This window comes from Lacihabitans sp. CS3-21 (assembly GCF_024343675.1).
Lineage (GTDB): Bacteria > Bacteroidota > Bacteroidia > Cytophagales > Spirosomataceae > Leadbetterella.
Genome location: NZ_RJUD01000003.1, coordinates 1 through 57,671 on the forward strand (window position 1 = coordinate 1; position 57,671 = coordinate 57,671).

General features: G+C 37.2%; 50 protein-coding genes (1 of these 50 running past the window's edge). 22 read left to right on the top strand and 28 right to left on the bottom strand.

Annotation, left to right across the window (positions count from 1 at the left end):
* Together EGI24_RS02535 and EGI24_RS02540 are read left to right on the top strand one after the other, a co-directional pair.
* Nucleotides 1-295, top strand: a 295-nt coding sequence (locus tag EGI24_RS02535; protein WP_255046691.1) for an efflux RND transporter permease subunit, incomplete at its 5' end; no start/stop codon positions are given.
* Between the two features lie 93 nt (nt 296-388).
* Nucleotides 389-760, top strand: coding sequence for a VOC family protein (locus EGI24_RS02540; RefSeq protein ID WP_255046692.1), 372 nt, complete (start codon nt 389-391; stop codon nt 758-760).
* Between the two features lie 12 nt (nt 761-772).
* Here EGI24_RS02540 and EGI24_RS02545 read toward each other — a convergent pair whose 3' ends face one another.
* The 3 genes from EGI24_RS02545 to EGI24_RS02555 all read right to left on the bottom strand — a co-directional run bounded on the left by EGI24_RS02545 (nt 773) and on the right by EGI24_RS02555 (nt 3,119).
* Nucleotides 773-1,960 carry a porin gene (locus EGI24_RS02545; protein ID WP_255046693.1) on the bottom strand — a complete coding sequence of 396 codons (1,188 nt, stop codon included), beginning with the start codon at nt 1,958-1,960 and terminating at the stop codon, nt 773-775.
* A 173-nt stretch (nt 1,961-2,133) separates the two neighbouring features.
* Nucleotides 2,134-2,802 carry a helix-turn-helix domain-containing protein gene (locus EGI24_RS02550; protein WP_255046694.1) on the bottom strand — a complete coding sequence of 223 codons (669 nt, stop codon included), beginning with the start codon at nt 2,800-2,802 and terminating at the stop codon, nt 2,134-2,136.
* A gap of 95 nt (nt 2,803-2,897) precedes the next feature.
* Nucleotides 2,898-3,119, bottom strand: coding sequence for a DUF2795 domain-containing protein (locus tag EGI24_RS02555; RefSeq protein ID WP_013409416.1), 222 nt, complete (start codon nt 3,117-3,119; stop codon nt 2,898-2,900).
* A 161-nt stretch (nt 3,120-3,280) separates the two neighbouring features.
* On the opposite strand from EGI24_RS02555, the gene EGI24_RS02560 reads away from it, so the two are divergent.
* Nucleotides 3,281-4,045, top strand: coding sequence for a copper homeostasis protein CutC (locus tag EGI24_RS02560; protein ID WP_255046695.1), 765 nt, complete (start codon nt 3,281-3,283; stop codon nt 4,043-4,045).
* Here the strand turns inward: EGI24_RS02560 and EGI24_RS02565 are convergent.
* Genes EGI24_RS02565 through EGI24_RS02575 form a run of 3 tightly spaced genes read right to left on the bottom strand, consistent with a single transcriptional unit; the run spans nt 4,020 to nt 6,456 of the window.
* Complete coding sequence (locus EGI24_RS02565) at nt 4,020-4,733, bottom strand: outer membrane beta-barrel protein (RefSeq protein ID WP_255046696.1); 714 nt, start codon at nt 4,731-4,733, stop codon at nt 4,020-4,022. The two genes, EGI24_RS02560 and EGI24_RS02565, sit on opposite strands and share 26 nt — an antisense overlap.
* Entirely contained in the window at nt 4,706-5,431 is a 726-nt protein-coding gene (ubiE, locus tag EGI24_RS02570; protein ID WP_255046697.1) for a bifunctional demethylmenaquinone methyltransferase/2-methoxy-6-polyprenyl-1,4-benzoquinol methylase UbiE, read from the bottom strand. The genes EGI24_RS02565 and ubiE overlap by 28 nt, the downstream gene beginning before the upstream one ends.
* Nucleotides 5,431-6,456 (bottom strand): quinone-dependent dihydroorotate dehydrogenase, encoded by a 1,026-nt coding sequence (locus EGI24_RS02575; protein ID WP_255046698.1) that lies wholly within the window; start codon nt 6,454-6,456, stop codon nt 5,431-5,433. The genes ubiE and EGI24_RS02575 overlap by 1 nt, the downstream gene beginning before the upstream one ends.
* Before the next feature lie 307 nt (nt 6,457-6,763).
* On the opposite strand from EGI24_RS02575, the gene EGI24_RS02580 reads away from it, so the two are divergent.
* The 6 genes from EGI24_RS02580 (at nt 6,764) to EGI24_RS21940 (ending at nt 14,732) form a co-directional block, all read left to right on the top strand.
* Nucleotides 6,764-7,360 (top strand): TetR/AcrR family transcriptional regulator, encoded by a 597-nt coding sequence (locus EGI24_RS02580; protein ID WP_255046699.1) that lies wholly within the window; start codon nt 6,764-6,766, stop codon nt 7,358-7,360.
* A 5-nt stretch (nt 7,361-7,365) separates the two neighbouring features.
* Nucleotides 7,366-8,706, top strand: a complete 1,341-nt coding sequence (locus tag EGI24_RS02585; protein ID WP_255046700.1) for a TolC family protein — start codon at nt 7,366-7,368, stop codon at nt 8,704-8,706.
* Between the two features lie 22 nt (nt 8,707-8,728).
* On the top strand, nt 8,729-9,868 hold the full coding sequence (locus tag EGI24_RS02590) for an efflux RND transporter periplasmic adaptor subunit (protein ID WP_255046701.1): 1,140 nt from the start codon (nt 8,729-8,731) through the stop codon (nt 9,866-9,868).
* Between the two features lie 79 nt (nt 9,869-9,947).
* Complete coding sequence (locus tag EGI24_RS02595) at nt 9,948-13,304, top strand: efflux RND transporter permease subunit (protein WP_255046947.1); 3,357 nt, start codon at nt 9,948-9,950, stop codon at nt 13,302-13,304.
* A gap of 685 nt (nt 13,305-13,989) precedes the next feature.
* The gene (locus tag EGI24_RS02600) at nt 13,990-14,478 is read left to right on the top strand and encodes an RDD family protein (protein WP_255046702.1); all 489 of its coding nucleotides are present in this window, start codon (nt 13,990-13,992) and stop codon (nt 14,476-14,478) included.
* A gap of 80 nt (nt 14,479-14,558) precedes the next feature.
* Entirely contained in the window at nt 14,559-14,732 is a 174-nt protein-coding gene (locus EGI24_RS21940) for a DUF952 domain-containing protein (protein ID WP_409035464.1), read from the top strand.
* A gap of 132 nt (nt 14,733-14,864) precedes the next feature.
* Here the strand turns inward: EGI24_RS21940 and EGI24_RS02605 are convergent, their stop codons facing one another.
* Nucleotides 14,865-16,670, bottom strand: coding sequence for a MutS-related protein (locus tag EGI24_RS02605; RefSeq protein ID WP_255046703.1), 1,806 nt, complete (start codon nt 16,668-16,670; stop codon nt 14,865-14,867).
* Between the two features lie 74 nt (nt 16,671-16,744).
* Between EGI24_RS02605 and recG the strand changes: the two genes are divergently transcribed.
* Together recG and EGI24_RS02615 are read left to right on the top strand one after the other, a co-directional pair.
* On the top strand, nt 16,745-18,841 hold the full coding sequence (gene recG / locus EGI24_RS02610; protein WP_255046704.1) for an ATP-dependent DNA helicase RecG: 2,097 nt from the start codon (nt 16,745-16,747) through the stop codon (nt 18,839-18,841).
* Between the two features lie 226 nt (nt 18,842-19,067).
* The gene (locus EGI24_RS02615; protein ID WP_255046705.1) at nt 19,068-20,441 is read left to right on the top strand and encodes a Gfo/Idh/MocA family protein; all 1,374 of its coding nucleotides are present in this window, start codon (nt 19,068-19,070) and stop codon (nt 20,439-20,441) included.
* Nucleotides 20,442-20,527: 86 nt separating this feature from the next.
* Here the strand turns inward: EGI24_RS02615 and EGI24_RS02620 are convergent, their stop codons facing one another.
* The 5 genes from EGI24_RS02620 to lipB all read right to left on the bottom strand — a co-directional run bounded on the left by EGI24_RS02620 (nt 20,528) and on the right by lipB (nt 26,245).
* Entirely contained in the window at nt 20,528-22,660 is a 2,133-nt protein-coding gene (locus EGI24_RS02620) for a peptidylprolyl isomerase (RefSeq protein WP_255046706.1), read from the bottom strand.
* Between the two features lie 132 nt (nt 22,661-22,792).
* Nucleotides 22,793-23,797, bottom strand: a complete 1,005-nt coding sequence (locus tag EGI24_RS02625) for an SMP-30/gluconolactonase/LRE family protein (protein ID WP_255046707.1) — start codon at nt 23,795-23,797, stop codon at nt 22,793-22,795.
* Between the two features lie 112 nt (nt 23,798-23,909).
* Nucleotides 23,910-24,434: an META domain-containing protein gene (locus tag EGI24_RS02630; RefSeq protein WP_255046708.1), complete on the bottom strand. Its 525-nt coding sequence runs from the start codon at nt 24,432-24,434 to the stop codon at nt 23,910-23,912.
* 103 nt (nt 24,435-24,537) lie between these two features.
* Nucleotides 24,538-25,548, bottom strand: a complete 1,011-nt coding sequence (locus tag EGI24_RS02635; protein ID WP_255046709.1) for a dipeptide epimerase — start codon at nt 25,546-25,548, stop codon at nt 24,538-24,540.
* Nucleotides 25,549-25,552: 4 nt separating this feature from the next.
* Nucleotides 25,553-26,245, bottom strand: coding sequence for a lipoyl(octanoyl) transferase LipB (lipB, locus tag EGI24_RS02640; protein ID WP_255046710.1), 693 nt, complete (start codon nt 26,243-26,245; stop codon nt 25,553-25,555).
* A 128-nt stretch (nt 26,246-26,373) separates the two neighbouring features.
* Here lipB and EGI24_RS02645 point away from each other — a divergent pair, with 128 nt between their 5' ends.
* The 4 genes from EGI24_RS02645 (at nt 26,374) to EGI24_RS02660 (ending at nt 32,611) form a co-directional block, all read left to right on the top strand.
* Nucleotides 26,374-26,724: a YraN family protein gene (locus tag EGI24_RS02645; RefSeq protein WP_255046711.1), complete on the top strand. Its 351-nt coding sequence runs from the start codon at nt 26,374-26,376 to the stop codon at nt 26,722-26,724.
* A gap of 91 nt (nt 26,725-26,815) precedes the next feature.
* Nucleotides 26,816-28,723 (top strand): DUF1800 family protein, encoded by a 1,908-nt coding sequence (locus EGI24_RS02650; RefSeq protein ID WP_255046712.1) that lies wholly within the window; start codon nt 26,816-26,818, stop codon nt 28,721-28,723.
* 3 nt (nt 28,724-28,726) lie between these two features.
* Nucleotides 28,727-30,241 (top strand): DUF1501 domain-containing protein, encoded by a 1,515-nt coding sequence (locus tag EGI24_RS02655; RefSeq protein ID WP_255046713.1) that lies wholly within the window; start codon nt 28,727-28,729, stop codon nt 30,239-30,241.
* Between the two features lie 6 nt (nt 30,242-30,247).
* On the top strand, nt 30,248-32,611 hold the full coding sequence (locus EGI24_RS02660) for a PA14 domain-containing protein (RefSeq protein ID WP_255046714.1): 2,364 nt from the start codon (nt 30,248-30,250) through the stop codon (nt 32,609-32,611).
* Here EGI24_RS02660 and EGI24_RS02665 read toward each other — a convergent pair.
* Together EGI24_RS02665 and EGI24_RS02670 are read right to left on the bottom strand one after the other, a co-directional pair.
* Nucleotides 32,608-32,877: a hypothetical protein gene (locus tag EGI24_RS02665; RefSeq protein WP_255046715.1), complete on the bottom strand. Its 270-nt coding sequence runs from the start codon at nt 32,875-32,877 to the stop codon at nt 32,608-32,610. The genes EGI24_RS02660 and EGI24_RS02665 overlap by 4 nt on opposite strands.
* A 44-nt stretch (nt 32,878-32,921) precedes the next feature.
* Nucleotides 32,922-33,629, bottom strand: coding sequence for a 2-phosphosulfolactate phosphatase (locus tag EGI24_RS02670; RefSeq protein ID WP_255046716.1), 708 nt, complete (start codon nt 33,627-33,629; stop codon nt 32,922-32,924).
* 123 nt (nt 33,630-33,752) lie between these two features.
* Between EGI24_RS02670 and EGI24_RS02675 the strand changes: the two genes are divergently transcribed.
* Nucleotides 33,753-34,142, top strand: coding sequence for a VOC family protein (locus EGI24_RS02675; protein WP_255046717.1), 390 nt, complete (start codon nt 33,753-33,755; stop codon nt 34,140-34,142).
* Here the strand turns inward: EGI24_RS02675 and EGI24_RS02680 are convergent.
* The gene (locus tag EGI24_RS02680; RefSeq protein ID WP_255046718.1) at nt 34,136-35,614 is read right to left on the bottom strand and encodes a zinc-binding dehydrogenase; all 1,479 of its coding nucleotides are present in this window, start codon (nt 35,612-35,614) and stop codon (nt 34,136-34,138) included. The two genes, EGI24_RS02675 and EGI24_RS02680, sit on opposite strands and share 7 nt — an antisense overlap.
* 132 nt (nt 35,615-35,746) lie before the next feature.
* Between EGI24_RS02680 and EGI24_RS02685 the strand changes: the two genes are divergently transcribed.
* Complete coding sequence (locus EGI24_RS02685) at nt 35,747-36,364, top strand: thioredoxin family protein (protein ID WP_255046719.1); 618 nt, start codon at nt 35,747-35,749, stop codon at nt 36,362-36,364.
* A gap of 1 nt (nt 36,365) precedes the next feature.
* Complete coding sequence (gene mazG, locus EGI24_RS02690; protein ID WP_255046720.1) at nt 36,366-37,181, top strand: nucleoside triphosphate pyrophosphohydrolase; 816 nt, start codon at nt 36,366-36,368, stop codon at nt 37,179-37,181.
* 72 nt (nt 37,182-37,253) lie between these two features.
* Here the strand turns inward: mazG and EGI24_RS02695 are convergent, their stop codons facing one another.
* From EGI24_RS02695 to EGI24_RS02710, 4 genes are all read right to left on the bottom strand, one after another.
* Entirely contained in the window at nt 37,254-37,616 is a 363-nt protein-coding gene (locus tag EGI24_RS02695; protein WP_255046721.1) for a DoxX family protein, read from the bottom strand.
* A 33-nt stretch (nt 37,617-37,649) separates the two neighbouring features.
* Nucleotides 37,650-38,018 (bottom strand): DoxX family protein, encoded by a 369-nt coding sequence (locus tag EGI24_RS02700; RefSeq protein WP_255046722.1) that lies wholly within the window; start codon nt 38,016-38,018, stop codon nt 37,650-37,652.
* A gap of 50 nt (nt 38,019-38,068) precedes the next feature.
* Nucleotides 38,069-38,473 (bottom strand): transcriptional regulator, encoded by a 405-nt coding sequence (locus EGI24_RS02705; RefSeq protein ID WP_255046723.1) that lies wholly within the window; start codon nt 38,471-38,473, stop codon nt 38,069-38,071.
* Nucleotides 38,474-38,558: 85 nt separating this feature from the next.
* Nucleotides 38,559-39,485 carry a carbohydrate kinase family protein gene (locus EGI24_RS02710; protein ID WP_255046724.1) on the bottom strand — a complete coding sequence of 309 codons (927 nt, stop codon included), beginning with the start codon at nt 39,483-39,485 and terminating at the stop codon, nt 38,559-38,561.
* Nucleotides 39,486-39,579: 94 nt separating this feature from the next.
* On the opposite strand from EGI24_RS02710, the gene EGI24_RS02715 reads away from it, so the two are divergent.
* Together EGI24_RS02715 and EGI24_RS02720 are read left to right on the top strand one after the other, a co-directional pair.
* Complete coding sequence (locus EGI24_RS02715; protein ID WP_255046725.1) at nt 39,580-40,068, top strand: GAF domain-containing protein; 489 nt, start codon at nt 39,580-39,582, stop codon at nt 40,066-40,068.
* A 158-nt stretch (nt 40,069-40,226) separates the two neighbouring features.
* Nucleotides 40,227-40,727 (top strand): hypothetical protein, encoded by a 501-nt coding sequence (locus tag EGI24_RS02720; protein ID WP_255046727.1) that lies wholly within the window; start codon nt 40,227-40,229, stop codon nt 40,725-40,727.
* A gap of 31 nt (nt 40,728-40,758) precedes the next feature.
* Here EGI24_RS02720 and eutC read toward each other — a convergent pair whose 3' ends face one another.
* From eutC to EGI24_RS02740, 4 genes are all read right to left on the bottom strand, one after another.
* On the bottom strand, nt 40,759-41,529 hold the full coding sequence (eutC, locus tag EGI24_RS02725; RefSeq protein WP_255046729.1) for an ethanolamine ammonia-lyase subunit EutC: 771 nt from the start codon (nt 41,527-41,529) through the stop codon (nt 40,759-40,761).
* On the bottom strand, nt 41,519-42,895 hold the full coding sequence (locus EGI24_RS02730) for an ethanolamine ammonia-lyase subunit EutB (protein WP_255046730.1): 1,377 nt from the start codon (nt 42,893-42,895) through the stop codon (nt 41,519-41,521). Before EGI24_RS02730 ends, eutC begins: the two co-directional genes overlap by 11 nt.
* 12 nt (nt 42,896-42,907) lie before the next feature.
* The gene (locus tag EGI24_RS02735; protein WP_255046731.1) at nt 42,908-44,239 is read right to left on the bottom strand and encodes an amino acid permease; all 1,332 of its coding nucleotides are present in this window, start codon (nt 44,237-44,239) and stop codon (nt 42,908-42,910) included.
* Between the two features lie 205 nt (nt 44,240-44,444).
* Nucleotides 44,445-46,166 carry a M3 family oligoendopeptidase gene (locus EGI24_RS02740; protein WP_255046732.1) on the bottom strand — a complete coding sequence of 574 codons (1,722 nt, stop codon included), beginning with the start codon at nt 46,164-46,166 and terminating at the stop codon, nt 44,445-44,447.
* 104 nt (nt 46,167-46,270) lie between these two features.
* On the opposite strand from EGI24_RS02740, the gene EGI24_RS02745 reads away from it, so the two are divergent.
* Both EGI24_RS02745 and EGI24_RS02750 read left to right on the top strand, forming a co-directional pair.
* A complete protein-coding gene (locus EGI24_RS02745) occupies nt 46,271-47,176 on the top strand; it encodes a phosphodiester glycosidase family protein (RefSeq protein WP_255046733.1) in 906 nt (301 codons plus the stop codon).
* Between the two features lie 87 nt (nt 47,177-47,263).
* Complete coding sequence (locus tag EGI24_RS02750) at nt 47,264-47,779, top strand: YceI family protein (protein WP_255046734.1); 516 nt, start codon at nt 47,264-47,266, stop codon at nt 47,777-47,779.
* Nucleotides 47,780-47,878: 99 nt separating this feature from the next.
* Here the strand turns inward: EGI24_RS02750 and prfB are convergent.
* The 5 genes from prfB to EGI24_RS02775 all read right to left on the bottom strand — a co-directional run.
* A protein-coding gene (gene prfB, locus EGI24_RS02755) for a peptide chain release factor 2 (RefSeq protein WP_255046735.1) occupies nt 47,879-48,956 on the bottom strand; the annotation gives its coding sequence in 2 pieces (ribosomal slippage) (nt 47,879-48,904 and nt 48,906-48,956; 1,077 coding nt in all).
* A 149-nt stretch (nt 48,957-49,105) separates the two neighbouring features.
* Nucleotides 49,106-49,462 (bottom strand): hypothetical protein, encoded by a 357-nt coding sequence (locus tag EGI24_RS02760; protein ID WP_255046737.1) that lies wholly within the window; start codon nt 49,460-49,462, stop codon nt 49,106-49,108.
* Between the two features lie 182 nt (nt 49,463-49,644).
* Nucleotides 49,645-51,894 (bottom strand): penicillin-binding protein 1C, encoded by a 2,250-nt coding sequence (pbpC, locus tag EGI24_RS02765; RefSeq protein ID WP_255046740.1) that lies wholly within the window; start codon nt 51,892-51,894, stop codon nt 49,645-49,647.
* 132 nt (nt 51,895-52,026) lie between these two features.
* A complete protein-coding gene (locus EGI24_RS02770; RefSeq protein WP_255046741.1) occupies nt 52,027-57,393 on the bottom strand; it encodes an alpha-2-macroglobulin in 5,367 nt (1,788 codons plus the stop codon).
* Nucleotides 57,394-57,560: 167 nt separating this feature from the next.
* Nucleotides 57,561-57,671 carry the 3' portion of a YegP family protein gene (locus EGI24_RS02775; RefSeq protein WP_255046742.1) on the bottom strand. 681 nt of this gene lie beyond the right edge of the window, so 111 of the gene's 792 nt are visible here — the last part of the coding sequence; its start codon lies beyond the right edge, outside the window — the gene reads right to left on this strand; it ends in the stop codon at nt 57,561-57,563.

Consider the following 57,671-nt stretch of genomic DNA (forward strand, 5'->3'; position numbering starts at 1 on the left):
TTTAGCTGGTATTGAGGTTAAAAACTCCATTTTGCTGGTAGATTACACCAACTATCTCCGAAAAGAAGAAGGTTTGTCAATTGATGAAGCCATTGAAAAAGCTGGTAAAACGAGGTTTATTCCTATTGTTTTGACTACAATGACTGCCATTGGAGGATTAATTCCATTGGTCTTGGAGCATTCACCATTGTACTCACCGCTGGCTTTGGTTATTATTGGCGGTTTGATTTCGTCTTTGATTCTGACTAGGATAGTTACCCCAGTGATGTATAAATTGTTGCCACCGTCGGTTTAAATGTAAAAAGGAGTATTTTTTTAGCAAAACTTGGAATGGTTTAGAAGTAACACGTATTTTCAATACTTTTAATAAATCTTAAATTTGAAAGCTATGAAATTATTGGGTTTACGGACAACCATCTACAAAGTATCAGATATGGAAAAGGCCAAAAAGTGGTATTCAGACTTTTTAGGTTTCGAGCCATATTTTGATGAACCTTTTTATGTTGGGTTTAATGTTGCAGGCTATGAACTGGGTTTGCAGCCAGAAGAAGAAGCACAAAGTACTGAAAAGTCAGATTCTGTGATTACTTATTGGGGTGCAGAAAATGTTTCAGAATCCTACCAAGCATTAATAAGTTTGGGGGCAAATCGTCACGAGGAACCCACCGATGTAGGTGGAGGTATAATCATTGCTTCCTTGAAAGATCCTTGGGCAAATATCATCGGTTTGATATTTAATCCTCATTTTAGTCTTTCTTAGCATTTGATTTTCTCAAAAATTAAATTGAGCCTGTAGTCTTAAAGTTCTGCCTTTTTGATGATTTACTGGTTTGGCATAATCCTCAAAAGTTCTGTCAGAAATCATATAAAGTGCTACCAATTCAAAATGATTCTTGATTTGATATTCAATACCGATTTCTAGATCTTTTACCAGATATTTTCTTGCGTCTATTTCAAACTTTTTACCTCCGTTATAGTATTGATATTTTACAAAAGGTATAATCTCACTTTTGTCAGTTTTGATTCTGTACATAGTTTGTACGTAGCCGCCTTTTAAGTTTTGTAGGGTGGTTGTTTTTGCAGCAGGGTCAAACTCAGGCCCTTTTCCAACATTATATTCAGCCTGAAGACCCAATGGCTGAGGGTAGACAACTAAAGTGCCCGCTATGCGTTTGTCATCAAAAGTATTGGATGTCAGCTTGTTGCCTGTCGAAGTAGCTATGGTATATTCGCCCGAAATAGCCTGAACGCTGGCCTCAATAAATTGCCCGTTATCCAGTTTAAATGGATAGGTTAGTCTTGCAACTTTGTGCAAATTGTTGTTCAACTCTTCACGATTGGCGGTTTGACCATTGTAAAGACCAAAGCCAAAAACTCCATAATCGCCACTACCTTTTAGGCCAGTATTGACCAAAGCACTAAATCTACTTCTAATTTCTTTGGGGGCGTAGTAGAAGAAAGCTCCTAAATCCCGCTCATTGGATACGGCACTATTTAAGGCATCATTTCTGTCTAAAGCAAGCCTATTTTGTGAAGACTGCATGTTCTCAAAGCCATATGGTACTTTGCTCTGCCCAAACCTTATCCTGAACTCCTTATCCTTTTCTAAAGCCAAGTCAAAGTAAGCATCTCTTACTTGAAAACTATTTTGAAATGTAGAATTTGGGTTGGAAGCAAAATCGGGTTGTATGTAAATATATAGTCTATCCGAAATGTCGCCAGAAAGAATCAAACGACCCCTTCTAAGAAAAAATCCTCCATTTTCTCCTAGTGATCTGTCACACTGGTCACACTTAAGAGCTGGGTTGGTTTCAAATAGGCGATTATATCGAAGTTGAGCATAACCTCTCAGACTAATTTTTTCAAACCATTTTTTTTGTGAAGTTTCGGTTGGTTTTGTCTGTGCAAAAGCATACGCAGACATAGCGACAAAAATTGTCGCGAATACTGTTTTTCTCATTGATTCTTATTGGTAATTTTTTGGGATTTACTCCCAATCATAAACAGCTATTGGATAGTCATTTATAATTTTGTTGCAAAATTCACAATAATTGGCTTCAACCCTAAATTATCAATGTTATGAAATTGTTAAGTTTGTATTAATATTTGATTACTGCGAAGAGAGATTATTCCTCAAATCATCGAAAATGTGTCTTCCATCTCGCTCGGGTTAACTCTCAGCACACCTGCTAATACAAGCAAAACTAAAGTGCGGCTGGCAATTTTTTTTGGTATTTGGGCCACTTCTGAAAACTTTGTTACGGTTATTTCTTTGTTAAAGTCTATGTATTTCATCAACAAAGTCTCTTTTTCGCCATAAGCAAATTTATAGCCTTTGTCTTTTTTCTTACCTTTTAGTATTTCTTTAACTTCCTTACTGGCTTGGATAGATTTATCTGCACTTCTTACAAATATCTTGCGTTCGTCTGGAATTCCCTTCAAATCAAGGTAATGAGGCTTGATTTCACTTGCCAAAATATCATAAATTAGCACTTCTTTCTCGTTATCCAAGCGGATTTTTTCGAGGTGGTAGTTTATCTTTGGGAAAATGAACTTCTCTATGCTTTTTGAAATAATATATTCATCTTCGTCAGGATATTTAAGGCCAATAAGTTCTTTGTCGTCAGCTACTCCAATTAGTAATTTTCCTCCATCAGAATTGGCAAAAGCAACTACTTCCTTCATTATTTTGTCTGGATGATTGCTTTTTAGCTTAAATTCAAGCTGTTGCCCTTCTCCTTGTCTAACCAACTGCCTTAGAGTTTTTAGTTCAGGTCTTTCGAAGTGCTTTGTTATAGTCATGATTTTATAGGCTCTGTTGTTCAAATATACTAAACAGAATGCACAAAAAAAACACCCCGATAGAGGTGTTTATTTTATTAAATCAGTGAATACGCTTAATATTCATCTTCATTAAAGAAGAAGTCTTCTTTGGTTGGATAATCAGGCCAAATCTCCTCGATATTTTCGTAGGGTTGACCGTCGTCTTCCAATTCTGACAAATTCTCAATCACCTCATTTGGAGCTCCGGACCTTATAGAAAAATCTATCAATTCGTCTTTAGTTGCTGGCCAAGGGGCGTCTTCCAAATAAGAAACAAGTTCTAGTGTCCAGTACATATTCCCACTCGTTTTAGTTAAAAATCCTTTTAAATTTGGCTGCAAAAGTATAAAAAACTTTGACAGTAAAACGCAATTAATAAAAAAAATTGTCATAAATTCCCTAAAAAAACACAAAATAGAGCTATTTGCTTAATTTTCAGCATTTTAATTTTTTATAAATGACCAATTTTGCCAACAAAAAACTTTTAGAAATCTGTTGTTTTAGTCTAAAATCATGTAAAAATGCCGAGTTGGGTGGTGCGGATCGTCTAGAGCTCTGTGGAGGTTTTTTAGAAGGCGGCACTACGCCAAGTGCGGGTCTTTTGAAGTCTGTTGTTGACCAAGTAAATATTCCAGCCTATGTGATGATTCGGCCTCGAGGGGGTGATTTTTTATACAATGAGGACGAAATGCAAGTAATGATGGCCGACATTAAACTGCTGAAAGAATATCAGCCAGCTGGTTTTGTGATTGGCATGCTCTTGGCAAATGGAGATATTGATTTAGTAGGCAATGCCAGGTTATTGGAGGCTATTGGGGACTTTCCGGTTACTTTTCATAGGGCTTTTGATATGTGCAATAATCCACATTTGGCTATTGAGCAGCTTATTTCACTTGGGATAGATAATATTTTGACATCTGGTCAATTTCAGACGGCCATTGAAGCGGTTCCTAATTTAAAAGAATTCAAACAGATTGCTTCAAACAGAATAAATATAATGGCTGGAAGCGGTGTAAATCCCACAAATATTCGTGAAATCGCCGCTGCGGATGTTGATGCGTATCATTTTTCGGCAAAAAAGTCATTTCCCAGCGAGATGATATTCAGAAACTCAAATATTAATATGGGATCCAAAGACGCGGATGAATTCGTCAACTATGAAGCAGAAGTTGAATTAATAAGGCAAGCCAAGGGAATTATTGAAACACTAAATATAAAGTAACAGAATGCGTTTTTAGTTTGTCAACATAACTCAAAAAGCTGGAACGATTTCCCCCCGGATTAACCATGTTTTTAATGCCATGAGAAAAGTGTAGTTCGGGAGTGACTTTGAAATATTCACGAAAAAGCTCAAGACCCATACCATATTCCACAGAAAAATCACTCGTTTTTGTAGTGAAATTATCCACTTTGGTAATGTTATTTTTTTTGTTGACCACGTTGGTTTCAAATCCATATTTCAAGCCTGCAAACACAAACATTCTGGAATTGTTTCTTCTTTCTGATTTGTATTTGAGTTGTACAGGTATTTCAAACCAAGCTTTGTCCTCTTGATTGTGAGCTATACTGTCGTTCTCAAGGAGCTTTCTAGAATATATAGAAACTGAGAGTGGTGAAAACCTAAAATCTAGATAGTCGTTTATGTACACGTTTACCAGTCCACCCGCTTTAATACCCATGGAAGTAGGAGAGCTTATTGCATAAACTTTTCCGTTGTTTACATCGGCTAGATAAGAATTATTAAATTTTATATTGTATTTGGTATTTGCCAGACCCAAAAAATAGCCAAAATGTATCTTTTTATTGTCGTAATTAGGCTGAAACTTGGTTTTTATCTGACCAAAAGATACTTTGACAGATAAAACCAATATCGTTAATACTATTATTTCTTTCCTAAATAGATTGAGCATATGCCAAATGTAAGGGTTTTTACGGAGGTTTCTTTAAAACCAGCCTGTTCGAAAACATCTAAAAAGGCTTTACCGTCTGGAAAGGCTTTGACTGACTCGGGTAAATAGCTATAAGCCGAGCTGTCTTTAGACACCAATTTGCCGATTATAGGTAAAATCTTAGTAGAGTAAAACCAATAGAATTGTTTAAATGGAAAACTAGCCGGTTTTGAGAATTCTACTACCAAACATGTTCCGCCGGGTTTCAAAACACGACACATATCGGTAAGTCCTTTGAGTAAATTCTCGAAATTGCGGACACCAAAAGAAACGATAACCGTATCAAAAGTATTGTCATTGAAGAGTAATTTCTCCGAATCACCCATCTGAAGTTCTATTTTGTCTGTTAGGCCAAGTTTTTTGATTTTTTCTTTACCCACATTCAGCATGCCTTCTGAAATGTCTACACCAATTATTTTATCAACTTGGAGAATTTTATTGGCTTCAATAGCTAAGTCGCCAGTTCCGGTTGCAATATCCAACACCAAATTATTTGTGCGGTCTTTTATCATGCTCAGGGCCTTCTTTCGCCAATAAATATCCACACCGCCACTGAGTAACCTATTCAGAAAATCGTATTTGCCTGAAATGCTATCAAACATATCGGCTACCTGTTCTTTTTTGCTATCGTTACTATCTTTGTAGGGTACTACACTCATTATATTAGTTCTTTATTGATATTTTTTGCTATTGAAGGACCTTCATATATAAAACCCGAATATACTTGAACCAAACTCGCACCAGCTTCCAGTTTGTCTTTCGCATCTTGAGCGGTGTATATTCCTCCTGCACCAATTATGCCAAAATTTCCACCGCTTTTCTGACTCAAATATTTGATTACTTGCGTTGAACGATCTTTTAATGGCTTGCCTGACAAACCGCCAGCTCCAATATTTTCTACTTCTGCGTTATCGGTTTTTAAGTTGGCTCTAGATAAAGTGGTATTGGTAGCTATTACACCTGCGATGCCAGTTTCTGTCACTATTTCCACTATATCGTCGAGCTGAGAATCTGTGAGGTCAGGTGCTATTTTTAGTAGAACGGGTTTTTTATGCTTTTGGTTTTCTATTTGTAGGGCTGCGAGTATTTTCTTCAATGGCTCTTTTTCTTGTAAATCCCTCAAACCAGGCGTATTAGGTGATGATACATTTACTACAAAATAATCAACATAATCGACCATTGCTTTGAAAGTAATCAAATAATCACTTAGGGCATCTTCGTTTTCGGTTAATTTATTTTTACCAATATTACCGCCAACTATAATTTTCGAATTCCGTTTTTTTAGATTTTTTACAACTTCTTCAACTCCTCCATTGTTGAAGCCCATCCTATTTATAAGTGCTTCGTCTTTTTTTAGTCTGAATAATCGAGGTTTGGGATTTCCTTCTTGTGGCTTGGGTGTCACCGTACCAATTTCTATAAATCCAAAACCCAAGCAGTCCAATTCATCTATCCAAATAGCATTTTTGTCAAAACCCGCTGCCAAACCCACTGGATTTTTAAAATCTAAACCCAAAAAATTACGATGTAGGCTAACGGATTTTACTTCTAAATTTTTTTTAAGAATATTTTTTACACCTGGAATCGAACAAGCAAGCTTTAGGCAATCCATTGCGAAATAATGAATCCGCTCTGGGTCAAACTTAGTAAGAAGAGGAAAAACGAGATTTTTATAGAGCGACAATGCTTTTGATTGGTTTAATCAACAAAATTAATTCTAAATCATGGGAATGTCAAATTGACCTAATCTGGTTTTTTTTTAAGCTTATGTTTTTATGATATGTTTAATAAATTCTTTAAATAATACCATTTAATAAAAATTTAAGTAAAACTTTAATTTTGAAATATCAACCTTTTATGCCTGAATATTAGCCTTTTATATATTTCTTATTTTCTATTAATGTTGTAAGTACAAAATTGCACGATAATTGCATATAAAAAAAATAATAAAAACTTTGAACCTTTTAAAAGTTTCCTAAGTTTTTTACGATATGCAGCAAAGAATAATTAATACGGCAGAGTCTATGTTTTTTCGTTTCGGAATCCGAAGCGTTACCATGGATGATATTGCAAAAGAGCTGGGTATTTCAAAAAAAACTATTTACCATTATTTCACTGACAAGGATGATTTGGTAGAGAAAGTAACCGAAAATGCAATGTCTAATCAAATGACTAAGACTTGTATGATTATTGATGCATCGAAAAACCCAATCGAAGAGTTGATGTTTTCGACAAAAATGATGCGTGAAATGCTCGAGAATGTGAATGTGGTGCTGTTTTTTGATATGAAAAAATATCATCCAAATTCTTGGAAAAAGTATATGGATTTTAAAACTGTCCATCTTGAAATAGTCAAGAAAAATTTGAATGAAGGAATTGCCCAAAAACTTTATAGGTCTGATATTGACGTTGAGGTGATGTCTAAACTCAGAGTTGAAACCATTGATATGGCTTTTAATATGGAGCTTTTTCCTCCAAACTTATACAATATACTTAAAGTGCAACTGGAGAGTATGGATCATTTTATACGGGGAATAGTAACAACAAAAGGATTAGAAATTTACGAAAAAACACGTTTAGCAATTTAATAATTATGAAAAAAACAAAACTATTACTTCTGGCATTTATTGTTACTTTGATAGCAACAAATGCCCGTGCACAATCCGCCTTTTCTATAGAGGAAGCTGTGGATTATGCCATAAAAAACCACTCGAGTGTTAAAAACTCACTGGTAGGTATGCAAGACGCCGAGTTGCAGATCAAGGAAATAAAGTATTCTGGTATGCCACAAATCAACGGGCAGTTTGGATACACTTACAATGCCATTGTTCCTACTCAATTGATTGATGCCAAAAACTTTAATCCAGAAGCCGCTGAAGGCGAAGTAGTTAAATTCAAATTTGGCGTTCCTTGGGGCGGTCAAGCAGGTATTGCAGTAAACCAGTTGATTTTTGATGCTACATGGTTGGTAGGTTTGCGAGCAGCGGATACTTATAGGCTTATGGCCAGCCAAGATTTGACTAAGTCCAAAGTTACTGTGGCTGAGAATGTAATTAAAGCTTACTATTCGGCTTTGGTTGCTGAGCAAAGGTCTAAAATCTTGGATTTGAATATTACTAGAATGGATACCGCAATTTATCAGACTGAACAGTATGTAAAGCAAGGGTTTGTAGAAAAAATTGATGTGGACAGGTTGAATGTTCAACGAAACAATCTTATTACGGAAAAACAAAAGCTGAATAATTTAATAAGTTTGACTTATCAACTGTTGAAGTTTCAGATGTCCTATCCACAAGATGCCAGAATTACACTCAAAGAAACGCTCAATAACGATGATGTAAAAATGATTAAGAGCTTGGTTGGTGAGGAAGTTAATCCCGAAAATCGAATAGAGTTTTTGCAAATGCAAACCAACAAGAAACTGACGCTTCTAAATATGGAAAGATATCAAAAAGGTGTTTTTCCTTCGGTTTCATTTAGTGGTAACCTGGGGGCAGGTCATAGCAATCCTCAATTCAATCCTTTTGAGAGATGGTTTGGCTCTTCGGCTTTGACATTGGGTGTTAGAATTCCGATTTATGATTCTGGCTTGAGAAAAGTGCAAGTAGAACGTCAGCGTTTGAATGTAATCAAGATTGACAACGGCATGGAAATCTTAAAAGAATCTTTTAAGCTTGAAAACGAACAGGCAAAAATAAACATAAGAAATGGCTTTGAAGCTTTAGACATCCAAACTAGGAATATGGATTTGGCTGCTGAAGTTTTACGAGTTTCGAAGATCAAATATCAGCAGGGTTTGGGTACAAACCTGGAGGTGGTAAATGCAGAATCAGATCTAAAGCAAGCACAGAACAACTATTTCAGTGCATTATATGATGTTTTAATAGCCAAAGTAGATTTGGATAAAGCACAAGGAAAATTAATTAAACAGTAAAAATTATATATCTAAAAATAAAATGAAAAAAGCATTCACTAGCATACTATTAATGAGTCTGATGGTTTTTGTCACGGTTTCATGTGGTAAAAAAGAAGACAACTCTTTGGCAGGTAAAAAGACTCAATTAGCCACTCTTCAAAAGGAAGTGAGCACGCTTACAGATAAAATTCAAAAATTACAAAGCGAAATTGATAAATTAGAACCCAATAAGGAACAAAAAGTTAAAACGGTTTCGGTTTCGCCAATTGTCACCGAAAATTTCCAACACTTTGTAGAAGCCACCGGTAGATTAGAAGCGGAAAACAACGTGTTTGTAAGTCCACAAACTGGAGGTGCTTTGACGCGAGTTTTTGTGAAAATCGGAGATTATGTTACCAAAGGACAGAAAATAGCTACCATTGACAATTCTATTTTGAGAAATTCAATGCAGGAGGTAGAAATTCAACTTGAAACTGCAAAAACGATTTTTGAAAGACAAAAAAATCTTTGGGATCAAAAAATCGGGACTGAAGTTCAGTACATCCAAGCTAAATCAGCAGTAGAATCTCTTGAAAGAAGAATAAATACATTAAAATCTCAAGATGTATTTAACGTAGTAGTGTCACCAATATCCGGAGTTGTAGACGAAGTAAGACTAAAAGCTGGCGAAATAGCAGCTCCTGGAATTGGAATTGTCAGAATCGTTAACTTCAGCGACTTGAAAGTGGTTGCCAACGTACCTGATACTTATGCAGGAACGATTTCAAAAGGAGATATGGTAAAAATTAAATTCCCTGACCTTCAAAAAGAAATCTCCGCTAAACTTTCTTATGTAAGTCAAACGATTAATCAAGTTTCTAGAACTTTTACTGTAGAGGCTAAGGTACCAAATTTTGACAAAGCACTCAAGCCAAATTTAACAGCAATCATGAACGTAAATGACCAGTCGAAAGGTGCCGCAATAGTAATTACGGAGAGTTTTGTGCAAAATACTGAACAGGGCTCTATAGTTTATGTGGCAGAAACTGAAGGTAACAAGAAAATTGCAAGAGCTAAGGTTGTAAAAACAGGTCTATCGTATGATGGAAAAATTGAAATAATCTCTGGCCTTTCTTCGGGTGACTTATTGATTACACAAGGTTACCAAGAGATTGTAGACGGCCAATTGATCAATTATTGATACCAAAAATAACATTAAAATGAACGAAAAAAATATACATGAATCTAAGCTTCCCGAAGCCAAAGGGTTTATATATAATATGATTGGTGGTTTGGCAAGAAATAAAACCACGGTCTATTTAATAACTTTTTTGGTAACTATAGCTGGCTATTTTATATTCAACGGCTTACCAAAGGAACAGTTTCCAGAAATTGTGGTACCTCAGGTAGTTGTGCAAACGGTTTATGCAGGTACCACTCCTGTAGATATCGAAAACCTAATTAACAAACCTTTAGAGAAACAGTTAAAATCTGAGAAGGGAGTAAAGAAAATCAAATCTAATGCTCTTCAAGATGTGTCGGTTATTATTGTTGAATTCGAAACAGATGTGGATGTAGTAGTTGCCAAAGAACGATGCAAAAGTGCAATTGAAAGAGCAAAAAGGGACCTCCCAAAGGATTTGACACAAGACCCATCGGCTGTAGAGGTTAATTTCTCAGAGTTTCCGATTATGAATATCAACATATCGGGTAATTTTCCTCTGGAAAAATTAAAATCTTATGGTGAGCAGTTGCAAGACAAGATTGAAGCCATGTCAGAAATAACCAGAGTGGACATAGTTGGTGCTTTGACAAGAGAAATTCAAATCAACTTGGACATCAATAAAATGAAAGCTTACGGGATTGCATTTTATGATATACAGTCGGCCATTCAAGGCGAAAACGTGAATATTTCAGGTGGTGAACTTAATGTGCAGGATGTTAGACGTTCACTAAGAGTAGCTGGAGAATTTAAGTCTATTGATCAAATTAAAAATGTAATCATCCGTTCAGGACAAGGAGCTACCGTTAAACTTGGCGATATTGCTGAGGTAGTGGATTCCAATGCCGAGCGTCAGGATTTTGCGAGATTAGACAACAAGTCGGTGGTAACCTTGAACGTCATAAAACGTGGAGGGGAAAACTTGGTAATAGCATCCGAAAAAATCGAAGAAATTCTGGCTGAATTTAAGTCGGGAGATATGCCGGAAGGTTTAAAAATTACGATTACTGCGGATTCAAGTGAAAGAACCAAAGCAGACTTAGACGACCTTATCAATACTGTGGTTCTTGGTTTCTTGTTTGTAGTTTTTGTTTTGATGTTTTTCATGGGTGTTCGTGATGCCATTTTTGTTGGTCTTTCCGTTCCACTTTCGGCTTTATTAGCATTTTATCCTTTATTGTTGATGGGCTTTACGCTCAATACCATGGTGCTTTTTGCATTCCTATTGGGCTTGGGAATTGTCGTTGATGACGCCATTGTGGTTATTGAAAACTCCCATAGAATATTCAACATGCACAAACATTTGACTATCACAGAGGCAGTGAAATTGGCAGCATCTGAGGTGTTTGTTCCTGTGCTTTCAGGTACTTTAACAACTATAGCACCATTTTTTCCTTTACTCTTTTGGGATGGAATAGTGGGAGAATTTATGAAGTATTTGCCTTATACTTTGATATTTACCTTATTGGCCTCATTGATTGTGGCTTATGTCATGAACCCAATATTTGCGATTTCGTTTATGAAACGTGATGAAGATGACCACCACCTCGACAAGGGTTGGAAGTCGCTCAAGAAGCCCCTAATCGTTCTTGGAGCTATTGCAGCTGTTTCATATTTGATATCTTTTGGTGGAAATACATCTTTCAGAGGTGTAGCTAACTTTACAGTGTTGATTATTATTCTTTATATTTTCAATCATTTTATTCTTACACCAAAACTTATCTTACCTTTTCAAGATAAACTACTGCCAAAACTTAAGAACAACTATAAAACGCTTATCTCTTGGTTGATTTCGGGTAGTAAGCCTATTTGGGCCGTGATAAGTATGTTTGGTTTGTTAATTTTTACCATTGTTTTGATGGGCATTGTCAAGCCAGAAGTTATATTTTTCCCAAGTGCTGAGCCTGATTATATTTATGTTTACAACGTTCTTCCAGTGGGAACAGATGCTACCAAAACAGATGAGGTCACCAAAGAAATTGAAAGAAGAGTTTTTGAGGTAATCAAAGAAAACAAAGCCGAATTGGCGGTGAATTCGGTGATTTCTAACGTGGGTAAAAATGCGGGAGACCCTATGAACCCCGACAGGACAGCAACGCCGCATAAGTCTAAAGTGACCATTGCTTTCGTGAAAAAAGATGCAAGAAACGGTATCTCTTCTGAGCAAATACTCAACAAAGTTAGAGAAAAAACTATGGGTATACCGGGTGCTGAAATTTCAGTTCAAAGAGAATCCAATGGGCCTCCAACGGGTAAGCCAATTGCAATTGAAATTGTTGGTAAGGAGTTCGATGAAATGATTAGAATTGAGAAAGAAGTAAGGAGGAAAATAGAAGAGGCTGGAATTAAAGGTATTGAAGAACTAAAGTCTGACTTGGTTACCAATAAACCAGAGATTATTGTAAATGTTGATCGCGAAAAAGCCTCGAGAGAAGGTATTAGTTCGGCAACAATTGCTATGGCGATTCGAACAGCCCTTTTTGGTACTGAAATCTCTAAGTTCCGTGATACAGAGGACGAATATCCAATTCAATTGCGTTTGAAGCATGAAGATCGAAACCAAGTGGAGAAACTCTTGAGTATGAACGTAACCTCTCGCGATATGAATATGGGTGGGGTTTTAAGAAACGTTCCGCTTTCATCTGTTGCAGATATCAGCTATACTTCTACGTTTTCGCAAATCAACCGCAAGGATAACGAGCGTATCATTACTCTTTCGTCTGATGTGATTTTGCCATATAATGCCACTGAAGTTAATAAAGAGATATTAAATGCCATAGGCGGAATAAGTTTACCTGCTGGATATGTTATTCGCCAAGGTGGTGAGCAAGAAGAACAAGCTGAATCAATGGCATTTTTGGGAGGAGCATTCTTGGTATCTTTAGTACTTATTTATTTGATTTTGGCGGCTCAGTTTAATTCCATTATTAAGCCTCTAATCATTTTTGTGACCATTCTTTTAAGTTTAATAGGCGTACTTTTAGGCTTTATGTTGTTTGGTAAAACATTCTCTGTGATTATGTCAGGAGTAGGTATCATTGCTTTGGCGGGGATTGTGGTTAAAAACGGTATATTGCTAATAGAATTTACAGATGAACTCATAGGAAGAGGATATGAACTAAAAGAAGCCATTATAGAAGCCGGTTCAACGCGACTAACGCCTGTTTTACTAACGGCAGCTTCTGCAGTTCTTGGCCTAATACCGCTCGCTTTGGGTCTAACAGTGGATTTCGGTGCAATGTTTGTAGATCTTAATCCTGTTATTCATACTGGTGGAGATAGTGCTGTATTTTGGAATATCTTGGCTTGGACCATTATTTATGGTCTAACATTCTCAACTATTCTTACTTTGGTAATTGTGCCGTGTATGTACTACATTAACGAGCGAATGAAAGTAAAGCTTTGGAAGAAGTAACATGCTGATCTAGTATTTTTGGAAGGCCTCTCATGGAAATGGGAGGCCTTTCTGATTTGAGGTGGTGTAAAATCCTTTGACATCTTTGATACCATCCTCTATTGACAAAATTCGTTCATATCTTTTTCGATTATTCTTGACCGAGGATTTGTCAAATTCTGTTAAGAAGGAAAAACTAAATAGAATTAAGACTTCAGAGAGGTCGAACATTTCAATTGATTTTTATAAATTTGATAAGTAGTAGAAATGAAACTGCCCACCATAAGCAAGAGAATACCTTGACATTTTATTGGCTCTACAAATTGTCTTTGATTATAAGGTTATATGTAAAAGCATTTGCTGTTTTAAAAAATCTAGATAATCAAGATGAAAATACCCTGAACTTTAATGATTGCCTAAAGACTATACAAATTTTCGGAGTAGAAATAGATTTAATTCAAACCTTCTGTGGTCTTGTAGTTTCTTTTTTTGAATATTATGGCGATAGAAATATCCACTTTAGTCGGGAAGAATAAAAAGTCATAGTTAGATTAAACGTATATTTTCAAGAAAAGAATTTAATTAGTTTAGAAGGATTGCCTACAAACATTAGTTTATAGGCAGCAAGTGTTTGAGTGAGCGTTTGCAAAAGATTAAAATTCTATTTTAATTGTATCATTTATTCTTGACCCTTTAATTTATAACCATGGAAAACTTTAGATTTGCTAGTTTTGGAAGGCGTTTTGCCGCCTTTCTTCTTGATGTTGTGTTAGTACTATTAATCAATTATGTCTTATTTTCACTAGTTTTTGCACCTTTTGGAGGTTTATTAGGGGCTATGGGTCTAAAAGATTTTCAATTTGGAGAAGATATAGTGAAGGGAGCATTTGCTGGTATTGGAGCATTTCTTGTTTTAGCAATAACCTTATTAGGTGTTTTTTTTGTTGCATTTATTTATGATTTTGTTTTGTTGGCCACACCTAAACAAGCCACTATTGGTAAAATGCTGATGAAAATAAAGGTTATTAAAGTGGATGGAAGTTCAATAAATATTTTTGAGGCTTTTTTCCGTTCATTAATTAAATTTGCTTCCGGCTTCTTTTTTATATTTCTTTGGATTTTATGTTTGTTTACAACCAGAAAACAAAATCTTCATGATTTGATAGTCAATGCCATTGTGGTGGATTCTAATTAATTTTTGTATACTTTATCTTATTGTCAGACAAGATTATTGGGGCAATTTCAAAGTCGGGGTTCCATTTTTTTCAAATAATTTTGAGCAAGAAGGCTTTATTCCTTTGTCTAAAGATAGTTAAGGTAATAGACACATTGGAGCGATATTATAAAAATGAGGGCAACTTGGTTTTACTTTCCATTAATGAGTCAAAATTTACTTCAGCGATTAAGTCAGAGAAATCTACCAACAATGAAATTTACCCATATTTGTAGGGTGGTTTAAATCGTAATGCTATTGTGAAAGTTTTCAATGGAACCTTAACGGATTTATTTGTACAATTTCTATGAGTTTAATGTTTAGTCCTATTTTAATCCAGATTAGGAGGTCATTTTCATGTATATATTTCAAGACATCTTTAAACCAATGGCTTCCAAAAGTAAAGAAGCGTTAAAGCTTTTACAAACGCCTTCTTTTATCAAATAATCAAAAATAAGCTCTCCGTTGGCTGTAGAGTATTCAAAATAGAAGTTTTTGACCTTATTGGTATGTTTTGCGGAAATTTCCGACAATCGCAAATCATGGGTGGCGAGTAGTGCAATGGCATTTTCATTGACGAGTTTTTCAAACAAAGCCATAGAGCCTTTTAGTTTGTCTTCTGAGTTGGTTCCCCTGAGCATTTCGTCTATCAAAAAGATATGTAATTTGCCATTTTTCAAAGCTTCCAAAACAAGTTTTAGCCGTTCAATCTCCGCTTTGAAAGTAGAGGCGTTTTCGTAAATAGAATCCGTGATACGCATATAACAAATGGGCTCTATTCCAAGTCTTAAATGGAGATTTAGGGCAAAAACAGGAGCTCCCATATTTGCCAAAATAATGTTGATTCCAATAGTTCTCAGAAAAGTACTTTTACCCGACATGTTACTGCCCGTAATCAGGTTTACACGATTATGGTTATTCAATTCAAAATCATTGGAAATAGGTTTATGCACCTTTATCAAAGGATGACCTATTTGTTTAGCACTTATAAACGTTTCAGTTTCTTCATGAAAACTTGGTAGGCACCAGTCTGGATTATTAAAATGTAGGGTACCCAAACTGGCGTAATATTCAAGAATAGCTATGCCCTTAAATATTTCCTTGAAGAAATTTGGGTTTTGACTCAGCCAGTCGCCCATTTTTAAAGTTTCTATTGGTTCAAAGGGTCTGGCACTGGTTAGAAAAATCCATGCTATCATGTTTTTCCGCATTTCTAAACGCTTCACAATCAATGAAAAGTCTTCTATTGGATTTTTAGATTGCAAGTTAGCTCTTGGGAAATCTTTTAATGCTTCTTGTAAAATTTTAGACGAAAACTCCTCATTGGCAATCAATTCTGCGGCTTTTGAGAAACTCTGCAATGCCCTTCCTGTTACCGATATTTGCTCAAAATAAAGTTCGGTTATTTTCTTGTTAAGGCCATTGAGGTAAAAATGGAAAAGCACCAAGCCACCGACTCCAAAACCAATTCCCTCAAATTTTATTAAGTAAAAACCCACAAATAAAGCAATCCAAACCAAAGGAACTATTTTTCCATAATATTTCAGGAAAGTACCTAGTGCTAATTTTGGCGGAATAGAAATTTGGGAAATTTGATGAGAAGAATCAGCCAGTGAGCTGGGAATACTTATCAAAGAAGCCAAAAACTTCAGTCGCCAAGTGGTTTTCTCTTTTAATTCAGCAGTAGCTTCTTGTTTTTTATGTAAACCATCTACCGCAGATTCAATTTCAAGCATGTTTTTTGCTAATAATTCCACACCCCACCTTGTTTTGGCACGATTTAATAATTGAAAAAGCGAGTTCGGTCCAAACAAATCTAAGTCTGCAGAAAAAATATGGTGCGGATTCGAAAAATCACTGCCATCGCTATAAATACCATTGGGTTCACTGTTTAAAATCCCAATTTCGTTTTTTAATAAGGTCTGCTGATGGTCATTTTGAAGTAAATTTTCTTCTGTTTCCTCATGATATTTCACCAAATAATAAAACCCACCCAAAAATAAAATAAGCAAAACTCCACCTAAATAGATATTTATCTGAAAGGCTTTTATTAGACAAAGCGAACCAATAACCAAGAAAAATAGTCGATACGTGGAAGTCTTATTATAGGTTTTTTGCAGGACTTCTCTATTTTCGAGGAGCGACTTTAGTTGTGTTTCGTAAAACTGTATCATTGAATAATCTGGTTGAAAAGGCAAAAATAATTGAGAATTAATCAAATAACGGCTCAAATGCCTATTTTTGTTCCATGTCTTCTTTTTTTGAAACCAAAATAGAATCCCTCCGAGGCGTTGGCCCACAAAAGGCCGAGTGGCTAAACAAAGAGTTGGGCATATTTACCTTCGCTGACTTGCTCGAATATTATCCATTCAGGCACGAAGACCGCACGCAGTTTCACCGAATAGCCGACATTACTGAGGATATGTTTGCGGCCCAAATAGTTGGAAGAGTAGTTTCTGTTGAACTGATTGGAAGCGGCGTGGGCAAACAACGGCTGGTAGCGACTTTCCGAGATTCCAGTAGCCATATGGAGTTGGTGTGGTTTCAGAGCATCACCTATTTTCAGAAATATCTCAAACTAAATGCCGAGTATGTGGTGTACGGCAAGCCCGTTTGGTTTGGTGGAAACTATTCCATTACTCATCCAGAAATCGAGCTTCTTAATCCGAACAACTCCCAAAAAGGCTATTTTCAGGCGATATATTCGTTGACAGAAAAACTAAGAAAGCGATACATTGAGAGCAAATTAATCAGTATTTGGGTCAAAAACCTTTTGGACATTGCAGATCCGTATATCAACGAAACCATTCCAGAATCTTTGCTCACAAAATACAGATTGGTTGCTAAAAAACATGCTTTAAGGTGGTTGCATGTTCCAAAATCTCAGGCAGAACTGCACCAAGCACAACGAAGGCTAAAGTTTGAGGAACTTTTCTATAATCAGCTGAGGCTTATAAAGCTAAGTTTAGTTCGCAAAAACGATTATGCTGGTCAAGTTTTCCTAAAAACGGCTTTAATAACAGAATTCTACAACAATCACTTACCCTTTGATCTTACGGGTGCCCAAAAAAGGGTTATCAAAGAAATATTTGCAGACTTGAAATCGGGGAAACAAATGAATCGTCTGATTCAGGGCGACGTAGGGAGCGGAAAAACCATTGTAGCGTTTATTTCTATGCTTATGGCCATTGACAGTGGTGCACAGGCTTGTATGATGGCTCCAACGGAGATTTTGGCTCAACAACATTATGCCAATTTAAAAAAATATGGCGATTTGTTGGGCGTGAGAATAGAATTATTGACAGGTTCGTCCAAGAAAAAGGATCGGGCCGTAATTCATGAAGCTTTGTTGAGTGGTGAATTGAAAATACTAGTAGGTACACACGCCCTTTTGGAAGACATCGTGCAGTTTAAAAACCTCGGCCTTTGTGTGATTGACGAACAGCACAGGTTTGGAGTGGCTCAAAGAGCCAAACTTTGGGAGAAAAATAAGACTTTTTACCCACACATGATGGTTATGACCGCAACTCCAATTCCAAGAACTTTGGCCATGACGCTTTTTGGAGACTTGGATCATTCTGAAATAGATGAAATGCCACCGGGTAGAAAACCAATTATTACGGTGCATCGTTACGACGCTAACAGGCTTAAAGTTTTTGAGTTTATGCGTGATGAACTCAAAAAAGGTCGACAGATTTACATGGTTTTTCCACTCATTGAAGAATCTGAGAAACTGGATTTGAAAAATCTTTATGATGGTTATGAATCTATAGAAAGGGCATTTCCAGGAGTGCCATTGAGTATAGTACACGGCAAAATGAAGCCCAAGGACAAAGAATACGAAATGCAACGCTTTAAAAAAGGCGAAACCAAAATAATGGTGGCTACCACCGTGATAGAAGTTGGAGTGGACGTACCCAATGCCAGTGTGATGGTGATAGAAAGTGCCCAAAGGTTTGGTTTGTCGCAGTTGCACCAGTTGCGAGGCAGAGTGGGTAGGGGAGCCGACCAATCGTTTTGTATTCTGATGACTGACTATAAACTTTCTAAAGACACCCAAAAACGTTTACAAACCATGGTGCAAACGGAGAACGGTTTTGTGATTTCTCAAGTGGATCTTGAACTACGTGGCCCAGGCGACATGAGTGGAACTCAGCAAAGCGGGCTGATAGACCTCAAAATAGCCAACTTGGCCAAGGACGAGGGAATACTAAAAATAGCCCGCGAGGAGGCGTTTAAGATACTCAAAAGCGACCCTGAACTCGAAATGCCTGACCATTTACCCATCAAACTGCATATCGACAAAATCAAGAACAAAGAATTGAGTTGGAATAGGATCAGTTGAGGTTTGGCTAAAACAGGGATTATCACAGATTCACACCAGTTCATTTTAGTCGGACAAACAATTATCACTTACAGCTAGCAAATTGTTAAAGTTTATTTATTGATGTTTTATTTAAATATTATCATATAAGTTCTTCATTTTATTGAAACATAATCATTATCAGCTAAAAATGATTTTTGAAACTATTTTCTATATATTTACAAACAATAAATATTCAACCCAATAAATGAAAACTTTCAATATCAATCGCCGCCATTTTCTTAAAGGAGCGGCCGCTTCATTGGCTCTTAGTCACTTTGGAGCCAACGCCATGGACATGCTGAATCCCAACAAAATTTATCGTGTGGCTCTCATTGGTACTGGATGGTACGGTAAAAGTGACCTATTTAGACTTATTCAAGTGGCCTCTGTGGATGTGGTAGCACTTTGTGATGTAGACAAAAACATGCTCAATGCGGCCGCCGATTTGGTTTCAAAAAGACAAAGCTCCGGTAAAAGGCCAAAACTTTATGGCGATTATCGTAAGCTTTTGAAAGAGAACGAATTAGACATTGTACTCATTGGTACACCAGACCACTGGCACTCATTGATGATGATTGATGCGGTAAAGTCTGGAGCTAACGTATATGTCCAAAAGCCTATCAGTGTGGACGTTATGGAAGGAGAAGCCATGGTAGCCGCTGCCCGAAAATACAACAAAGTAGTGCAAGTAGGCACACAACGAAAAAGTACGCCTCACCTAATAGAAGCCAAAAAGAATATCATAGACACTGGAATGTTGGGCAAAATAAAGCATGTAGAAATGTGTTGTTATTATTCTATGCGAAACAACGCTAACCCACCTTTAGAGCCGGTTCCTGACTTTTTTGATTATGAAATGTGGACCGGACCAGCTCCAATGCGTCCTTATGATGGTATTCCTCACATACGTTGGTGGAGAACATTTATGGAATATGGCAATGGTATCACTGGAGATATGTGTGTACACATGTACGACACCGCCCGATGGATGTTGGGCTTAGGATGGCCAAAAAAAATAAGTGCGGTTGGTGGGATTTACATGAATAAAGAAGCCAAATCTAATATTGCAGACACACAAACCGCTGTTTTTGAACATGATGAACTGAACTGTGTGTGGACACACCGCTCGTGGGGAACACCTCCAGATCCTGACTATCCTTGGGCATTATTTATTTATGGCGAAAAAGGGACATTGAAGGCATCAACCATGCGATATGATTTTATTCCAAACGGAAATAATAACGGAGAAAAAATTCACAAAGATGTGGTTTTTGAGAAAGAAAAATATCCTGAGGATTTGACCGAGGAAAGGATTGAACTGAATGCAGCTCCAGCCACCAGGTTACATATGTTGGATTTTCTAGCAGCTATAGAAAACAAAACAAAGCCAGTTGCAGATATATTAGAAGGTCATATTTCTACCGCAAGTTGTATTTTGGCCAACATCTCTATGGAGTTGGGCCGTCCAGTGGTTTATGACCCTGTGAAGAAGATTATCGTTGGTGATAAAGAAGCAACTGCAAAATTGACTAGGAAGTATCGTCAGCCTTGGATTCATCCCGATTACAAGATTGTTTAATATTTTTAAAAAAAAATTATTTAAAATACAAAAAAGCCCGAAGAATCTGATTCTTCGGGCTTTTTCAATATTGAAAACTCGAGATGTTAGAACAATTTTGCTCTGTTATCTACTATTTTAGCGTTTTCTCTAAGAATTTGCTCACCTATCATGCCCATACGGCCCATTCCGGTTCTTTGCTCTACTTGGAGTTTAAATGCAGTATAGTCAGAAATAGCTGGTGCTGGCGTTTTCGCTGTAGTTTCCATCACAAATACACCTGATTCACCTGCGAATACCTTACTTCTTTGTCCTGCTTTCAATCCAAACAATTTGCCCAATGCTATTGCGTCAAAACCTGCACTGTTCAACATTCCACTAAAAAAGTTTATATCAGTAACTGTTTCAACCAATGCACCTGCTCCATATTTTTTTGAAAGAGCGACTAAATCCCCTTTTCCATCTCCCAATTTCGCGATGATTTTTTCAGTTTTCTTTTCATTTCTAACTTTCGCAGAAATGGCATCTTTAAAGTCTAGAGCTTCAGGGCTTTCTTTATCAGAGGCTGATTTTAGTGCAGCAATAACATAAGTTTCACCCAAAACAAAAACTCTATCCGCTACGTCACCCTCTTCCACGTCTTTTCCATAAGCCCAGTTTACAATTTCTCTGGCGTTTTGAATGGTGTTAACATTCGTGCTATTTGGTAATAAATTTTCAGCGTTCAAAAGCGTCAATGAATTGTCTTTTTTTACAGCAGCTTCCAAATCTTTCAAGGTTTTTGCACCCGATCTAATATTCTCAGCCTTTTGGAAAGTTTCATTAGCCGCCAATTCACCTACTTGTAGCTCTTTGTTTATTGAGGCTAATTTGTATTTTGTATTGGATTTTGGCTCTGTTACCTTAACGATGTGATATCCGAAGTCTGTAACAACTAAATTTGACAAAACTCCAGTACCTGAAAAAGCAAAAATGGCTGACTCGAAAGGTTTAACCATGGCTCCGTTGTTTTGGAAAGAACCTAAATCTCCACCGTTTTGAGCTGTTCCATCTGTACCATTTTGGCTAGCTAATGTCGCAAAGTCTGCACCAGCTTTGGCTTGGCTTAAAATAATTTCAGCCTTGGCTCTTGCTGCAACTCTTGCACTGTCTGACATAGTTGAGTCAGCTCTGATTAAAATATGGCTAGCTCTTACTGTGTAAAGAGAATCAGTATCTGTACCTTCAAATTTATGAATACTGTAAGTGTTACCTTCTTTGAAAGGACCCACAAGCGAGCCTACGATGGCCGTCGAAAGTGCTGCCTTTAGATCTGGTGATATTTCGTTAGCTGATCTCAAATATGGAGTTCTAATGTCTGTATTAGAGTTGGCATAAGTTTGAGCATTTGGAGCCGCTGCAAGACCTTTTGCTAAGTTTCTGATTTCCGTGTTTAAAGCGGCACTGTCATCTTTTGTAGGAGTAAGCTGATAAGCTACATAAGTAATACTTCTGCTATCAAAAGGTGTAAACTCCTCTTTGTGCTTGCTGTAGTAGTTTGTAATCTCGCTATCCTCCACTTTGATAGTAGAGTCTTGAATAGAATAAAAAGGAACATATAAGAACCTGCCGCTTGCTTTTTCTGTATTAGCAACGTATTCAGCCTTTGCTTCAGCCGTTGTTACAAAAGAGGCTTTATTTAAAAGATTCGAATATTTCTCTCTCATTCTGATGGTTTTCAACTCTCTTTTGAAATTATCCCACATGGCTTTTTGAGCTGCTGGCATACTTCCGCTTGTATAGGATCTAATAAATTCAGCGTGTTGAGCCGCATTGAAATTTCCTTGTTGGTCAGAAAACTGTTGTTTTACATATGGATGCATATTTTTTGCACCTTGAATAAGTTCTCTTAATTCATCATCAGAAACGGTGATGCCTAATTTCTCAAATTCTTCTACATAAACGTTTTCAAAAATCAGTTTTTCCCAAACCTGCTCTCTTATTTGAGCCACCTCTTGCTCATTGGCAGATCTGCCAGTTGAACTTTCTAGTTGTAATTTTTGAGCTTCAACTAAAGCAACATATTGTTGGTAATCTACTTTTGTACCGTTTATTTCACCTACCTGATTGGCAGATGAACCGAAAAGTCCTCCACCTTGGTTAGAAAAAATATCACCGCCCACAATAAATAACAATAATGCCACGGCTATAACCGCTACTGCTATTCCTGATCTTTCTCTGATTTTGTTAACTATTGCCATTTTGTTTTTTAAAAAATACTGATTTTCAAATCCTTTTTAATTGTGAAAATTTTTTGAGGTGCAAAAATAGGAATATTCCCATTGATTATCAAAGTTTTCTAATTTGTTTTATTTTTACAAATTTAATGCCACTCAAAAATTAGCCCCTTTGGTTTTGGTTTTTAACTTGAGTAAGTACATATCAGCCGTTATAAAAAGCGTGCTTCCGTCTTCTCCCCAAGCCAGATTGGCGGTTGCGGCTCCAGTTTCAATTCGACCTAAAAGTTTGCCTTGCGGGTTTAAAACTATTATTCCTCCAGGCCCTGTAGTGAAAATATTTCCTTTCTCGTCCACTTTCAAGCCATCAGGAGCTCCTTTGAGACCTTGTTGGTTGAGATATGAAGCATCAAAAAGTAGCTTGCCTTCACCTACGCTTCCATCTGATTTTATAGGGTAACTCATAATGTATGCTTTCACATCAGACTGAGCCACATAAAGGGTTTTGTGGTCTGGCGAAAGTGCTACTCCGTTGGGTCTTACTAAATCTTTTATGATAAGTGTTACTTTTCCTTGGGGAGAAATTCTATAAACGCCGAAATATTCAATTTCGCGGCTTTTGTCATTTACGAAATCGGGTAAACCATACGGTGGATCGGTAAAGTAAATGTCTCCAGATTTGGCTTCTACTACATCATTTGGGCTATTGAAGCGTTTTCCGTCCCAGTTGTCTGCCAAAGTAAATTTTCCACCTTTACCTGCCAATGGCATTTTGGTAATTCTTCTGTCACCATGTTCACAAGCAATTAAATATTTCCCATCGTTACTGATTGTGAGGCCATTACTGCCAGGTTCATTGCTGTAGGGCATTATGCCAGTATAGCCAGAAGGTTTCAGAAATTCTATTATTTTTTCACTTTCTTTCCATTTATATATGATGTTGGTTGGCACATCTGAAAAAAGGAGATAATTGCCATTTTTGACCCAAACGGGTCCTTCTGACCATTCAAATCCTTCTCCTAATACTTCTAATTGATCGTTGATGTCTAGTAGTGTTGATAAAGAAGGGTCATTGGAAATGATTTTGCCAATTTTGGGATTTTGAGCTGAGGTAAAGTAGGTTGTAATCATTAAGGTTAGACTAAAGGTTATTTTTTTCATAATGGTTGACTGTTATCATCATAATATCACTTAAAGTTATAAATTTTTGCCGAGAAACAAAAAAGGAAGCCATTACTGACTTCCTTTTTAGAAATTTTGATTTATAAGGGCCTTAATTGGCTTTTTCATAAATAAAATATGTACCGCCGTCGCGTGATGGAGTAGTATCTTTTTTGAATCTTCCCACCTGCAATTGGCCTTCTTGTATTCTAAATTCTGCGGATTCGTTAAGCATATTGAAATAATTGGTTTCACACTCCATTAATTCTGGAGGACCGGCCATTTTTGTGCTTCCCAAGGTGCTTATTTTCATTGTTCCGATTCCTGTTTTTTCGTCGAAACCTGTAATGGTTAAGTCTCCAAAATACATATTTACAGCCGAATTTCCAGTCATTCGCAAAACTTTAGCATCAGCAGACTCGGTGTTATCAGCTATGTCTAAGGTAATGTCACGGGCATTTGTGACTGCATATCCACATGGCGTATCTATGGCATCGCCAAGAAATCGGTGCTTTAGTACCCATTTGCCTAAGATTTGTGTACTTGGGTTGTCAGCAGCTTGTATTTCCACTTTGGTACAAGAATCAATTCTTAAAATCGGCATCAAAAGACAAATTAAAAGTGCTTTGTATATCATAAAATTGTTGTTTTAATCTTAGACCATTATTTCAATGGAAAGGTTGTACAGGTGCAGAAATAATTAAGTTTATTGTTAACCAACTGAATGGTAAAATTAATTTTCATCTCAAATATGCCCCTATCCCATTTCTTTCGGGGTAAATCACTTTTCCATTTTCTAGTTTCACGCCATCTGCAGGGTCGTTCGAAATGAGCATAGCTCCATCCATATCTACATAATCAAGTAAAGGTAAAAGTTGGGCAATTGCTGAAATTCCAATGCTACTTTCGGTCATGCAACCCATCATTACTTTCATTTTGGCGGACCTAGCAGTTTTGATCATTCTTAGAGCTGGTGTTATTCCACCACATTTTGCGAGTTTTATATTTACACCTGAAAAATGACCGATACATCGTTCAACGTCGGCTTCTACAACACAACTTTCGTCGGCTATAATAGGTAATTCGGTATGTTTTATTACTTCTGTCATTCCTTCAAAATCTTCGGCTTTGAGGGGTTGTTCTATAAACTCTACGCCCAATTTGACTAATTCTTCGGAATTTTTGATGGTTTCTTCAACGTTCCAACCTGTGTTGGCATCCACTCTAAATATAGCCTCGGTTTCTTTACGAAGAGCTTTTACAATTTCTATGTCGTTGGGTGTTCCTAATTTTATTTTATAAATTGGGAAATCAAATTCTTTCATTTTTTGAATCATCACGGGTATTTCGTCAATACCGATTGTATAATCCGAAAAAGGAACTTTTGAATTGTCTAATCCCAACATTTTGTAAAGGGGTTGACCATTCCTTTGTCCCCAAATATCATAAGCGGCAATATCTATGGCACATTGCACGAAATGATTATGACCAATAAAAGGATTTAATGCTTCCCAATATTTTGCGGGATTTCCCCAAACGATATTCTCTATAATTTCCTTATTTTCTAAAATTACCTTATTCATCACTTCAGGAGTAATACCATAATAAGGAACGGGGGTCGCTTCACCAAAACCTGTGAATTTTTTATCAGACAGTTCAACAATGAAGGTTTCGGTCTCCAGTCGAACTCCATGAGCAATTCTGAAAGGGTATTTGCTCTGAAGAGATATTATATGTGTTTTTATGTTCATTGAATCAGATAAGTTCCATTTCGAAGAGATTAGCCAAATGCGTCTTTAGTTTTTCGGCGACTTCTTGTTGATTTATTGGCATTTTGAGTTCTTTTTCGAAAGAAGTTACCGTTTTATCATCAATTCCGCATGGTACAATATGGCTAAAATATGACAAATCGGTGTTCACGTTTAATGCAAGACCGTGCATAGTTACCCAACGACTAGATTTAACACCCATTGCACATATTTTTCTTGGATTTCCGTCGTCAATCCAAACGCCAGTTAAACCATCTATTCTACCCGCCTTTATGCCAAAATCAGCACAAGTCATAATCACGGCTTCTTCCAAAAACCGCATATATTTGTGTATATCAGTAAAGAAATTGTCAAGATCAAGAATCGGATAAACCACCAATTGCCCTGGTCCATGATAGGTGATGTCTCCGCCACGGTTGATTTTATAAAAACTGGCTTCTTTCTCTTCCAGACCATTTTCATCAACCAAAAGATTCTCTATTTTCCCACTTTTTCCCAAAGTAAAAACATGTGGATGTTGACAAAATATCAGATAATTTGGAGTTTTCTCAATTGTTTCATTTGTGCGATTGGCTATTTTTATTTCAACTACTTTCTTGAAAAATTCTTCTTGAAAATCCCATGCTTCTTTATAGTCAATTAAGCCTAAGTCAATATATTTTACTTCTTTGTTTTTCATTTTTAATCATTGAGAGTTGTTTATTTAATGGACAATCCTTATTTTTTTTTTGCTTTTTTTCGTCTTGCTTTTCACTTTTGATTTCTAAAGAATAAAAAAATATCTTTGAAGCAAATTCAAACACAAATATGAGCGAAAAACTCGACAAAGGAAAAGAAGGCGAAGATTACGCTGTAAAATATCTTACCGACAAAGGTTTTGTAATAAAAGAACGCAATTTTACCTCACACAATTCAGAGATTGACATTATTTGCACAAAAGATGATATGCTGATTTTTGTAGAAGTTAGACTAAAACTCAATGCCGACTATGGTTTTCCTGAAGGGACTATGGGAAAAGGTAAACAAAATGCCATAAAAAAAGGGGCTGAAGCTTATTTACACAAGTTTCCATGGAATGGGGAGGCTCGTTTTGACTTCATTTCGATAATCGAAAAACCCAAGTTCGAAATTTTGCATTTTGAGGATGCATTTTTTTAAGGAAAATTTAATGTTATTTTTGAGTTTTTTTGAAGTTTGGCAACGAAATTGCTGCGATTTTCTCAGTTTGCTTTCTTGAAAACATCTCACTATGAAAACTTTAATAATTTTTACCCTCGTTTTGTGTTGTTTTCAATCCACCTTTTCACAGAATACCCAGACCTTTGGTAAAGGAAACATAAAGGGAGTTACTGTTAATGCTAGCTCAAATGCCTCAAAAGGTATTAAAACGCTCATGAGTACTGGTTACATCCCTAATCCAAAGGCCAGTTCAAGGTTTCTTTCACAGGCCACGCTTGGCCCAAAGCTTTCTGAAATTCTGTCTTTGCAAAATCAAGGCATAGAACCTTGGTTAGATGAGCAATTTGCGATGAATCCAAATTTCAATCTCCAAAACTACGTGCAAAATATGCACCAAAGTATGGTAGATTCTCTAAAACTTCAGAATCCGGCTGGGAATTACACTTTGAATAATGTTTTTATTGACGATTGGGCATTTGATGTAGCTTGGTTTCAGGCCAACATGGTTTCAATGGATAAATTACGCTGGAGAGTAAGTTTAGCTTTGAGTCAAATATTTGTAACATCCAGAATATCGGCTTTTGACAATAATCCCTATGCCTTGGCAAGTTATTATGATATGTTGAACAAAAACGCTTTTGGAAATTACAGAAGTTTGATTGATAGCGTTACATATCATCCTGCAATGGCGGTTTATTTAACCTATTTGAATAATCATGCTACTGATACTTTAGCAATATCTACAACCAACCAAACAAAAAAGAAAGTTTTTCCTGACGAAAACTATGCAAGAGAAATTATGCAATTGTTTTCGATTGGTTTGTTTGAGTTAAACAATAATGGAACAGAAAAAAAAGACATAAGCGGAAAATCAATTCCAACCTACAACAACGATGACATTGGCAATCTTGCGAAGGTTTTTACAGGTTTGTCATGGTCACATAGTAGGTATTTGGGTGATAATAATAACGTAAATGACTGGAGTTATACCAAAAGATTGAAGTTTTTTCCAGTTGATTCAAGTGAAAAATATACGAGGTGGTGGGCAAATCCTAATACTTGGAGAATTGTAAATGGTCATGAGCCTGGGCCTAAAACCTTTCTTAACCAAACTATTGTGGCAAGGCCCGTTGCAGATGGACAACTTGATATTCGGGATGCTTTGGATATTATTTTTAACCACCCAAATGTAGGGCCTTTTATGGCAAAAAGACTCATACAACATCTAGTGAGTTCTAATCCTTCTTCTGAATTTATAGACCGAATAGCGTCTGTATTTAATAACAATGGAATAGGAGTAAGAGGGGATTTAAAAGCTGTGGTGAGGGCAATTTTGCTCGACCCTGAGGCGAGGGATTGTTGTGCAGAAAAAGAAAATACTGCTTATGGACACTTAAGAGAGCCGTTTTTGCGATATATGAATCTTATAAATGGTATCGGATTGACCAATCAAAGTGGTATTTATAGAAACGTAATGGTGGATTTATACGATAGAATCGAACAAAAGCCACTTTATTCCCCTTCGGTGTTCAATTTTTATCAGCCAGGGTATGTTCCTGGAGGACCTTTACAAGCTGCAGGAAAAGTTGGTCCAGAGTTTCAAATGCTCAATTCATTGTCTTTTTCTAACTATATGAATGCCCTTCACAAATGGATAATTTCTAATGATCCAATTGAATATTGGAGCATTTTTAACAACGAATTTTATAAAAGTGACCAAGAGCCAAAGTTTAATATTACGGCTGATTATGTACTTGCTAAAGACAATCGTATAAAAGAATTTTTGGATAAGTACAACCTCATATTAGCACAGGGAAGAATAAAGGCAGAAAATATGTCCATCATTCAAAATGTGCTGCTTTCTATGCCCATTACTTTTGATATAAATGGTGTTCCAGACCCCACTTTGGCCGATAGACGACTAAGAATGGGAATATTTCTGATAATGATTGCTCCTGACTACCTAATAAACAAATAAGAAATGAACAGAAGAAATTTCATAAAGAATGTCGGGTGTGGAGCCATGGGAAGTACTACACTTCTTAGCTCTTTGACGAGTTTAGGGGCTCTTAACGGTCTTACTAACTTCAATAAAAACGCTCCTGGAGAGGACTACAAAGCTATTGTGTGTATTCTATTTTCTGGTGGTATTGATTCTTTCAATATGTTGATGCCTACGGGGACTACTGTAAATGGGGACAATGGCTTTTCTGAATATTTGGCACTAAGAACTGATCTTGCGGTTGCACAGACTCCATCCAGTTTTTTAGCTTTAAATAATCCGCAATGCTCTAGTTTTCGGGGACAAAACTGTGCCTATTCTGCTTTTGGAGTACATCCTCAAATGAGTGGTATTAGAGATTTGTTCAACGCCGGCAAGTTGGCGTTTATGTCTAATATAGGCACGCTGATAGAGCCAATACTTACCCCAAATGAGTATCAAAACTCTTTAAAGAAGATTCCGCTAGGTATTTATTCTCATTCTGACCAAATCATGCAGTGGCAAACCTCTGTACCGCAAAGTCGTGACGCACTGGGAGTGGGAGGTAGAATGGCAGATATCTTGAATGCCAACAATGCCAACAACGGCATTTCGATGAATATCTCTCTGGCAGGTAAGAATGTTTTCCAAAGGGGTCAATCGGTTTCAGAGTATTCAATAAGCGACAATGTGGATCCAAACAATGTAGGACTTCAGTCATTTCCATCGTGGTGGGGAAATCAAGGTTTACTGCAAGAAATGAGAACAAATGCAATCGACAGCCTTGTGGGACAAACATATTCAAATTTACTTCAAAAAACCTATTCGGCCACTGCAAAAGAAAGTATGGCTTCTTTTGAGATTTTCAAAGAAGCATTAAAAAGAGTTCCAACCATCTCCACTACTTTTCCTAACACTTCATTGGCGGGTGATTTGGCTGCAATAACGAAAGTGATGAGTGTTCGACAGCAGCTTGGAACAAAGAGACAGATATTTTTTGTAAACTATGGTGGTTGGGATATGCATGATGGTCTCTTGGGTGGCCTAAATGGCAAATTACCTGTGGTAAGCCAAGCCATGAAGGCCTTTTTTGATAGTACTGTTGAATTGGGGATTTCTGAAAACGTAACCACTTTTACCATTTCAGACTTTGCCCGAACGCTTACTTCCAATGGAAATGGGTCGGATCATGCATGGGGAGGAAATAATATGATAATGGGTGGGGCAGTAAATGGTGGAAGAATTTTTGGAGCCTATCCTAAAATGGATCTGAGCAGTGCTAACAATAGGAATATTTCCTACCGAGGAAACTTTATTCCAACAGTTTCTACAGATGAAATGTATGCCGAGATTGCTCTTTGGTATGGTGTGAGCCCATCTGATTTGTGCTATGTTTTGCCCAATCTGGGAAATTTTTATTCATACGCTGCAAACAATTACCCAATAGGGTTCATGAATTTTAATCAAAGTCCCATATCGACGACCAATCATCCTTTAGGCTGTTTAAACTATTGATAAATTATGAAGATTAAGGTTATATTTTTTGCCATTTTTTTAAGTAGTTTTTATGCCAAAGCTCAAACCTGTGTTGGTCCTGCGGGACAAGTAAAGTGGAGTTATTGGACTGGATTTAGTTCCACTCCTGACACGAACGCACTTTATGCATTGGAGTTTTTTCCGGAGACGCCTGACGGTTTTCAGATGATTCCAACACTCAGTACACCCAGCAATTATACGGAATACTATGCCGGAATGGTAAGGGGTTTTATAAGTGTTCCCGTTACGACTACTTACACTTTCAATCTTACAGGAGATGATAGAGCCTTGTTTTTTTTAAGTAATGGAATAAACCCTCAAAACAAAACTAAAAGAGCAGAAGTGCCAGGTTATACGGGACCAGTTGAGCATACTAAATATTCGCAACAAACATCTGCCTCAATTACATTAGTGGGTGGTCAATATTACTATTTCGAGATACTCAACTTCGAAGGAGGATATTCAGATTTTGCGACTTTATTTTGGAAGAAAAATGCTGAAACGGTTTGGACGGTAGTAGATTTTAATTCTATCTATGAATACACTTGTGGAACAACTTGCCCTTCCAGAGGTACTCCTTGTAATGACAATAATTCCCAAACTACTAACGACCAGCAAGATGGCTTTTGCAATTGTTTAGGAACGGCGACTTCAACAAATGCTTGCATTGGACAAAAAGGTTTACTGGAGGCGTATTATTATGAAAACATTCCGGGTTCTTATGTGGAAAACGACTTGATAAATGCCCCAAAGTTCCCTTTGGTTCCCGATAAAATGGAGAAACTAAAGGGTGTTTATGGGCCATTAAATCAATCAACTTATGACAATTATGGCACACTTGTTCAAGGCTTTTTGACAGTGCCAGTAACAGGAAAGTATGAGTTTAATCTTACAGGGGACAATCAGACTTTCTTTTTTATGAGTAAAAATGATTCTGTTGAATATAAGCAAAACCATCAGATGTTTGCATTTTATGGTATTGGAGAGTATGAACATAACTATTCAGTTTTGCAGAATTCAGGCCCAATTTACATGCAAAAGGGGAAATTCTATTATTTCGAATTTAGACACAAAGAAAACTCTTGGCGTGATCATTTCCATTTGTTTTGGAAAACGCCATTTCATCCTCAGCGAACATGGAAGAAAATTCCTAATTTTTATATTTATGACTACAATTGTGAAGTGTCTTGTATTGCTCAGAATACACTTTGTGATGACGGAAATGCATTTACAAACAATGACAAAATAGATGGAAATTGTAATTGCGTTGGAACGCCTTGTTCAGGCCCAGACTGCGACGACTTAGGAGCAAAGTATCAAATGTATGCAGATTGCAGTCCGACCGACAATCTTAATCCAATAGAGGAGGCTTCTTGGACTTCTTGTGCAACCGCTCCTAATCCAAATCCAGCTCGAAGTGCAAGCCAACACTGGATAAAATACGATTTCAGTGACATTTATAAATTCAAAGAGGCTAGGGTTTGGAATTATAATGTGTTAAACCAAACCAACAAAGGTTTTAGAGAAGTGGTAATTGATTATTCGGTAGATGGAACAAACTGGATACCGCTTGGAGGTACATATACATGGCCACAAGCACCTGGGTTGGTTGATTATTCAGGTTTCGTTGGACCAAACTTTAATGACGCCAAGGCGAAATATATTTTAATTTCGGCTTTAAATAACCATGGAGACGCTACTTGTTCGGGGTTTAGTAAAATCACATTTGATGCCGCACTTTGCAACATTATGGATACGCCTTGCGATGACCAAGATCCTCTGACTTCTTACGACAAATTTGATGGAAATTGTAATTGCAAAGGTGTTGATATTAGCTGTGGCACTGATACACTTGCCTTGGGTAAAATGAGTTTGACAGATACGCTTTTTTCAGCTAAAAAAAGGATTGAATCGATAAGTTTGGTTCCTACAACGAAAAATATTTCGTTCACAGCTGGAAACAGTATCGTGCTTTTACCTGGATTTGAAGTAAAAAACGCAGCGGTTTTCTCGGCCGAAATAGAGAACTGTATTCAACAACAGTTCTCGGCAAATATAGCAATAGGCATGAAACAAATTCAAGAGCAAAATGCTATGAAAGGATTGATGTTAGATGAAGAAAATACAAAAACTAAGAAAGTTATTTACAGACTTAATGAACCTGGAGATGTTCTGTTGCAATTAAAAACTATCAAAGGAAATGTTATCGTAACTTTGGTAGATACTTTTCAAGAAAATCTCGGTACTCAGACCAAACTAATTCCAACTAACAAACTAGCGAAAGGCAAGTATGAAATTATGCTTAAAATCAACAAGAATGTAGTTTCTGAGTATTTTGAAGTGCCTTAGAAGTAGCCTTCTATTACTTCTTGAATTTTTGACATTGGCACAAGCATGGGTTTCTGATTGATTGTAATGGCCACTTTTGTTTCAGCTCCTTCACCTGAAATTACTTTGTAACCTCCCTTTACGGAGCCAATAAGTGTTTTCAGAGCAAATGTGCCACTTTTTTGGTCGCCCGCGAAAATTCCTCCTTTTGTTTTGATTGCTTTTGTGGCATTAACAACAAAGTCGGATGCTGTGCCTGGATAGTCAATGTTAAATGAAGTTGCCATTTTGTTAGATTTTTTAAATTAGGAACGAATATAATATTTATATCTTAATGAACCACCAATTCATTTCCTCTTAATACAGGTAGAACATCATAAAGGTCTTTTTGCAAACAGTAACTGATGTCTTTGTTAATACCCAAGCCTTGCAACCTGCGAATGTGTGACGAGTTAGCAAGATATGCAAGCATGTTGTCTTTGGCTTGTTGATAAGTTCTCATTGCTAAAATAGCCGAATCTTCAGAAACAAAATACTCGTCTTTCAATGCTTCTACTACTGCTCCCGCAAATAGCGTATCTTCGAGATTTGGGCGACCTTTCCAGCCTGCACAAAGCACCAAAACATCATAAGGTTGGTTTTTAAGATGATTAACGACTGCTTCCAAATTCAAAAATGCCCCCACAATCACTTTTACGGCGTCGGTTTTGGCTTTTGAAATAGACAAAGTGCCATTTGTTGTAGTCATAGCTATTTTTCCTCCAATTAATCGTTCGTCCATGTAGCTAAAGGGCGAATTGTCGAGGTCAAATCCTTCTACTTTTTCGGCATTTCTTTCTGCTGCTGCCACATATCCCATGTTTTGGAGATTTTTACATTCTTCTACCGTTGCTACTGGGATAATGCTTTTCACACCATAAGCAAAACCAGTGACCATACATGAAGTTGCCCTAAAAATGTCAGTAACAACAACTATAGAATTATTGATTTTGTGCAGATGCAATAAGTCAGGGGTAAGACAAACGTCTATATTTTTCATTCGTGATTTTTAAAAATTAGGCAAAAGTAAAAACCTTGTGAGTTTTTACACACAAAATATTTTTGTTTTTAAATAATGAAACAAAAATATTTTTAACTTTACAATAACCCTTAATATAAATAAATGAAAGATCATGCTATAAGTTGGTTCGAAATTCCAACGGAAGACCTCGACAGAGCTCAAAAATTTTACGAAGCTATTTTTGAAATTCAGATGATTCCAATGGAGTTTCCAGGTTTCCAAATGAGACTATTCCCTATTTCTAATCCTGAAACAGGTATTGGCGGGGCTTTGGTCAAAACAAGTCCCGGATTTTATATTCCATCTGAAAGTCAAGGGCCATTGATATATCTTAATGCCAATCCGGATGTAGAAATTGTACTGTCGAGGGTGGAAAATGCTGGCGGTAAAGTGACAGTTCCAAAAACTTTAATATCCGAAGAGCATGGATCTATGGGTGTTTTTATAGATTCAGAAGGAAATAGGATTGCTGTTCATTCAATTCCTCAATAAATCACACTCAAAAGTTCAGCGACACACACCGGCTTTGGATTGTTTTCTACGAAATAAGTCCCCTCTATTTTCATTTTTAGGCCGTTGTTTGGGGCTTCAGTCGCTTCCAGAAGTTTGGCAACCATTTTTACTTTTGAATTCACTTTAATGGGCTGTAAAAATCGCACTTTGTCGGAGCCGTAATTGATGCCCATTTTCGAGTTTTTTACTTCGTAAATATCAAACATAAACTTCGGGCTTAGCGACAAAGTCAGCAATCCATGAGCAATGGTACTTCCGAAAGGGCTCAGAGCAGCTTTTTCAGGATTTACATGTATCCACTGCTCATCAAAAGTGGCTTTTGCAAAACCATCAATGATGTCTTGACTTATTTCTAGCCAAGGACTTTCACCAATTATTTTGCCTACTGAAGCCTTTATCTCTTCTAAATTTTGATAGATTCTTTTAGATTTTTCAGGTTCAATAATTTTTGTAATTGGCACATTAGTTAGCTTTTCATCACAAATAACCACGGCTTTTCCTACTACCTTCCTTTCTCGCAAATCCACCAAAGCTTGTGCTGAATCTGGCAAGCTGTATTTTTTGAAAATGTGCGGTTTCAGTTTTCCTTCTTTAAACCAGTTGGCCAATTCTAGGATGTTTTCAAAGTTTTCTTTGGGTTGAAGTTTTGAGAATTGTCCCCAAAATACGCCGAGCACAGAACAGCCTTTTAACAAAGCCAAATTAAATGGCAATTTCGGAATTTCACCTCCAGCAAAACCCACTACCAAATATCGCCCATTCCATGCCATGCTTCGCAATGTTGGTTCGGCATATTTATCTCCTACTGGGTCATAAACTACATCAATTCCTTTGCCTCGCGTATATTCTTTAATTTTTTCTCTTAGGTCTTCTTTTTCATAATTTACCAAAAAATCAGCTCCCTTCTCTTTGCAAATGGCCAGTTTCTCGTCAGTTGATGCCGCAGCTATTATATTTGCACCCATTAATTTACCGAGTTCTACAGCAGCTAAACCTACACCGCCAGCAGCCCCCAAAACCAATAAAGTTTCGCCTTTTTGCAAATGTGCACGGTTCTTTAGAGCATGATAGGAAGTGCCAAAATTGTACATCAAACTGGCTCCAGTTACAAAATCCATATAATCGGGCAAAGGAAAAACGCGATCAGCACCCACACAAACTTCCTCGGAAAATCCACCCCAACCACAAAGTGCAAAAACACGTTGACCGATGCTTAGTTTTTTGACATTTTCTCCAATTTTTAGAATTACTCCAGCCACTTCTCCACCAGGTGAAAACGGCAATTCGGGCTTAAATTGATATTTGTTTTCAATGATTAATGTATCAGGGAAATTGGCACTGCAAGCTGCCACTTTGATTAACACCTCGTTTTCTTTGGGTTCTGGAGCGTTTATTTCTTTAAAAATTAATTTTTCGGCGGGTCCAAATTCAGTACAGAGTAAGGCTTTCATAAATCTTATTTAAGGCTTTTTGAAATATTCAATTCTCAAATCTAATAAATCTTTGGTTTTATATTATTTTTGATGGAATATTTGAGGTATCGATTTACAAATATTATTCGTTTTTACAATAAAAATTCAATCATGCATTTTCGCATATTAGTCCTGGTTTCCATTTTGTTTTTGAGTTTTACAGAAAATAAATCAAGAACTTCTGCCATTGCCGCCTACAAAATAGGAGATGAAGTAAAAGATTTTTCGCTCAGAAGCATCAACGGAAAGTTGTACTCTTTTTCATCTTTTCCATCAGCTAAGGGCTTTATCTTAGTTTTTACAAGCAATTACTGCCCGTTTTCTAAAAGCTATGAAGACAGACTTATAGCCATCGACAAGAAATACACGCTGAAATCTTACCCACTGATAGCTATAAACCCCAATGATGCCGAGGCTTATGAGGAAGACAAATTGGAGAATATTCAAGCCCGAGCCAAAGAAAAAGGCTTCATTTTTCCGATTTTGAGAGACGAAAAACAAGCCATTGCCAAAACTTTTGGAGCTTTGCGAATGCCGCATGTTTTTGTAGTAAAAAAGGAAGGGTTTAAATATATTCTGAAGTATTCTGGAGCCATTGATGATAACCCACAAGACGCAAGTGGTGTCACAAAAAACTATTTAGAAGACGTTGTGCAAAGCCTTTCTGAAAACAAACCCGTCATCATCGAACAAACAAAACCTATTGGCTGTGCCATTAGGTGGAAATAATATGTCAGTAAAACTACCGCCCATCATTCCCAAAAACAGAGCAAATGAGCTTTTAGCATTTAATCGCCTATTGGATATCATGGATGACCTCCGTGAAAAATGCCCTTGGGATAGGAAACAGACGTTTGAAAGTCTTCGTCATTTGACCATTGAAGAAACCTACGAACTTTCTGATGCCATTCTTGAAAACGACCTTCAAGAAATCAAAAAAGAGTTGGGCGACATTATGCTGCATTTGGTTTTTTATGCCAAAATTGGTTCCGAAACAGAGGATTTTGACATTACAGATGTGTTGAATGGAATTTGTGAAAAACTTATCAGCAGACATCCGCACATTTATGGCGACGTGGTGGTGGCCGATGAAGAAGAAGTAAAGAAAAACTGGGAGCAACTCAAGCTTAAAGAAGGAAACAAGTCGGTTTTGGGAGGTGTTCCAAAATCATTGCCAGCCTTGGTAAAAGCTATGAGAATTCAAGAAAAAGCTCGGGGAGTTGGTTTTGACTGGGAAGAGAAAGCACAGGTTTGGGCCAAAGTAGAAGAAGAAATGCAAGAATTTAAGGAGCATTTCAATGCTGAAACGCAAGAAACCATTGATAAAGAAAAAGCGGAGGCAGAGTTTGGTGACGTATTGTTTTCATTAGTAAACTATGCCAGATTTATAGATATTAATCCAGAAACGGCGTTAGAACGCACAAATAAAAAATTCATAAAGCGATTCAAGTATTTAGAATCCAAGGCTACAGAAATGAACAAAAAACTCTCAGAAATGACTTTGGCCGAAATGGATGTTTTTTGGGAGGAAGCAAAAAGAATTTGATTTTAGTGATTTCTGTTTCCTGTTACAGTTGACAACTTTATAAAAGTTGTCAACTGTGTTATTCGCAAAAAATTATTTGGCCAATTTTTCTTTATAAATGTAAGAAATAGCCAAAATTACTAAAAATGCCAATGGAAAAAATGACAGTCCAACAGGTCCATCAACTGCAATTAAACTAACAGTAGCCGCAATAAAATCAAATCCAAAACCAGCATAAGCCCATTCTTTGATTTTTGATGGAATTTGAGGAACCAATAATGCAATTCCTCCCAATATTTTGAAAATGTTTAACATTGGAGCGAAATAAGAAGGATAACCTAAGTGGTTCATCATTTCCATTCCTTTAGGGTCGCTCCAAGTAAAAATTGGAGTAAAACCAACCAAAACAGCAATAATTGCGGTTGTGGTCCAAAAAATAATCTTGTCTTTATTCATCTTTAATAAGGGTTTAAAAAATTCTAAAATATATCAATTTTGTTTCTTCAATTTGTGAAAATATATATAGGAAACTATCATAATTCCGAAAATTACAAGTGGGAAAAACGACATTGGATTTAATCCATCTACTGATACATGACCAACAAATGCTGCAACAAATACAAAAGCGAATCCAGCATACGCCCATTCTTTAATTTTTGCTGGAACTTGCGGAAGAATTAGTGCTAAGGCACCTAAAACTTTAAAGATGACGAGCATCACACCAAAATAAGGTTGATAACCTAAATGTGCAATTCCATCTTTGGCCATTTGTGTTTGGGAGGTGAGTGCAGGCATAAGGCCTTCAAACAAAAAAATAAATCCAGTGGAAATCCAATAAATGATTTTGTCTTTTTTCATAATTATTATAGGGTTTACAATTTTTTAAACTCAAAATTTTTCAAATGAGTTCAGTCTTTCAATTTCACGAAACACTTCACATCCTTTTCGTTGAAATACCATTCCACACAATAGCCTTGGAGGTCAAGTTCAGCATCTCTGCACAATTCTTGGAAAAGATGTCCCATTTTGGGTATGTTTTTCATGAAATCTTGGATGATGGTACCTCGATATTTTCCTTTTTTAAAAGCGAATTTTTCTAACTCGGGGTAGATTTCATCTGCCCATATTTCGGCTCCAGCCAGATAAATAATTTCACCCTTTTCGTTCATCCATGAAAAACTAAAAAACTTTCTAGTTGTAGAAAAAGGAATATGAGCGTGTAAAGTTTCGAATGCTATTTGAACTCCATCAGGAAACTTGAAAGCTCTTTTGCAAGCAAAGACTATATCATTTTCAAAATAATAATCTTCCATTTTAAGTTTTTATCAAAATTAGTTTAAAAAAGGAGATTAGAAAATGACAAAATGCGACATTTTGAAGGCCGAATACGACAAGTTTTTAGTTAAAAAGGCTTTCTAAATCTACATTTTGCTTTATGGGTCCAACCGTTGTCAACTTAATTTTGGCCATATTGGCACCAGCTTGGGCACATTCTTTTGAGCTTTTTCCAGACAAATAAGCTGCCAAAAAGCCTGACCAAAATGAATCTCCTGCCCCAGTTGCATCCAATACCGTTATGGCCTCTGGTTTGTTGAAAATCAACTCTTTTCCGTTTGATACCACGCTTCCTTTTCCGCCCAATGTATAACAAATTAGGGTAGCTCCCCACTTATGAAAATCTTCAAATACCTTTTCCATAGAAACGGCTTCTCCATAAAAGCGTTCTGCATCGTCTTCGCTAAGTTTTATCAAGGCACCATTTGATAGGTACTCTTTTATTACTTTGTGAGCCTCTTCTCTATCAGGCCAAACTCTTTCGGCATAATTTAAGTCTGCACTTAAGATGCATCCAGCATTTTTTGCTCTTTTGGCTGCATCTAAGACGGATGCTTGTGATGGTTGCTTGCTCAACGGCCAGCAGGTGGTATGGAATACTGAACAATTTTGAAGTAATTCGTCAGGAATGTTTTCGGGATTTATCATTCTATCAGCAGTGCGGTAAGGGATAAAGTCGGGAGTTCCAGTAGTTCTTGACACTAAAACAATGGAGCTGGGTTCATTTTTTTCATAGATTACTAAACTTGTATCTACTCCAGCTACGGCAACTTTTTCTACCAAATATTTTCCTAGATTATCTGTCCCAACTGCACTGATTATGGCAGTTTTAAATCCCAAGCGGGCCATGTTAGCGGCCAAATTAGCAGGGCTTCCGCCTTGAAAGCGTTCAAATTTCGAAGTGTCAAAAAGGCTTGTTGTTGTTTCAGTTCCGATAAAGTCGCCCAAGAGTTCACCAACTGCTACCAATCCGTATTTTCTTTTATTCATAGGTTTTGTATTGAAAAACAAAAATTGGGAATTTTTAGGCCAAAACAAACTTAAAAAGCAGATTTTTGTTAGCTATTTTGAAACGAAATATTTAATGGCAGAAAATTTATATATTCCAGAAACTACCGAAAGAGTCGAAATTTATGAGGCGGTTATTCCACAGATAGAGGCTCTCATTTCTTCAGAAACTAACTTAATCGCTAATTTAGCCAATATTTCGGCGGCATTAAAACAAGCTTTCGGATTTTATTGGGTAGGTTTTTATTTGGATAACAAATCGGGTGAATTGGTATTGGGGCCATTTCAAGGGCCTATTGCCTGCACACGTATTCGTTATGACAAGGGTGTATGTGGTCACAGTTTTTCTACAAAAGAAACTGTCATTGTACCTGATGTGGATCAGTTTCCGGGTCATATTGCTTGTAGTTCGGCCTCAAAATCTGAGATTGTAATGCCACTTTTCGACTCAAAAAATGAAATTTGTGGTGTTTTGGACGTGGATTCAGATCTTTTGGATGACTTTTCGGAACTAGATAAAGTTTGGCTTGAAAAACTTTTGAAGGTTTTAGGAGATAAAATTTGAACTGTATTTTCTTCATTAACATTTTCCTTAACACTGATTATGAGCTTTTTATAAAAAGTTTAAAGACGTACTTATTTTTTATGCAAACCCAGATAGGTTTTCATGCATCTAAGTGATAAATCTCAGAAATAGAATTTTAACACTTAAAAATTACGATTATGAAAAAGCTATTGATTTTAGGACTGCTCTTTTCTACTGGATTGTTTCAGGCTTGTACTGTAAACGAAAATCCTCAACCTATTACTAACGAACTATTAGCGGAGGTCTTTGAAGTTAAGGCTGATTTTACACCGGGCAACAGCTTCAGAAATTATTATAACCTAAGTCCTGTGATTTTTGATTCTGATGTGCTTTTGGTTTATGAATTTGTTGGATTGGACAAAACTGGGGCTGATATCTGGAAACCACTTCCACAGATTTATACTTCGGATAATGGCATTCATCAATACAATTTTGACTTTACCAAATTGGATTTTAGTATATTTCTAGATGCAAATTTCGATAGAATGAGGCTTAATAATTCTTGGAGATTGGGCAAGACTTTCAGGGTGGTAATTGTTCCTGGAAAATTTGCCAAAATGGTGGATAAAAACAATTTGCAAAACGTGATGAATACGCTCAAATTGACTGAAAGCTCCGTAGTGGATTTAACCATATAATGAACGGTAATAAAAACTCCTTCAAATTACCTCAGCCAAAGGTTGGGGTATTTTTTTGTTCGTCAATCAAATTTAGCTCGAGTTTCAATTTGAAACCACTGTATTCATTTCTAAAAGATTCTTCCATGTAATAATTGAGAATTTGTACCGCCTGATCAATACTCAATCCATCGTTATGAATGTTTGAAATACAATTTCTACTTTCATCGGTTAGGCCTATTTTAGGCTGAAAAGTGGTGTAAATTCCCATACTTTTGGGTGAAGATAATCCAGGTCTTTCTCCAATAAAAATGGCGGTGAATTTTGCTTCCAAACGTTCTCCAATTTCATCGGCAATGGCTACACGTCCGTTTTCCACCAAGGCTAGTGCTATTTTATAGTTTTTCGACCATGCTGGAATAAGACGCTTCAACACATTTATAATTTGATTGTTCACCGCTTCGGCCGAAAGCCCATCAGTAATTACCAGTACGATGTCCAGTTTTTCTTTATTTTTTTCTAAAATTTCTAGAGAATTGTTGTCCAATCTCCTACCTAAATCCGGCCTTTTTAAATATTCTATTTTGTTTTCTACCTTACTTTTTAGACAGAAAAGTGGTATATGAAATTCTAAAAGTGCCTTAGTTAATAGCTCCATATTCAAAGGTGAAAATACTGCATCTTTGGCTCGGGCATGATCAAGTTTAAGTGATAAAGTTTGCTGAGTAGGCAAGGATCCACCCACATTTCCTAGACCAATCCTGGCGTTGGTTTGGGTTTTTAGTAGTTCGCTTGGGTCGGTTTGTATGAGTTTATTTTCCATGCCTATTTAACAATAAATGTTTGCTATTCAAGGCGTTTCGTTCGCCTTTTTCATTGATGATTCCTTGAGCCAAAAGCCAGGCCTCGAATTCTGGAGCGGGGCGTTTTTTCAATACTTTTCGTACATACATGGCGTCATGAAAAGACGTGGATTGATAGTTTAGCATGATGTCGTCCGTTCCGGGTACGCCCATAAAGAAGTTGCAACCGGCCACTCCGAGAAGTGTCATGAGGTTGTCCATGTCGTCTTGGTCAGCCTCAGCATGATTGGTGTAGCATACGTCCATCCCCATAGGCAAACCGAGTAATTTTGCACAAAAATGATCTTCTAACGCAGCTCTGATTATTTGTTTTCCGTCAAAAAGATATTCTGGGCCAATAAAGCCAACCACAGAATTTACTAGAAAGGGATTGAATTTTCTAGCAAGAGCATAAGTTCGTGCCTCACAGGTTTGTTGATCCAAGCCATGGTGGGCGTTGGCTGAAAGTGATGAGCCTTGGCCAGTTTCAAAATACATAACTTGTTGACCTACCGTGCCTCTTTTAAGTTCGGTAGCCGCCAGAAAACCTTCATTCAAGATGTTTAAGTTAACTCCAAAAGAGCTATTGGTTTTTTCAGTGCCACCAATGGATTGAAAAACCAAATCAACTGGAGCGTCTTTAATAATGCTTAAGGTTGTTGTAATATGGCTCAGAATGCAGGATTGTGTAGGTATTTCGAATTTTTCTCGTAATTCATCCAGCATTTTCAAAAGATTACTTACTACTTCAGGGCTGTCCGTTGCTGGGTTAATTCCGATTACTGCATCCCCGCAACCATACATTAAGCCGTCAATTGTACTGGCCAAAATGCCGCTTTGAAAATCGGTAGGGTGGTTGGGTTGGAGTCGAATGGCTAATCTTCCTTTTTGACCAACAGTGGTTCTGAACCTTGATATTACTTCACATTTTTGTGCAACTGCTATTAGGTCTTGATTTCGCATAATTTTTGAAACTGCTGCAACCATTTCGGGCATTAGTCCCATTTTTATTTGATCTAAAACCTCTGTGTCCGTAGCATCTAAAAGCAACCAATTTCTGAAATCCCCTACAGTCAAATGACGGATGATTGAAAAACTATTTTTGTCGAGAGAATCTACTATCAATCTTGTTATTTCGTCTGATTCATATGGAATTAGGTGATCCGTCAGAAATAGATTGAGAGGAACTTCGCTTAATGCAAACTGTGCTGCTACGCGTTCCTCATTGCTTTCGGCACTTATGCCGGCCAATGCATCGCCTGTCCGATAGGGACTTGCTTTGGCCATTAGGGTTTTAAGGTCTTTGAAGTTATAGGTGAAACTATTTACTGTATATCGAAACTCCATTTGCCGTATTTTTTAGGAGAAAATCAAATAAGTGATGATCAAAACAATGATGCTGCTTACAATGATTGGATGAAGATACGCCAAAATTAGCATACAAAAAACAGATAATATCAGAGCCAAATAGGGAAACGTTTTCTGGACAAAGCTATTAAATTCAAGATGATGATGTTTGTGTTGAGTTTTTTCATTTTCTCCTTCAAAAATCGCTTTTGGGTCAAGCTTTTTCTTTTTTCGAAGAATAATTAGACTCGAACTCACGCCAAAATACATACAAACAGCTCCAAAAACTGAAAGTTCTATCAAAACCGATGTTGAACTTCCCCAAATGGCAAAAATGCTTGCTAAGAACACCACGCCAGCAGCAAGTGCTCTGTTAAGTTTGTATTCTGGGAATATTCTTTTTAGAAAATATTCTATTTGAAAAGTGGTGGTAAAGGCAATTCCTTGAAGAGAAGCGATAAGACCAAATAGCCCTAAAAACGTAAAAACCTGAGTTATGGGGTTATTTTTACCTAAAATTAAGCCCAAAGTTGCTGGCATTGGATGATTGTCTTTGCTTATAATATCCCAGCTTTCTGGGTTTAATGCGATTCCGCCAGCAGCCAAAATCAATATTAAAGTCGCCAATATGGCGAGGGTCCAAAAGGCCGATTTATAGCCTATGCCCAAGGTTTTTCTTAGTTTTTTATGTTTTGTATTTTTGGAAACAATAGAAATACCTTCAATGGCTAGAAACATCCAAATGGCAAAAGGCATCGCCCGAACGAATGTATCAAAAGTTAACTCTCCAAATTGTTTGTTTTGGGACAAATTGGGCAAAGAAAACTCAGAAACAATTGAACCTGAAAATATCAAAAGCTCAAAAATCGCCAACAAAGTCAACGTGATAATCACTTGGATGCCAAAATTGAAATTGAATAAACTTACCAAACAAAAGAATGCAATGAATGCCGTGGCAATCCAATTGGTATTTTCGAGGTGACCAGTCAGGAATCCCAAATATTCACCAATTGAAGTGGCAATTGCTGGATTTACAAATAGAAATTCGAATAATATAAGTATGGAAATTATCTCAGCCCATTTTTTACCAAATGCGTTTTTTATGTAAATGTGAGGGCCATTGGCTTGGGGATATACACAAGCTAACTCGATGAGACAAAGTACCAATGCATAGTACAAAACTGCAGTAACTGCCACTGGAATAAAGAAGCCTAACGGCCCAGTAATTGCCCAACCTAAATTCCAGCCAAAAGACTCACCAGAAATAACCAATCCAACGCCAATGGCCCAAATAGAAAATGCTCCTATTTTCTTTTGTTTTGTTTCAAAATTACTTGATGCCATTTTGTTTCGTAGGGTTTTAACAACAAAATACAGAATTGGTTTTTTATTGGAAAGAAACCATTTGATTTACCTTTAAAAAATTTTATTTTCTATTTGATTAGTGCATTTTGGTTGGTATAGAAGATGCTTTGAATGAATCAAGAAAAAAAAAGACACGGACTTAATTTATCCGTGTCTAATCCAATAATTCCGTGTTCTTAAAAATTTAGGCCTTCAGTATAACCAATTCGCCTTTTACAAACTCCATCAGTTCAGCTATATAAGCTTTTGAAAAATCAAATTTGATACCAGCTGCTTCATAGATTTCTTTTATGGTTTTGGTATAACCTAGTTTTAAAGCTGCCAAATATCCTTTCAGGCCTTTTTTAGGGTCTTTTTTATAATTTCTCCAAACACTGATGGCCCCTAATTGAGCCATGCCGTATTCAATATAATAAAACGGAACTTCATAAATGTGAAGTTGACGTTGCCATGCGTATTCTCTAAAATGTTCAAAACCAGACCAATCAGTTATTTTGTCTGAAAACTCTCCATTTATTCGCATCCAAGCAGTTTTTCTATCTTCTTCAGTGTGTCTTGGGTTTTCGTAAATCCAATGTTGGAATTTATCTACTGTTGCAATCCATGGCAATGCGGCTAAAATATCTTCCAGATGTTCTATTTTGGCTCTTTTCAAATTCTTTTCATCGGTGAAAAAAGTATCCCAATGTTCCATCGATATCAATTCCATACTCATAGAAGCCAGCTCAGCTACTTCCATTGTTGGATTTCTAAAGGCATTGATGGGCAATTCTCTAACTTCAAACGAATGTATTGCATGGCCACCTTCATGCACCATGGTTACCAAATCTCTTACGCTATCAGTGGCATTCATGAAGATAAACGGCACCCCAATTTCTTCCAAAGGGTAATTGTATCCTCCCGGAGCTTTTCCTTTTCGAGACTCTACATCAAAGTGCCCCATTGCTCGCATAATTTTAATATAATCTGATAGTTTAGGGTCTATTCTATCAAAACAGATTTCAGTTTTATCTAATAATTCTTTGCCATTTTCGAATGGTTTCAATGCCGGTCTGCCTTCTGCATCTACTTTCAAATCCCATGGTCTCAATTCTCCTAATCCAAGTTTTTCCTTACGTTCTGCAGTCATTTGGTTTACTATCGGCACCACCGTCTCGGCTACAGCTTCATGAAAAGCGAAACAATCGGCAGGCGTATAATCAAACCTTCCCATTGCAGCAAACATATAATCACGGAAATTTTCAAAGTCGGCATTCAATGCTTCTTGATGACGTAGGTCTCGCAGTTCATTGAAAATTACATCCAGTTTGTCCTTTTCACTGTATCTCTTCTCTGAAATCTTTCGCCAAGCATTTTCTCTAGCTTCTCGTTTTGTGGCCTGCAGAAAAGTGGCAGCTTTGGGCATTGTCATTTCTTCACCGTCAATCTCAACGGTCATTCCACCTGTAATTCCCTGATATTCTGTTTGTTTTAAAGATATTTTAGTATCAAGTTCAATGTTGGCTTCTCTGAAAATCTCAACAGATTTTCTTAAGCCACGCAACATTATATCGTATCCACCGCCAGACAGATTAAATTTTTCGGCTAATGCCAAAGATTTTTTGTTGAGTTCGTCTGAATATACTGCGGTATTGGGTGAAATTTCTTCTACAAAAAACTGATACGCTTTCTGATTTTCCTGGTCAGAAGTATCACAAGTCATCTTAATATAACGCCAAGCCATATTTTCTGACAAATACGACTCTAATTCACTTCTATCTCGAAGCCATTTTTCAAATTCTTCTTTAGAATTTATCTCTCTCAATTTAAGATTTTCATAAAAAGGCTTTACTAAATCCCACGATTCCAATTTAAAATCTTCTCCCAAAAATTCTCTTTTTCTACGTTCTAATATTCTGTTGCTCATAATCATTGTTTTCAAGATGCAATTTAGGAATTGATTCTTAAGGGATGAAAATTAGTTTATTTTAGTTTTCTCAAAAATTTCTATCTTTATTAAAAAATGGCATTATGAATTCAAAAATTAAGGTTATCGTATTTCTTACAATCATCTTTATAACGAATGGGAATTGTGTTTTTTCACAAAATGCCAATCTCTCTGATAAATGGGCGGTGGGTTATTACTCAAAGATAAATTTAGGAAATGGACTAGTTTGGAAAACAATGAAATTTGGTGAAAAGAATCTTTTTGGAATGAATGAAAACATCAATATTCTAGAAACCAAATTAAAAAATAAGAAACTCAAATTTGCTCTAGCCTCTGCAGATTCTGCTTCTAAACCCAATCACACTAGTGGAGTATTGAAACCAACAAGCCAAATTGCAATGGAAAACGATGCTTTGGCGGCAGTAAATGCAGGTTTCTTCGACATGAAAAGTGGTGGAGCAGTAGATTTTATAAAAATAAATGGTCAGGTATATGACACTTCTAGGGTATATGCCAAACAAAGATTGCCATTTAAACAGGCCATTTCTGCACTTACTATAAATAATAATAGCGTGAGAATTATAAAAGGCGAACAAGAAAAAGGTTGGGAAGAGAAGCTTGACGCCGAATATGTTCTTTTGACTGGCCCGCTTTTGTTGTTTGAAAACCAACCTCAGCCTTTAGCGAAAACTCCTTTTAACGAAAACCGCCACCCACGTACATGTGCATGTGTAACTACTGACAAAAAGTTATTATTAGTAACCATAGATGGCCGAGCCGCAGAGTCAGAAGGTATGAATTTGAATGAACTCACTGCATTTCTCAAAAGTTTAAAATGCAAAGATGCCATAAATTTTGATGGTGGTGGAAGCACCACAATGTACATTAAAGGCAGGCCAGAAAATGGAGTGGTAAACTATCCTTCTGACAATAAGAAGTTTGACCACCAGGGCGAGCGTTCGGTAAGTAATATTTTCATAATCAAATAATTTTTTTGACAGTTTGGAACAAAAAAGGAATGTAGATAGTTATTAATGTATATACATATATTGTAATAACATAAAACAATTGATAAAATGGCAATCTGGAAAATCGACCCTTTGCACTCAGAAGTGCAATTCAAAGTAAAACACTTGATGATCAGCACGGTAACGGGTGACTTCAAAGCGTATGATGCTACGGCAGAAACTGCTTCTGAAGATTCATTTGAAAACGCTCAAATCAGCTTTACGGCACAAATCGACTCTATTTCTACAGGAAATGAGCAACGTGACGGACATTTGAAATCAGGTGAGTTTTTTGATGCAGAAGCATTTCCAACTTTGAGTTTTGTTTCAACTTCTTATTTAAACAACAAATTGAAAGGCAACTTAACTATCAAAGATGTAACTAAGGAAGTTGTATTAGACGCGGAATTTGGCGGATTGATGACTGATTTCTACGGACAAACCAAAGCTGGGTTTGAAATTTCTGGTAAAATAAACCGCAAAGATTTCGGTCTAACTTGGTCAGCAGTAACAGAAGCAGGTGGTGTAGTAGTAAGTGACGACGTAAAATTGATATTGAACGTACAGTTGACTAAGCAGGCGTAAGTTGATTTTCGATTGAAGATTGTAGATTTACGATTTTGATGATAACAAAAAAGGCATTTTCAATTAAGAAAATGCCTTTTTTTTGTTATGAATTTCCTATCAATCCAACATCAAATAAGCCTTTATAAAATCGTCCAAATCTCCATCCATTACTGACTGAATATCAGAGGTTTCGTGACCTGAGCGTGCATCTTTCACGAGCTTGTATGGGTGAAAAACGTAGTTGCGAATTTGCGAACCCCACTCAATGTTTTTCTTCGATGCTTCTATATCACTACGGGCAGCGTTTCGCTTTTCGACTTCAATCTGGTACAATCGCGACTTTAGCATGTTCATGGCGTGCTCTTTGTTGGCCAACTGGCTCCGCTCAATTTGGCAGACAATCACAATTCCTGACGGTTTGTGGGTCAACTGCACCTTGGTTTCTACTTTGTTCACGTTTTGTCCACCAGCACCTCCTGAACGTGAAGTATGAAATTCTATATCGCCAGGATTTACATCTATTTCTATGGTATCGTCCACCAAAGGATAGGCATAAACTGATGCAAACGAAGTATGACGACGTGCGTTAGAGTCAAAAGGCGAAATACGTACCAAGCGGTGAACACCGTTTTCTGACTTCAAAAATCCATAAGCCATTGGACCATCAATCTGCATCGAAGCTGACTTGATTCCCGCTCCGTCACCGTCTTGCCAGTCTATTTGGGTTACTTTGTATTTGTGTTTTTGAGCCCACATGAGGTACATACGGTAGAGCATACTCGCCCAGTCTTGGCTTTCAGTTCCGCCAGCACCTGAGTTGATTTCTATCACCGCAGAAAACTGGTCTTCCTCATTCGAAAGCATTTTCTTAAGTTCAAGTTCCTCTATAATCGCCTCTGTTTTTTTACCTTCTGCCTTGATTTCTTCCTCTGTCACTTCATTCATTTGGTAGAACTCATGGAGCGTTTCAAGGTCGCCAATAGAAGTTTCGGCTTCTTCGTAGTACTCTGTCCAGTTTTTTAGGGTCTGGATTTCCTTTACAATTTTTTGTGCATGATCGGAGTCGTTCCAGAACTCCGGTTGGGCTTGTAGATTTTCTAAATCTCCTAGCTTCTCTTTCCGGCTATCGTAGTCAAAGATACCTCCTCAAAGCCGACACCCTGGCTCTCAAATCTTTCAACGCGTCTGTTGTCATGATTTCCTTAAATGGTTAAAAATTAATTAAAAAGTCTGCAAAGGTAGATAGAATTGAGGGAAAATGGAAGTTTGGATTTGAGGAAATATTTAATTTGAGGCTATATTCATAATTATATTTTTAAAAAACAAATCAACAACCGCATATCCTCAATCTACAGGCTTATAAGTATATCTACATTCCTCAATACACAGTGGATTGATATTAATGGTGTTGTTTTCGTTGAAAACCAAATTATGAGTCCACAATGCTTTGTTGCAAGATGGTCTAAACTCAATGGCTTGTTGGGTAGGATTTGTCTGAATTTCTATCACTTGATATTTACCCCCACATTCAAAAGCTCCATCTCCTTCTTTTCCGTTTGAAACCAAATATTCTCCATTTGCTTTAAATTCAATTATTACGCCATCCTTGATTTTTTTTAAAACACAAGCGTTTCCTGGGCTAATGCAGGTTTCAAATAGTTGCCATTTTCCCAAAATGGTATCTCTTTTTGCAAAAACCATATTATCGTTTTTTAAAGAACAAGAACAAAAGAGAAGAGCTATAAAAATTAAACTAATGATTTTTGGCATTTTAAATGATTTGTACTAGATGATTCGTAAAACTTTGTTTTAGTTGTGATTAATTTAAAAAGTAATATAAAACGGCCATCAAAAGCAGAATATATTCAAAAACTAATTCCCCTTTACAACCCCCTAGCCTCAAACCATACATTCACACTTTTGCCATTTTCGTCGGTGCAGGTGATGGTGTTTTTGCCTAATGCGGGTTTTATGAAAACACTTTTGAGGGCTTCAAATTTGCCCACCAGCTCATTGTTGTGATACCAAAATACATTTTGGGTGCCTACCGAGACACTTGCTTTAAGTTCGATTTCCTGTGGATTCTGCTTTTCGATATAATACAAGCCTTTGTTTCTAGGTGATACGATACTTAACGTATGTGATTTTGTAGTGTGCGTACAATTGGAATTATGTGGCGGTGGAGAGGTGTAAGGCAAGCCATTGCTTTGCAAAAACGACAAATATTCTGGTGGATAATTGATATATTCTTTCTGAACAGCCATATTTCTATCCAAACAAAAACCGCAATAACTCAAGGTTTCAGCGGCATTTACCCATACTTTTTTCAAATGCTGACATTTTTTTTTGTAAAATACATTTCCCACAAAAGAATCTATTTGGGTGTCTTTGCAGAAGTCGTTTTTGGGTAAACCAGTCACCGAACAAACTTCTCTGTAAACCAAACTTTCGGGTTTTTTAAACCACGGTTTGTTTTTTTCGATGGTATTGAATAGTTGGAAAAGTAAGGGTGTTGCTACTGCCGCACCGCTGAGTTGGGGAATACTTTCCCCCGAAAAATTGCCCAACCAAACACCCACCGTATAGTCGGGATTGTAGCCTATTGCCCAAGCGTCCCGTTTTCCGAAGGAAGTACCCGTTTTCCAAGCGATTTTGGGTAAACGAAATGTAAAATCGAAGTTATTGGGAAAATCAGGCCGCTGGATTCCGCTTAAAATATCGGAAATGATATAGCACGAAGCTGGATCGAGCAGTGATTTGGGTTGATTTTTTGGCAAATTAGCGTTTGAGGTAAAATTGAGTTCTTGGAAAAACCCTCCATTGGCAAATGTGGCATATAGCCGTACCATTTCTTCCATACTCACTCCGCATCCACCCAAAATGGCCGAAAGTCCGAGTTTATCCTCGTTTTTTTTGATGCTTTTGAAGTCCGCTTTTTTCATTTCAATCAAGAAATCGGCGAGGCCATATTCGTCCAAAGTTTTTACGGCTGGAATATTGAGCGATTGTTGCAAGGCGTCTTGCATACTCACTTGGCCTTGAAAAGTATCGTCAAAATTTTCGGGCTTAAAACCACCAAAGTCTGTTGGTATATCGTACAAAATGGCCTTTGGATTGATGATTCCCTTTTCCAAGGCCAAGGCATATAGGTAAGGTTTCAAAGCACTGCCTGGCGAACGAACGGAACTAATACCATCCACTTGTCCGCCATCCATGCTGTTTTTGTAGTCGGCAGAGCCGCAATACACCAGCACTTTCATGGTTTTGTTGTCCACCACCATAGCCATACCGTTTTTCACGCCGATCGTCTCTAGCCTTTGGAGATAAGCCGAAAGCTGTTTTTCGACTTGTAATTGATAGCCAGCATGTATTGATGAGCGAATGTAAGGCGAAGCAGATTCGGCCGCCAATCGGTCTGAAATATGCGGTGCCCGCTTAATGAAAGTGCTTCTTTTCAGATTTACAGTTTCGTTTTGAGCTAATGCAATCTCGTTTTTATTGAAAATTTGCTGTTTTTCGAAAAGCTTCAGCCATTTGTTTTTGAAAAACTCCAATTGCGAATTGTTTTTGCCCGAAAGCAAAAGGCTAGGTTTGTTAGGTACCAAACTCAAAACCATGGCCTGAGCCAAACTCAGCTGCGAAGGATGTTTTTGCAAATACACATACGAGGCAGCTTTAATGCCCTCCACATTGGAGCCAAAAGGAATCAGATTGAGATACAAAGCCAGAATTTCCTTTTTAGAATAATGCAATTCGAGCTGAACGGCTCTGATAATTTCCTTGATTTTGTTGAAATACGTGCGGTCGTTGGGATAAATCATTCGGACAACTTGCATCGTGATGGTAGACGCACCCGAAACCCGTTTTTTCTTCTGAATATTTGAAGCCAAAGCCCGAAAAATAGCGACTGGATTTACACCTGGATGATAGTAAAAGTATTTGTCCTCTTTCTCAATGATAGCCTTCAAAAAAAATGGCGAAACCTCCTCTACATTGGTTTTGAGCCGCCATTTGTCTTCATTGTTGAGGTATGCACTCAAAATCCGACCTTCATCATCCAGCACCACTGTTGAGTAATTTTCTGGGACTTTTACTGGAAATACCAAATCTAACACCAGCAAAATTGCTAGCATAGCCAAGGTGTATTTCACTTTGGGTGATATTAGGAAATGGGGTATTTTTATTTCTTTCAAAATTACGCCTTATAATCTTTTACAGTTGACAATTTCGAAACCTTGTCAACTGTTTTATGCTTGCACCCCCAATCAATTCACCACCACATTCCCACCGCCCCAATAGCTACGCAGGTTGTTGTTATACATGGCATCGGCTGAAACTGGGCCTTGTACGAATGTGCCTCTTGAGACTGCTCGGGCTAGGTAATAGTAGTGTCGTTCGGTGTTGTCCACGTTTACGAAATAGTTGATTCTGTCGTCTCGGATATCGAAATACGTTGCATTCGAGGCGTTTTTGATCCATGGCATGTCGCGGTCTTCTACCAATCTTGGGTTTTCTATTTCTAGTCCGGCTGGGAGCATGTCGGTTAACACTACGTTGTCCACATTATACATCAAGCCTGCTTGGGCACTGACCGTTAGTCGGACTACTACCAATTGGTTTTGTTTGAAAACTGGGGTTTTTATCACCTCACCTGTGCGGGTGAAATAGGTGCGGCGGGCTTTCAAAAATTTGTCTTCGGCTATAAACTTATTGTCTTTTCTAATGCCTTCCGACTCGTAGTAATAGTACAGATTGTCGTTAAGCGACTTCACGCTGATGCCTTTCGGATATTTAGTCATGTCTATCCACTGGCCTTTGCCTTCTACAGTTCTTATTAATTTGCCTTCAGAATATATCTCTGCTTTTCCAGTAGATTTTTTGGTTTTCAGGATTTTGCCCATCGCCAACATTGAAAAGGAAAGCTCTTGGGTATTCAGGTAAAGCGACTTATTGCTCAAAACACCATTGAGAGATTGTGTTAAACTCGCAATTTGTGGATTCAGCGGATCGGTTTCTACCAAAGTATTCAGAACCAATGCGAGGTTTCTGATCGGAGAAGAAAAACTATCGTGCAACATGCGGTCATAAACTTCTTTGACAAAAGTTTTCGGTAAAAGTTTTGAATACGAAGCATCATCTCCCATTTGTTTGAATGCACATGCTACCAAAAACTGTTGGTCAGACGAAAGCGTTGTAAAATTTGCTTTTAGCTGGTTCATAGCCGCAATATTTGGCACATCGGTGAGCGAAAGCACATAAAGCGAATAGGCGATTTCGGTTTTGAGGCGTTCTTTTTTCTTGTAAACGCCATTCGTTGCTGACCAGATGGTCTCTTTGGTTTGCTCTTCGTTGGTGCGTTGGGTGAGGTAATTTACCAGTTGCGTAATTACAGGCTTAGAAACTTCAAATCCAGATTTTTGGGCTTCCAAAAGAAAATGTAAGGCATAAGCCGTTCCCCACCAATATTCCTCTTGCGAACCCGGCCAATAACTTACGGAACCGTTGTAAAGCTGCATAGCTTCAATTTTTTGAATAGCCGCATTCACATTGTACTGCGGGTTCAATTCCGATTGACCCGATTCCGAAATCTCCATTTTTCCATCTATTTGCTGAATCAAATCGTCGAGATAAAGTTGTGGAAATGCTTTGGAAATAATCTGCTCCACACAACCATGCGGATAAGCCAATAGCGTTTCGAGGCGATTGCCAAACTGCATCATCGGCGTGTTGCCAATGTATATTTTAGAAGAAAAAGTACCAGGAATGTAGCCCGCAGGAGCAGCAAAAGCCAAATCGGTGTTTTTGGCCAAGATGCCCGAAGTACCAGATTTTTGCAGTGAACCAGCTGGACGAACACTTATTTCAGTAGTTTTGGAGAATGTTTCTTTGTCAGACTTTGCTATGACTTTTAGTTTTCCTAAGCCCATTTTGTCTTTTCCAGCCACTTCCAGGTCTAGGTGTTTTTCTTTTCCAGGTTCTAACGTAATGTTATTTTCAGCGAAATTGCCTACGGAAATTTGCCCTTCGGTTTGGGTAGAAAGTTTTACTGTTTGTGGCGATTCAGTGGTATTAAAAAATGTCACAGGCACTTTTACTTTGTCTGTTGGACTTAAAAACAATGGCATGCCCACGCTGATACTTACAGGATCAGAAACCGTTATTTTTTGTTCAGATGAGCCAAATTTCTCGTCGTCGTAGGCCACCACCATGATTCTTAGACTTCCCAAAAACTCAGGAATATCAAACTCGAAACTGGCTTTGCCTGAAGCGTCAGATTTTATTTGTCCGCTCCATTTTGCTACTAATTCTGCACGACCATTGGCCAAAGGATTCACACGCTTGCCCATGCTGCCGTCACCACCAGTACTGCTTTTTCCATTCAGTTGGATTTCTGGCAAAAGCAATGGGTACAAATCAAACGAACGAACGCCTAAGGCTCTTTTTTGGTAAAAATATTCGTTGATTTTAGGTGTTTCTGTGTTTTTTAGTTGCAAAATACCTTCATCTACAACAGCAATAGTGAGTTCGGTATTCGGCGTGGTTTTAACAGAAACTGTTTGTTTGGTTTTTGATCTAGATTTTTCAAAGGCAGTAATTACGATCGGAATTCTGCGTTTAGGGTCATCCACTTTGATGGTTTTCATGCCGTGAGCCGACATCAAAGGCAATTCTGGTTGATTCATCGCCCTTATCAAAGTGGCGGTGATATAGACATTTGGCAAATGGTTTGTGCCCAAATCAATTGAGATTTCCGCAGATTTGTTTTCAGTTTGCACAAATTTATGCTCCAAAATACCTGCATTTTCTATCGTTATGAGCAACTTTCCATCAAAAGGAGTTTTAAAAATCGCCTTGGCTTTTTCGCCCAAAAGATAATTTTCTTGATTAGTTTCTATTTGTACTTCTCCGTCGGTATCTACTTCAAAAGATGCCTTTGAGCCATAACCGTAAGCATAAAAGTTGGTACTTACATAACTTTCGGCATCTGTTGGTTTTACCCTGATTTCATATTCACCAGATATTTTTGGAACAAAATTTTGAATCAAATTTTTGCCTCCAAATTTCAATTCTTGGCTTTTGATGAGTTTCTCTTTTTTCTTCGAAACATATCGGAGACCTTCATCGGTTTTCTCCAAAACGGTTTGATATTCTAGTAGATAAATTTCCATCGTTCCGTTCGCTATCACGCTGGCTCCAGCAGAATTTAGAGCCGCTAATTCGATGGGAAAAGTGGCGTTTGTACCGACAAAATAGGCAGGAATTTTTACTCCAAAGAATTGTTTTTGGGTATAAATCTCAAAGGTTTTCTGACGGTGAACAGGTCTGCCAGTCTCATCAAAAACTGAAACCAAGACTTTCCCTTCTAATAAGCCTTTGTTGGCCAATTTGTCAGAAATATCAAAAATTTGTAATCCCTCGCCTTTGGCGTTTGTTATGCCGGTTCGGAGTTCGTTCTCAAACTTTGTTGGGTCGTCGATACCAAAAGTAAAGTCATCATAGCCTTTTGGCTCGAAAGTTTTGCGTTTTATAGAAAAATCGAGTTCGTATTTGTTGTCAGCAGCTGGTGGGCCAAAAAGATTATTGGCTTGCAGTTTGATGTTGGCTTTTTGGCCAATCTCCACTTTTTCTGGGGCATCAATATTTACTTTTATACGGTCGGGCATAAAGTCTTCCACCGAAATACTTTTGGAGCCAATGAGCACATTGTTGCCTGTAAAAACGTCCACATTATAGAAACCTGTCAGGGCCGAACGTTCCAGTTTAACCGAATGGCTGATAGCTCCCGAAGCGTTCGTTTGAGTCATTAATGAGCTTACTTCCTTACCATTGGGCTGTTTTATCTGAATTTTTATAGGAATGTTGCTTGGTGTTTGCCAATCGTTGTTTCTGATTACGGTGTTAAAATTAATGGTTTCGCCAGGACGATAAATCTCTCTATCTCCATAAATAAAGGCATCTAAGCCCGCTTCATTAAAGTTTTTACCTATGATGTCAAATTTGGAAGTTTCAATTTCAGTATCGTCAAAAAGTAAATAGTTGAAGTCTTCTTTTGAGGTGGCGGTGACCATAGCCACGGTAAAATTAGGGTTGTCTTTCTTTAGATTTTTGAAAACTACCATTCCGTTGGCATTGGTAGTGCCTTTGGTTATTTCTTGGTTGTTATTGCTTATCAATTTGATTTCTAAGCCAGAAATGGGTGTAGTTTGCATGATAGAATTGGCCAGAACTATCACATCTTCCTGATTTTGAGACATTTTAGTAATCAAGCCGATGTCTGAAATCGAGACAATTTTCTGAATTTTACGGTAATATTCGTCTTCAGATTCTATAGAAATAAAATAAATGCCTCGTTTCTCGGTTTGGTCTGGAAGGGGTAAATTCAAAACAGAAACACCTTGTTTTACGGGTAAATCTGCAGTCTCAATTTTTTTTGACGATACGGTATTTCCATACAAATCAGCCTCTGAAGAGTAATAGTATTCTTGTTCTTCGTCGCCATAATAGCTCCTACGAACACCTTTAAGGAAAGGAAGAATGTTGTTTTCATACACTTTCGAAATAGAAACGTTGACTTTCGGAATATTCACGATGTTGATGCCGATGTTTTTGTTGCCAACATTCGACATATACTGTGCGTTTTTATTCGTGAACTCCAAATACGGATTTACTTTTCCAAAAAATGCTTCGCCTTCATAATCTTCATCCATTTTGCCGCCTAATACCCCGGCAATGCTTTTATTTATTGTGATTTTGTATAAATCATCTTGATTAAAATCGCCTTTAATGGTAAAACCTTGGTCAGCAGCCTCAACGGTATATCTTACTGCCGGCTCAATTTTTATTTGTTTATCTAGTTGGCTGATGTCAATTTGCTGCGTGGTTTTGATATACACATAGCCTTTGAGTTTCTTGAAACTCGTCTGCATTTTCAGTATTTCCAATTTGTCTGCTGGCAAAAAATCAAGGTCTATCTTTTCTGCTTTTTTAAATTTTTGTGGATTGTCAGCCTTGGCAATAATTTTGGCTGTTATTTCTCCTTTTTTGGTATCAGGAAACGCAGCCAATGCCAAGACCAAGTTTGTTGAATTTTCGGCTGGCACCATTTTGTAATCCAGCTCCTTATCCCCATCCAAAATTGTGATTTCGTCTTTGATATTGTGGGCGTCATATTTGCCATTGAGTTCCAAAAGCACCCTTGCTTCTTTCTGATTTTGCTTGTTTTTGGCAAAATACACTTGAGAATCTTTCACTTTAAGGTAAGGCGTATGAAACTTGATAGTCTTATTTTTATCGATGCCCATTTTCCCTTTTTTTCTTTTCAAAAGATTTTCTGAGAGCTTTGCTTTGTATTCGTTGGCAAACTTCATTGGTTTAGAAGGAGAGAAAACCAACTCTTTTTTTCCAATCCATTTAAACTTTCCTTCGATTTTAGGTTCAAAATCCATGTATGGTGTACTTTCCCATTTGTTGAGGTCGCCATCGAAGACCAGCTCTTCGTCAAACTCAAAAAATAGATTTTGTAAAACTTCGATTTCGTCTCCGAAACCAAGGGTTTTTATACCTACTTCAGGTAGGTGGTTGCATGAATTGAAGAAGAAAACTAGAAGGAAGAAAAGAACACTGCGTTTCATTTTAGGTTGTTTTAAATTTTGAGTAAAACGGAATATCTGGTTATTAATTTGAGCAAGTTAGTGGTTTTTTTTAAAGGTTAAAATATTTGAAAGATAAGACTTTAGCCCAACAAAAAAACCTCCCATTTCTGAGAGGTTTTTATATGTTATTTTCCCTAAAATCATTTTTAATACATGGTCCCAATCGTTTCTTTTGGTCGGCCTCCTGGTGTTGTCACAAAAGCTTCAATAAACGAACTGAAATCTGGCGAAATGGCCAAAATCTCATTTTCTTCGAA

Excerpts from the sequence above, each read along its gene's own strand:
- EGI24_RS02540 (WP_255046692.1), top strand. The coding sequence starts at position 389 with ATGAAATTATTGGGTTTACGGACAACCATCTACAAAGTATCAGATATG.
- EGI24_RS02545 (WP_255046693.1), bottom strand. The coding sequence starts at position 1,960 with ATGAGAAAAACAGTATTCGCGACAATTTTTGTCGCTATGTCTGCGTAT.
- EGI24_RS02550 (WP_255046694.1), bottom strand. The coding sequence starts at position 2,802 with ATGACTATAACAAAGCACTTCGAAAGACCTGAACTAAAAACTCTAAGG.
- EGI24_RS02555 (WP_013409416.1), bottom strand. The coding sequence starts at position 3,119 with ATGTACTGGACACTAGAACTTGTTTCTTATTTGGAAGACGCCCCTTGG.
- EGI24_RS02560 (WP_255046695.1), top strand. The coding sequence starts at position 3,281 with ATGACCAATTTTGCCAACAAAAAACTTTTAGAAATCTGTTGTTTTAGT.
- EGI24_RS02565 (WP_255046696.1), bottom strand. The coding sequence starts at position 4,733 with ATGCTCAATCTATTTAGGAAAGAAATAATAGTATTAACGATATTGGTT.
- ubiE (WP_255046697.1), bottom strand. The coding sequence starts at position 5,431 with ATGAGTGTAGTACCCTACAAAGATAGTAACGATAGCAAAAAAGAACAG.
- EGI24_RS02580 (WP_255046699.1), top strand. The coding sequence starts at position 6,764 with ATGCAGCAAAGAATAATTAATACGGCAGAGTCTATGTTTTTTCGTTTC.
- EGI24_RS02585 (WP_255046700.1), top strand. The coding sequence starts at position 7,366 with ATGAAAAAAACAAAACTATTACTTCTGGCATTTATTGTTACTTTGATA.
- EGI24_RS02590 (WP_255046701.1), top strand. The coding sequence starts at position 8,729 with ATGAAAAAAGCATTCACTAGCATACTATTAATGAGTCTGATGGTTTTT.
- EGI24_RS02595 (WP_255046947.1), top strand. The coding sequence starts at position 9,948 with ATGATTGGTGGTTTGGCAAGAAATAAAACCACGGTCTATTTAATAACT.
- EGI24_RS02600 (WP_255046702.1), top strand. The coding sequence starts at position 13,990 with ATGGAAAACTTTAGATTTGCTAGTTTTGGAAGGCGTTTTGCCGCCTTT.
- EGI24_RS02605 (WP_255046703.1), bottom strand. The coding sequence starts at position 16,670 with ATGATACAGTTTTACGAAACACAACTAAAGTCGCTCCTCGAAAATAGA.
- recG (WP_255046704.1), top strand. The coding sequence starts at position 16,745 with ATGTCTTCTTTTTTTGAAACCAAAATAGAATCCCTCCGAGGCGTTGGC.
- EGI24_RS02615 (WP_255046705.1), top strand. The coding sequence starts at position 19,068 with ATGAAAACTTTCAATATCAATCGCCGCCATTTTCTTAAAGGAGCGGCC.
- EGI24_RS02620 (WP_255046706.1), bottom strand. The coding sequence starts at position 22,660 with ATGGCAATAGTTAACAAAATCAGAGAAAGATCAGGAATAGCAGTAGCG.
- EGI24_RS02625 (WP_255046707.1), bottom strand. The coding sequence starts at position 23,797 with ATGAAAAAAATAACCTTTAGTCTAACCTTAATGATTACAACCTACTTT.
- EGI24_RS02630 (WP_255046708.1), bottom strand. The coding sequence starts at position 24,434 with ATGATATACAAAGCACTTTTAATTTGTCTTTTGATGCCGATTTTAAGA.
- EGI24_RS02635 (WP_255046709.1), bottom strand. The coding sequence starts at position 25,548 with ATGAACATAAAAACACATATAATATCTCTTCAGAGCAAATACCCTTTC.
- lipB (WP_255046710.1), bottom strand. The coding sequence starts at position 26,245 with ATGAAAAACAAAGAAGTAAAATATATTGACTTAGGCTTAATTGACTAT.
- EGI24_RS02645 (WP_255046711.1), top strand. The coding sequence starts at position 26,374 with ATGAGCGAAAAACTCGACAAAGGAAAAGAAGGCGAAGATTACGCTGTA.
- EGI24_RS02650 (WP_255046712.1), top strand. The coding sequence starts at position 26,816 with ATGAAAACTTTAATAATTTTTACCCTCGTTTTGTGTTGTTTTCAATCC.
- EGI24_RS02655 (WP_255046713.1), top strand. The coding sequence starts at position 28,727 with ATGAACAGAAGAAATTTCATAAAGAATGTCGGGTGTGGAGCCATGGGA.
- EGI24_RS02660 (WP_255046714.1), top strand. The coding sequence starts at position 30,248 with ATGAAGATTAAGGTTATATTTTTTGCCATTTTTTTAAGTAGTTTTTAT.
- EGI24_RS02665 (WP_255046715.1), bottom strand. The coding sequence starts at position 32,877 with ATGGCAACTTCATTTAACATTGACTATCCAGGCACAGCATCCGACTTT.
- EGI24_RS02670 (WP_255046716.1), bottom strand. The coding sequence starts at position 33,629 with ATGAAAAATATAGACGTTTGTCTTACCCCTGACTTATTGCATCTGCAC.
- EGI24_RS02675 (WP_255046717.1), top strand. The coding sequence starts at position 33,753 with ATGAAAGATCATGCTATAAGTTGGTTCGAAATTCCAACGGAAGACCTC.
- EGI24_RS02680 (WP_255046718.1), bottom strand. The coding sequence starts at position 35,614 with ATGAAAGCCTTACTCTGTACTGAATTTGGACCCGCCGAAAAATTAATT.
- EGI24_RS02685 (WP_255046719.1), top strand. The coding sequence starts at position 35,747 with ATGCATTTTCGCATATTAGTCCTGGTTTCCATTTTGTTTTTGAGTTTT.
- mazG (WP_255046720.1), top strand. The coding sequence starts at position 36,366 with ATGTCAGTAAAACTACCGCCCATCATTCCCAAAAACAGAGCAAATGAG.
- EGI24_RS02695 (WP_255046721.1), bottom strand. The coding sequence starts at position 37,616 with ATGAATAAAGACAAGATTATTTTTTGGACCACAACCGCAATTATTGCT.
- EGI24_RS02700 (WP_255046722.1), bottom strand. The coding sequence starts at position 38,018 with ATGAAAAAAGACAAAATCATTTATTGGATTTCCACTGGATTTATTTTT.
- EGI24_RS02705 (WP_255046723.1), bottom strand. The coding sequence starts at position 38,473 with ATGGAAGATTATTATTTTGAAAATGATATAGTCTTTGCTTGCAAAAGA.
- EGI24_RS02710 (WP_255046724.1), bottom strand. The coding sequence starts at position 39,485 with ATGAATAAAAGAAAATACGGATTGGTAGCAGTTGGTGAACTCTTGGGC.
- EGI24_RS02715 (WP_255046725.1), top strand. The coding sequence starts at position 39,580 with ATGGCAGAAAATTTATATATTCCAGAAACTACCGAAAGAGTCGAAATT.
- EGI24_RS02720 (WP_255046727.1), top strand. The coding sequence starts at position 40,227 with ATGAAAAAGCTATTGATTTTAGGACTGCTCTTTTCTACTGGATTGTTT.
- eutC (WP_255046729.1), bottom strand. The coding sequence starts at position 41,529 with ATGGAAAATAAACTCATACAAACCGACCCAAGCGAACTACTAAAAACC.
- EGI24_RS02730 (WP_255046730.1), bottom strand. The coding sequence starts at position 42,895 with ATGGAGTTTCGATATACAGTAAATAGTTTCACCTATAACTTCAAAGAC.
- EGI24_RS02735 (WP_255046731.1), bottom strand. The coding sequence starts at position 44,239 with ATGGCATCAAGTAATTTTGAAACAAAACAAAAGAAAATAGGAGCATTT.
- EGI24_RS02740 (WP_255046732.1), bottom strand. The coding sequence starts at position 46,166 with ATGAGCAACAGAATATTAGAACGTAGAAAAAGAGAATTTTTGGGAGAA.
- EGI24_RS02745 (WP_255046733.1), top strand. The coding sequence starts at position 46,271 with ATGAATTCAAAAATTAAGGTTATCGTATTTCTTACAATCATCTTTATA.
- EGI24_RS02750 (WP_255046734.1), top strand. The coding sequence starts at position 47,264 with ATGGCAATCTGGAAAATCGACCCTTTGCACTCAGAAGTGCAATTCAAA.
- EGI24_RS02760 (WP_255046737.1), bottom strand. The coding sequence starts at position 49,462 with ATGGTTTTTGCAAAAAGAGATACCATTTTGGGAAAATGGCAACTATTT.
- pbpC (WP_255046740.1), bottom strand. The coding sequence starts at position 51,894 with ATGCTAGCAATTTTGCTGGTGTTAGATTTGGTATTTCCAGTAAAAGTC.
- EGI24_RS02770 (WP_255046741.1), bottom strand. The coding sequence starts at position 57,393 with ATGAAACGCAGTGTTCTTTTCTTCCTTCTAGTTTTCTTCTTCAATTCA.